This is a genomic window from Enterobacter sp. RHBSTW-00318 (assembly GCF_014101375.1).
Taxonomy (GTDB): Bacteria; Pseudomonadota; Gammaproteobacteria; order Enterobacterales; family Enterobacteriaceae; genus Enterobacter; species Enterobacter ludwigii.
Window position 1 is genome coordinate 4984984 of record NZ_JABXQH010000001.1, and the last position, 57671, is coordinate 5042654.

At 55.7% G+C, this 57671-nt stretch carries 56 protein-coding genes (1 of these 56 running past the window's edge); 41 read left to right on the forward strand and 15 right to left on the reverse strand.

Annotated features, from left to right (window positions below; all coding sequences use genetic code 11):
• Positions 1 to 178 precede the first annotated feature (178 nt).
• From flhD to cheW, 6 genes are all read left to right on the forward strand, one after another.
• Positions 179 to 529, forward strand: coding sequence for a flagellar transcriptional regulator FlhD (flhD, locus tag HV157_RS24590; RefSeq protein WP_020883374.1), 351 nt, complete (start codon positions 179 to 181; stop codon positions 527 to 529).
• 2 nt (positions 530 to 531) lie between these two features.
• The gene (gene flhC, locus HV157_RS24595; protein ID WP_014170677.1) at positions 532 to 1110 is read left to right on the forward strand and encodes a flagellar transcriptional regulator FlhC; all 579 of its coding nucleotides are present in this window, start codon (positions 532 to 534) and stop codon (positions 1108 to 1110) included.
• Between the two features lie 123 nt (positions 1111 to 1233).
• The gene (motA, locus tag HV157_RS24600) at positions 1234 to 2121 is read left to right on the forward strand and encodes a flagellar motor stator protein MotA (RefSeq protein ID WP_008500417.1); all 888 of its coding nucleotides are present in this window, start codon (positions 1234 to 1236) and stop codon (positions 2119 to 2121) included.
• Complete coding sequence (motB, locus tag HV157_RS24605; RefSeq protein WP_014170676.1) at positions 2118 to 3047, forward strand: flagellar motor protein MotB; 930 nt, start codon at positions 2118 to 2120, stop codon at positions 3045 to 3047. The genes motA and motB overlap by 4 nt, the downstream gene beginning before the upstream one ends.
• Before the next feature lie 4 nt (positions 3048 to 3051).
• Positions 3052 to 5085 (forward strand): chemotaxis protein CheA, encoded by a 2034-nt coding sequence (gene cheA / locus HV157_RS24610; protein ID WP_014170675.1) that lies wholly within the window; start codon positions 3052 to 3054, stop codon positions 5083 to 5085.
• A gap of 19 nt (positions 5086 to 5104) precedes the next feature.
• Positions 5105 to 5608, forward strand: a complete 504-nt coding sequence (cheW, locus tag HV157_RS24615; protein ID WP_020883376.1) for a chemotaxis protein CheW — start codon at positions 5105 to 5107, stop codon at positions 5606 to 5608.
• A gap of 189 nt (positions 5609 to 5797) precedes the next feature.
• Here the strand turns inward: cheW and HV157_RS24620 are convergent, their stop codons facing one another.
• A complete protein-coding gene (locus HV157_RS24620) occupies positions 5798 to 7057 on the reverse strand; it encodes a dicarboxylate/amino acid:cation symporter (protein ID WP_025203835.1) in 1260 nt (419 codons plus the stop codon).
• A gap of 430 nt (positions 7058 to 7487) precedes the next feature.
• Here HV157_RS24620 and HV157_RS24625 point away from each other — a divergent pair, with 430 nt between their 5' ends.
• From HV157_RS24625 to HV157_RS24705, 17 genes are all read left to right on the forward strand, one after another.
• Entirely contained in the window at positions 7488 to 8060 is a 573-nt protein-coding gene (locus HV157_RS24625; protein WP_020883378.1) for a spore coat protein U domain-containing protein, read from the forward strand.
• Between the two features lie 12 nt (positions 8061 to 8072).
• Entirely contained in the window at positions 8073 to 8621 is a 549-nt protein-coding gene (locus HV157_RS24630) for a spore coat U domain-containing protein (RefSeq protein WP_020883379.1), read from the forward strand.
• 16 nt (positions 8622 to 8637) lie between these two features.
• Positions 8638 to 9399, forward strand: coding sequence for a molecular chaperone (locus HV157_RS24635; RefSeq protein ID WP_182269090.1), 762 nt, complete (start codon positions 8638 to 8640; stop codon positions 9397 to 9399).
• A complete protein-coding gene (locus HV157_RS24640; protein ID WP_182269091.1) occupies positions 9375 to 11759 on the forward strand; it encodes a fimbria/pilus outer membrane usher protein in 2385 nt (794 codons plus the stop codon). The genes HV157_RS24635 and HV157_RS24640 overlap by 25 nt, the downstream gene beginning before the upstream one ends.
• Complete coding sequence (locus HV157_RS24645; RefSeq protein WP_182269092.1) at positions 11756 to 12718, forward strand: spore coat U domain-containing protein; 963 nt, start codon at positions 11756 to 11758, stop codon at positions 12716 to 12718. Before HV157_RS24640 ends, HV157_RS24645 begins: the two co-directional genes overlap by 4 nt.
• A gap of 84 nt (positions 12719 to 12802) precedes the next feature.
• Positions 12803 to 14467, forward strand: coding sequence for a methyl-accepting chemotaxis protein II (tar, locus tag HV157_RS24650; protein ID WP_020883382.1), 1665 nt, complete (start codon positions 12803 to 12805; stop codon positions 14465 to 14467).
• Positions 14468 to 14511: 44 nt separating this feature from the next.
• Positions 14512 to 16113 (forward strand): methyl-accepting chemotaxis protein IV, encoded by a 1602-nt coding sequence (tap, locus tag HV157_RS24655; protein ID WP_032680769.1) that lies wholly within the window; start codon positions 14512 to 14514, stop codon positions 16111 to 16113.
• Positions 16114 to 16132: 19 nt separating this feature from the next.
• Complete coding sequence (gene cheR, locus HV157_RS24660) at positions 16133 to 16999, forward strand: protein-glutamate O-methyltransferase CheR (protein ID WP_014170664.1); 867 nt, start codon at positions 16133 to 16135, stop codon at positions 16997 to 16999.
• The gene (locus tag HV157_RS24665) at positions 16996 to 18045 is read left to right on the forward strand and encodes a chemotaxis response regulator protein-glutamate methylesterase (protein ID WP_014170663.1); all 1050 of its coding nucleotides are present in this window, start codon (positions 16996 to 16998) and stop codon (positions 18043 to 18045) included. Before cheR ends, HV157_RS24665 begins: the two co-directional genes overlap by 4 nt.
• A 17-nt stretch (positions 18046 to 18062) precedes the next feature.
• Positions 18063 to 18452 (forward strand): chemotaxis response regulator CheY, encoded by a 390-nt coding sequence (gene cheY / locus HV157_RS24670; RefSeq protein ID WP_000763862.1) that lies wholly within the window; start codon positions 18063 to 18065, stop codon positions 18450 to 18452.
• 13 nt (positions 18453 to 18465) lie between these two features.
• Positions 18466 to 19110, forward strand: a complete 645-nt coding sequence (gene cheZ, locus HV157_RS24675; RefSeq protein WP_013096065.1) for a protein phosphatase CheZ — start codon at positions 18466 to 18468, stop codon at positions 19108 to 19110.
• 41 nt (positions 19111 to 19151) lie between these two features.
• Positions 19152 to 19331, forward strand: coding sequence for a hypothetical protein (locus HV157_RS24680; RefSeq protein ID WP_104440074.1), 180 nt, complete (start codon positions 19152 to 19154; stop codon positions 19329 to 19331).
• Positions 19332 to 19385: 54 nt separating this feature from the next.
• A complete protein-coding gene (flhB, locus tag HV157_RS24685) occupies positions 19386 to 20534 on the forward strand; it encodes a flagellar biosynthesis protein FlhB (RefSeq protein WP_014170659.1) in 1149 nt (382 codons plus the stop codon).
• Positions 20527 to 22605 carry a flagellar biosynthesis protein FlhA gene (gene flhA / locus HV157_RS24690; RefSeq protein WP_014170658.1) on the forward strand — a complete coding sequence of 693 codons (2079 nt, stop codon included), beginning with the start codon at positions 20527 to 20529 and terminating at the stop codon, positions 22603 to 22605. The genes flhB and flhA overlap by 8 nt, the downstream gene beginning before the upstream one ends.
• Positions 22602 to 22997 (forward strand): flagellar protein FlhE, encoded by a 396-nt coding sequence (locus tag HV157_RS24695; RefSeq protein WP_123266835.1) that lies wholly within the window; start codon positions 22602 to 22604, stop codon positions 22995 to 22997. Before flhA ends, HV157_RS24695 begins: the two co-directional genes overlap by 4 nt.
• A 264-nt stretch (positions 22998 to 23261) precedes the next feature.
• Positions 23262 to 24845, forward strand: a complete 1584-nt coding sequence (locus HV157_RS24700) for an MFS transporter (RefSeq protein ID WP_025203842.1) — start codon at positions 23262 to 23264, stop codon at positions 24843 to 24845.
• A gap of 4 nt (positions 24846 to 24849) precedes the next feature.
• On the forward strand, positions 24850 to 25989 hold the full coding sequence (locus HV157_RS24705; RefSeq protein WP_121339425.1) for a glycoside hydrolase family 88 protein: 1140 nt from the start codon (positions 24850 to 24852) through the stop codon (positions 25987 to 25989).
• 34 nt (positions 25990 to 26023) lie between these two features.
• Here the strand turns inward: HV157_RS24705 and argS are convergent, their stop codons facing one another.
• Positions 26024 to 27757 carry an arginine--tRNA ligase gene (gene argS / locus HV157_RS24710; protein WP_182269093.1) on the reverse strand — a complete coding sequence of 578 codons (1734 nt, stop codon included), beginning with the start codon at positions 27755 to 27757 and terminating at the stop codon, positions 26024 to 26026.
• A 239-nt stretch (positions 27758 to 27996) separates the two neighbouring features.
• On the opposite strand from argS, the gene HV157_RS24715 reads away from it, so the two are divergent.
• On the forward strand, positions 27997 to 28557 hold the full coding sequence (locus tag HV157_RS24715) for a VOC family protein (RefSeq protein ID WP_150344116.1): 561 nt from the start codon (positions 27997 to 27999) through the stop codon (positions 28555 to 28557).
• Positions 28558 to 28633: 76 nt separating this feature from the next.
• Positions 28634 to 29377: a copper homeostasis protein CutC gene (gene cutC / locus HV157_RS24720; protein WP_068794744.1), complete on the forward strand. Its 744-nt coding sequence runs from the start codon at positions 28634 to 28636 to the stop codon at positions 29375 to 29377.
• A gap of 183 nt (positions 29378 to 29560) precedes the next feature.
• On the opposite strand, the gene cmoB is transcribed toward cutC, so the two are convergent.
• From cmoB to HV157_RS24745, 5 genes are read right to left on the reverse strand one after another with little or no spacing between them, the layout of a single operon-like run.
• The gene (cmoB, locus tag HV157_RS24725; RefSeq protein ID WP_182378586.1) at positions 29561 to 30532 is read right to left on the reverse strand and encodes a tRNA 5-methoxyuridine(34)/uridine 5-oxyacetic acid(34) synthase CmoB; all 972 of its coding nucleotides are present in this window, start codon (positions 30530 to 30532) and stop codon (positions 29561 to 29563) included.
• Positions 30529 to 31272, reverse strand: coding sequence for a carboxy-S-adenosyl-L-methionine synthase CmoA (gene cmoA / locus HV157_RS24730; RefSeq protein WP_014170649.1), 744 nt, complete (start codon positions 31270 to 31272; stop codon positions 30529 to 30531). Before cmoA ends, cmoB begins: the two co-directional genes overlap by 4 nt.
• A 40-nt stretch (positions 31273 to 31312) precedes the next feature.
• Complete coding sequence (locus HV157_RS24735) at positions 31313 to 31708, reverse strand: MAPEG family protein (RefSeq protein ID WP_020883391.1); 396 nt, start codon at positions 31706 to 31708, stop codon at positions 31313 to 31315.
• A 51-nt stretch (positions 31709 to 31759) separates the two neighbouring features.
• Positions 31760 to 32578, reverse strand: a complete 819-nt coding sequence (locus HV157_RS24740) for a DUF72 domain-containing protein (protein WP_014170647.1) — start codon at positions 32576 to 32578, stop codon at positions 31760 to 31762.
• Complete coding sequence (locus HV157_RS24745) at positions 32575 to 33141, reverse strand: hydrolase (RefSeq protein ID WP_032678431.1); 567 nt, start codon at positions 33139 to 33141, stop codon at positions 32575 to 32577. The genes HV157_RS24740 and HV157_RS24745 overlap by 4 nt, the downstream gene beginning before the upstream one ends.
• Positions 33142 to 33405: 264 nt before the next feature.
• Between HV157_RS24745 and aspS the strand changes: the two genes are divergently transcribed.
• The 6 genes from aspS (at position 33406) to ruvB (ending at position 38673) form a co-directional block, all read left to right on the forward strand.
• Positions 33406 to 35193 (forward strand): aspartate--tRNA ligase, encoded by a 1788-nt coding sequence (gene aspS, locus HV157_RS24750; protein WP_032678430.1) that lies wholly within the window; start codon positions 33406 to 33408, stop codon positions 35191 to 35193.
• Between the two features lies 1 nt (position 35194).
• On the forward strand, positions 35195 to 35638 hold the full coding sequence (gene nudB / locus HV157_RS24755) for a dihydroneopterin triphosphate diphosphatase (protein WP_014170644.1): 444 nt from the start codon (positions 35195 to 35197) through the stop codon (positions 35636 to 35638).
• Between the two features lie 27 nt (positions 35639 to 35665).
• Positions 35666 to 36406, forward strand: coding sequence for a YebC/PmpR family DNA-binding transcriptional regulator (locus HV157_RS24760; RefSeq protein WP_014170643.1), 741 nt, complete (start codon positions 35666 to 35668; stop codon positions 36404 to 36406).
• Between the two features lie 34 nt (positions 36407 to 36440).
• The gene (gene ruvC, locus HV157_RS24765) at positions 36441 to 36962 is read left to right on the forward strand and encodes a crossover junction endodeoxyribonuclease RuvC (RefSeq protein WP_025203848.1); all 522 of its coding nucleotides are present in this window, start codon (positions 36441 to 36443) and stop codon (positions 36960 to 36962) included.
• 80 nt (positions 36963 to 37042) lie between these two features.
• On the forward strand, positions 37043 to 37654 hold the full coding sequence (ruvA, locus tag HV157_RS24770; RefSeq protein ID WP_182269094.1) for a Holliday junction branch migration protein RuvA: 612 nt from the start codon (positions 37043 to 37045) through the stop codon (positions 37652 to 37654).
• An 8-nt stretch (positions 37655 to 37662) separates the two neighbouring features.
• The gene (gene ruvB / locus HV157_RS24775; protein WP_014170640.1) at positions 37663 to 38673 is read left to right on the forward strand and encodes a Holliday junction branch migration DNA helicase RuvB; all 1011 of its coding nucleotides are present in this window, start codon (positions 37663 to 37665) and stop codon (positions 38671 to 38673) included.
• Between the two features lie 39 nt (positions 38674 to 38712).
• Here ruvB and znuB read toward each other — a convergent pair whose 3' ends face one another.
• The gene (znuB, locus tag HV157_RS24780; protein WP_182269095.1) at positions 38713 to 39498 is read right to left on the reverse strand and encodes a zinc ABC transporter permease subunit ZnuB; all 786 of its coding nucleotides are present in this window, start codon (positions 39496 to 39498) and stop codon (positions 38713 to 38715) included.
• On the reverse strand, positions 39495 to 40250 hold the full coding sequence (gene znuC, locus HV157_RS24785; RefSeq protein WP_014170638.1) for a zinc ABC transporter ATP-binding protein ZnuC: 756 nt from the start codon (positions 40248 to 40250) through the stop codon (positions 39495 to 39497). Before znuC ends, znuB begins: the two co-directional genes overlap by 4 nt.
• A 77-nt stretch (positions 40251 to 40327) precedes the next feature.
• Between znuC and znuA the strand changes: the two genes are divergently transcribed.
• From znuA to lpxM, 3 genes are all read left to right on the forward strand, one after another.
• Entirely contained in the window at positions 40328 to 41272 is a 945-nt protein-coding gene (gene znuA, locus HV157_RS24790) for a zinc ABC transporter substrate-binding protein ZnuA (RefSeq protein ID WP_025203849.1), read from the forward strand.
• Positions 41273 to 41287: 15 nt separating this feature from the next.
• On the forward strand, positions 41288 to 42607 hold the full coding sequence (gene mepM, locus HV157_RS24795) for a murein DD-endopeptidase MepM (protein ID WP_014170636.1): 1320 nt from the start codon (positions 41288 to 41290) through the stop codon (positions 42605 to 42607).
• Positions 42608 to 42726: 119 nt separating this feature from the next.
• On the forward strand, positions 42727 to 43698 hold the full coding sequence (gene lpxM / locus HV157_RS24800; RefSeq protein WP_032678429.1) for a lauroyl-Kdo(2)-lipid IV(A) myristoyltransferase: 972 nt from the start codon (positions 42727 to 42729) through the stop codon (positions 43696 to 43698).
• A gap of 55 nt (positions 43699 to 43753) precedes the next feature.
• Here lpxM and pyk read toward each other — a convergent pair whose 3' ends face one another.
• Both pyk and HV157_RS24810 read right to left on the reverse strand, forming a co-directional pair.
• Complete coding sequence (gene pyk / locus HV157_RS24805) at positions 43754 to 45196, reverse strand: pyruvate kinase (protein WP_020883399.1); 1443 nt, start codon at positions 45194 to 45196, stop codon at positions 43754 to 43756.
• A 124-nt stretch (positions 45197 to 45320) separates the two neighbouring features.
• A complete protein-coding gene (locus HV157_RS24810) occupies positions 45321 to 46190 on the reverse strand; it encodes a MurR/RpiR family transcriptional regulator (protein ID WP_025203851.1) in 870 nt (289 codons plus the stop codon).
• Positions 46191 to 46547: 357 nt separating this feature from the next.
• Between HV157_RS24810 and zwf the strand changes: the two genes are divergently transcribed.
• From zwf to kdgA, 3 genes are all read left to right on the forward strand, one after another.
• A complete protein-coding gene (gene zwf, locus HV157_RS24815; protein WP_059306263.1) occupies positions 46548 to 48023 on the forward strand; it encodes a glucose-6-phosphate dehydrogenase in 1476 nt (491 codons plus the stop codon).
• A gap of 234 nt (positions 48024 to 48257) precedes the next feature.
• Positions 48258 to 50069, forward strand: coding sequence for a phosphogluconate dehydratase (gene edd / locus HV157_RS24820; protein WP_182269096.1), 1812 nt, complete (start codon positions 48258 to 48260; stop codon positions 50067 to 50069).
• Positions 50070 to 50108: 39 nt separating this feature from the next.
• The gene (gene kdgA / locus HV157_RS24825) at positions 50109 to 50750 is read left to right on the forward strand and encodes a bifunctional 4-hydroxy-2-oxoglutarate aldolase/2-dehydro-3-deoxy-phosphogluconate aldolase (protein ID WP_032680776.1); all 642 of its coding nucleotides are present in this window, start codon (positions 50109 to 50111) and stop codon (positions 50748 to 50750) included.
• Between the two features lie 40 nt (positions 50751 to 50790).
• Here the strand turns inward: kdgA and purT are convergent, their stop codons facing one another.
• Positions 50791 to 51969, reverse strand: coding sequence for a formate-dependent phosphoribosylglycinamide formyltransferase (purT, locus tag HV157_RS24830; protein ID WP_182269097.1), 1179 nt, complete (start codon positions 51967 to 51969; stop codon positions 50791 to 50793).
• Between the two features lie 170 nt (positions 51970 to 52139).
• Between purT and HV157_RS24835 the strand changes: the two genes are divergently transcribed.
• Both HV157_RS24835 and ptrB read left to right on the forward strand, forming a co-directional pair.
• A complete protein-coding gene (locus tag HV157_RS24835) occupies positions 52140 to 52790 on the forward strand; it encodes a tellurite resistance TerB family protein (protein ID WP_014170628.1) in 651 nt (216 codons plus the stop codon).
• A gap of 85 nt (positions 52791 to 52875) precedes the next feature.
• Entirely contained in the window at positions 52876 to 54936 is a 2061-nt protein-coding gene (gene ptrB, locus HV157_RS24840; protein ID WP_108648151.1) for an oligopeptidase B, read from the forward strand.
• Here the strand turns inward: ptrB and exoX are convergent.
• The 3 genes from exoX to HV157_RS24855 all read right to left on the reverse strand — a co-directional run bounded on the left by exoX (position 54933) and on the right by HV157_RS24855 (position 56610).
• Entirely contained in the window at positions 54933 to 55595 is a 663-nt protein-coding gene (gene exoX, locus HV157_RS24845; protein WP_014170626.1) for an exodeoxyribonuclease X, read from the reverse strand. The genes ptrB and exoX overlap by 4 nt on opposite strands.
• A gap of 24 nt (positions 55596 to 55619) precedes the next feature.
• Complete coding sequence (locus HV157_RS24850) at positions 55620 to 56270, reverse strand: carbon-nitrogen hydrolase family protein (RefSeq protein ID WP_073396013.1); 651 nt, start codon at positions 56268 to 56270, stop codon at positions 55620 to 55622.
• A gap of 109 nt (positions 56271 to 56379) precedes the next feature.
• Positions 56380 to 56610 (reverse strand): DNA polymerase III subunit theta, encoded by a 231-nt coding sequence (locus HV157_RS24855; protein ID WP_013096102.1) that lies wholly within the window; start codon positions 56608 to 56610, stop codon positions 56380 to 56382.
• A gap of 137 nt (positions 56611 to 56747) precedes the next feature.
• On the opposite strand from HV157_RS24855, the gene yobA reads away from it, so the two are divergent.
• Together yobA and copD are read left to right on the forward strand one after the other, a co-directional pair.
• On the forward strand, positions 56748 to 57119 hold the full coding sequence (yobA, locus tag HV157_RS24860; RefSeq protein ID WP_153852777.1) for a CopC domain-containing protein YobA: 372 nt from the start codon (positions 56748 to 56750) through the stop codon (positions 57117 to 57119).
• A gap of 1 nt (position 57120) precedes the next feature.
• Positions 57121 to 57671: the 5' portion of a copper homeostasis membrane protein CopD gene (gene copD, locus HV157_RS24865; RefSeq protein WP_121339449.1), read on the forward strand. Its footprint extends 319 nt past the window's final position; 551 of the gene's 870 nt are visible here — the first part of the coding sequence; its start codon is at positions 57121 to 57123; the stop codon falls past the right edge of the window.

Consider the following 57671-nt stretch of genomic DNA (forward strand, 5'->3'; position numbering starts at 1 on the left):
TGATAAAACGTGTAAGAGACGTAACCGCGTTTCAGCTGTTGCGCGTTTCAATGAATACAAACCTAAATTCGACTATGCATTTAGCCTTTTCTTTTTTATACCGGGTGATTTCCCGGCGACATCACGGGGTGCGGTCTTTCCGCATAAAAATAATAGTTGGTTATTCGGGATGGGAACAATGCATACATCCGAGTTGCTAAAACATATCTATGACATCAATTTGTCGTATTTACTGCTCGCGCAGCGTTTGATTAGTCAGGACAAGGCGTCCGCGATGTTTCGTCTGGGTATTAATGAAGAAATGGCAACCATGCTGGGTGGGTTAACCCTTCCTCAAATGGTTAAACTGGCGGAAACAAACCAACTGGTTTGCCAGTTCCGTTTTGACAATCCTCAGACTATCACGCGTCTGACGCAGGATTCCCGTGTTGACGATCTTCAACAGATCCATACCGGTATTCTTCTTTCCACTCGCTTGCTTACCGAAATCAGCCAGCCTGATGACGCAGCCCGTAAGAAAAGGGCCTAGCAATGAGCGAGAAAAGCATTGTTCAGGAAGCGCGTGACATACAGTTAGCAATGGAGCTGATTACGCTCGGTGCTCGTTTACAAATGCTGGAAAGCGAGACTCAGCTGAGTCGTGGTCGCCTCATCAAATTGTATAAAGAGTTACGTGGTAGTCCCCCGCCGAAAGGAATGCTGCCGTTTTCAACGGACTGGTTTATGACCTGGGAACAGAACATTCATGCCTCCATGTTCTGTAATGCCTGGCAGTACCTTCTCAAAACCGGTTTGTGTAGCGGCGTTGATGCCGTGATCAAAGCGTATAAACTTTACCTTGAACAATGCCCGCAGCAGGACGAGGGTCCTTTGCTGGCGCTCACCCGCGCATGGACGCTGGTGCGTTTTGTTGAAAGCGGAATGCTTGAGCTGTCGCGCTGTAACTGCTGCGATGGCAATTTTATTACCCATGCGCATCAGCCTGCAGGCAGCTTCGCCTGTAGTTTATGCCAGCCTCCATCCCGAGCAGTAAAAAGACGTAAACTTTCCCGGGAAGCTGCCGATATTATTCCACAACTGCTGGATGAACAGATCGAACAAGCTGTTTAACCCGAACGTGTGGGCAAGATTCCAGCAGCGGTAAGCAATTACCGCTGCTTTTTTTTACCCCGCAAACGGTAAACGCTGCGAGCTGAACATCCTTGCCATAGTCACTAGCGGAAGGATGATGTCGTGCTTATCTTATTAGGTTACCTGGTAGTTCTCGGTACAGTTTTCGGCGGTTACATGATGACCGGCGGGCACCTTGGAGCACTCTATCAACCGGCTGAACTTATTATCATCGGCGGCGCAGGGGTAGGGGCTTTTATCGTTGGTAATAACGGTAAATCGATCAAGGGCACGCTAAAAGCTATTCCACTGCTGTTCCGTCGCTCTAAATACACCAAAAGCATGTATATGGATCTGCTTGCGCTGCTCTATCGTCTGATGGCGAAGTCGCGTCAGCAGGGTATGTTCTCGCTTGAGCGGGATATTGAAAACCCGAAAGAGAGCGAAATTTTTGCCAGCTACCCGCGCATTCTCGCTGACGCAATGATGTTGGATTTCATCGTCGATTACCTGCGACTGATCATCAGCGGCAACATGAACACCTTCGAAATCGAAGCGCTGATGGACGAAGAGATTGAAACGCATGAAAGCGAATCCGAAGTGCCGGCAAACAGCCTGGCGCTGGTGGGCGATTCCCTCCCTGCGTTCGGTATCGTCGCGGCGGTGATGGGCGTGGTACACGCGCTGGCCTCGGCGGATCGTCCTGCGGCAGAGCTGGGCGCGCTGATTGCGCATGCGATGGTGGGCACCTTCCTCGGTATTTTGCTGGCGTATGGTTTTATCTCTCCGCTGGCCAGCGTTCTGCGTCAGAAGAGCGCGGAAACGACCAAAATGATGCAGTGCGTGAAGATCACGCTGCTCTCTAACCTCAACGGTTATGCGCCACCTATCGCAGTTGAATTCGGCCGTAAAACGCTTTATTCCAGCGAGCGCCCGTCGTTTATCGAGCTTGAAGAACACGTGCGCGCGGTGAAAAACCCAAACCAACAGACGACAACTGAGGACGCATGAAAAATCAGTCCCATCCGATCGTCATCGTAAAAAAACGCAAGCACAAGGGGCATGGGCACGGCGCGCATGGCTCCTGGAAAATCGCGTACGCCGATTTTATGACCGCAATGATGGCATTCTTTCTGGTGATGTGGCTCATCTCCATCTCCAGCCCGAAAGAGTTGATCCAGATTGCCGAGTATTTCCGAACGCCGCTGGCGACCGCCGTGACCGGTGGGCAGCGAATCTCTAACAGCGACAGCCCGATCCCTGGCGGCGGCGATGATTACACCCAGCAGAAGGGTGAGGTGAAGAAAGAGCCGAACATCGACGAGCTGAAAAAACGCATGGAGCAAGCACGCCTGAAGAAACTGCGCGGCGATCTCGATCAGCTGATTGAGGCGGATCCTAAACTGCGTGCCCTGCGACCACACCTGAAGATCGATCTGGTGCAGGAAGGTTTACGTATACAGATTATTGATAGCCAGAATCGCCCGATGTTCAAAACGGGCAGCGCGGAAGTTGAGCCATACATGCGCGACATTTTGCGCGGCATTGCGCCAGTGCTGAACGGTATTCCTAACCGTATCAGCCTGTCTGGACACACGGATGACTTCCCGTACGCCACGGGTGAGAAGGGATACAGCAACTGGGAGCTTTCTGCCGATCGTGCCAACGCCTCGCGTCGCGAGCTGGTGGCAGGTGGGCTTGATGATGGCAAGGTACTGCGCGTGGTCGGCATGGCATCAACCATGCGTGTCACTGACCGCGGGCCGGATGACGCCATCAACCGTCGTATCAGTCTTTTAGTGCTGAACCAGCAGGCGGAGCAGGCCATCCTGCACGAAAACGCCGAAAGTCAGAATGAGTCACTGGACGATTTAAAACAGCCTGGGGCCGTTCCTTCGGCTGCCGTTCCAACATCGCCACCAGCCAATCCGAGGTGATAGCGTGAGCATGGATATTAGCGATTTTTACCAGACATTCTTTGATGAAGCCGACGAATTGTTGGCCGATATGGAGCAACACTTGCTGGATTTGGTGCCTGAAGCACCGGACTCCGAGCAGCTCAATGCCATCTTCCGTGCGGCGCACTCGATTAAAGGCGGAGCCGGAACGTTTGGATTTACCATCCTGCAGGAAACGACCCATTTAATGGAAAACCTGCTGGATGAAGCACGACGCGGTGAGATGCAGCTCAATACCGACATTATCAACCTGTTTTTGGAAACCAAAGATATTATGCAGGAACAGCTCGACGCCTATAAAAGCTCGGCAGAGCCTGATGCCGCCAGCTTTGAATACATCTGCAATGCGCTGCGCCAGCTCGCGCTGGAAGCCAAAGGTGACGCAGCCGCAGCCGTTGTTCCGGCAGCTAAACTGAGCGTTGTCGATGCCGTTACCGCACAAGAGGCGGCCCCGGCCGCCGCTGCGAGTAAAGTGCGCGTGGTGCTGTCTCGCCTCAAAGAGAACGAAGTTGACCTTCTTGAAGAAGAACTGAGTAACCTGGCGAAATTAAGCAACGTGGTGAAAGGCAAAGACAGCCTGAGTGCGACGCTGGAAGAGGGGATCAGCCAGGACGATATCGTGGCGGTCCTGTGCTTTGTTATCGAAGCCGACCAGATCGCGTTTGAAACCGAAACGGCGGCGGTTGACGTGCCAGCGGCAGTGGAAGAGGTGGCGGTTGTTCCTCAGGCGGCCGCACCTGCCGTTGCGCCTGCGGCGCCGGTATTGAAAGCGGTGCCAAAAGATGCTGCCGCGCCAGGCCGTGGTGACAAACCGGCCGCGCGTTCCAGTGAATCCACCAGCATCCGTGTCGCCGTCGAGAAAGTTGACCAGCTGATTAACCTGGTGGGTGAACTGGTGATTACCCAGTCGATGCTGGCACAGCGGTCTAACGAACTGGACCCGGTGACCCACGGCGATCTGATCACCAGCATGGGGCAGTTGCAACGTAATGCCCGCGACCTGCAGGAATCGGTGATGTCCATTCGTATGATGCCGATGGAATATGTCTTCAGCCGCTTCCCGCGTCTGGTGCGTGACCTGGCCAGTAAACTGAATAAACAGATTGAACTGACGCTGATGGGCAGCTCCACCGAGCTGGATAAAAGCCTGATCGAACGCATTATCGACCCGTTAACGCACCTGGTGCGTAACAGCCTCGACCACGGTATCGAACTGCCGGAAAACCGCATTGCCGCCGGAAAATCCCCGGTCGGGAATCTGATCCTCTCCGCCGAACACCAGGGCGGGAACATCTGCATCGAAGTGACCGATGACGGTGCGGGCCTGAACCGAGAGCGCATTCTGGCGAAAGCCATTTCGCAGGGAATGGCGGTCAACGAAAACATGACTGACGAAGAAGTGGGCATGCTGATCTTCGCGCCAGGCTTCTCGACCGCAGAGCAGGTGACGGACGTTTCCGGCCGCGGCGTGGGAATGGACGTGGTGAAGCGTAACATTCAGGAGATGGGCGGCCACGTTGAGATCAAGTCTAAGCAAGGTTCCGGCACCACCATTCGTATCCTGCTGCCGCTGACGCTGGCAATCCTCGACGGCATGTCGGTGAAAGTGGCGGACGAAGTCTTTATTCTGCCGCTGAACGCAGTGATGGAATCGCTGCAGCCGCGTGAAGAAGATCTGCATCCGCTGGCGGGTGGCGAGCGCGTTCTTGAAGTGCGCGGTGAGTACCTGCCGCTGGTCGAATTGTGGAAAGTGTTCGAAGTGGATGGCGCGAAAACCGAGGCCACGCAGGGGATCGTGGTGATCCTGCAAAGTGCGGGTCGCCGCTACGCGCTGCTGGTTGATCAGCTGATTGGCCAGCACCAGGTGGTCGTGAAGAACCTCGAAAGCAACTACCGCAAAGTGCCAGGTATTTCTGCCGCCACTATTCTGGGTGACGGTAGCGTGGCGCTGATCGTTGATGTGTCGGCGCTTCAGGGATTAAATCGTGAACAACGTGTGGCGTACACAGCCGCCTGATTAAGTAGAAGGTAATAACATGACCGGTATGAGTAATGTAACGAAACTGGCGGGCGAGCCATCAGGGCAGGAATTCCTGGTATTCACTTTAGGCGATGAGGAGTACGGCATCGATATCCTGAAAGTGCAGGAAATTCGTGGTTACGACCAGGTTACCCGCATCGCGAACACGCCTGCCTTTATTAAAGGTGTCACCAACCTGCGCGGTGTGATTGTGCCTATCGTTGACCTGCGCGTGAAGTTCAGCCAGGGCGACGTGGACTATAACGAAAACACCGTGGTGATTGTCCTGAATCTGGGGCAGCGCGTGGTTGGGATCGTGGTGGATGGCGTATCTGATGTGCTGTCCCTGACGTCCGATCAAATCCGTCCGGCGCCGGAGTTTGCGGTCACGCTGTCTACCGAGTATCTGACGGGGCTGGGAGCACTGGGTGAACGTATGCTGATTCTGGTGAATATTGAGAAGCTGCTGAACAGTGATGAGATGGCGCTGCTGGATATCGCGACGAATCACGTGGCGTAATGTTTCTCTAAACGGTTCTGTGAGGCTTTCGTGGAACCGTTTCGTTCAGTCGGGCATTTCGGTTATCTGATTCGCCCGCTGCGGTGAACGTATTAAGGGGGCTATTGCAGCCCCCTTATCTTATTCACTTCCTGCAGACGTAGTATTTTCTGCTGGTCTTAAGATGAACGAAACCATTCCGCCAACCCGTTACGCTTCCTGCTCTACCAGCTCAGTCTCCGCTTCACGGGCCCCTTCATTTTGCGACAGCATCGCAGTCGCAATACCGTTACCCAGCACGTTAATCGCTGAACGTCCCATATCCAGGAAATGATCGATCCCCATCAGCAGCAAAATACCCGCTACCGGAATATTGAAACTCGGGATGGTTGCCGCCAGGACCACCAGCGACGAACGAGGCACCCCCGCAATCCCTTTTGAAGCCAGCATCAGCGTCAGCATCAGCACGGTCACTTCGGTGAAGCTCAGGTGAATATTGTACGCCTGGGCGATAAACATCGAGGCGAAAGAGCAATACACCATAGAGCCCACCAGGTTAAAGGAGTAACCGATCGGCAGAACGAAGGAGGCGATATTGCGCGAGCAACCAAAACGCTCAAGCTGTTCCAGCGTTTTTGGATACGCCGCTTCTGAACTGCTGGTGGTAAACGCCACCAGCACCGGGTCCTTCAGCATGCTGACCAGGCGGAACACCTCTTTCTTCAGCACCATATAACCGACGGCCAGCAGCACCATGCAGGTGAGAAGGATTGCCACGTAGTAGCCGCCAATAAAGGAGGCGTAGTTCAGCAGAATGCCCAGACCCTGAGTGGCAATCACAGATGAGATGGCGGCGAAAATGGCCAGCGGGGCGACGTACATCACGTAACCCGTCACCTTCAGCATGATATGGGAGACCACATCCAGCGCGGCCACCAGCGGGGCATTGAATTTTTGCCCCAGCGACGCGCCGGCGATGCCGAAGAACATAGAGAAGACCACAATCTGCAGGATTTCATTGTTCGCCATCGCACCGGCGATACTGGTCGGAATGGTATGGGACAAGAACGCTTTCAGCGTCATCCCCCCCACCGCAAGGCCGGTGTCTACCGCCTCTTTCGGGATAGCCAGGTTCAGGCCGCTGCCCGGGCGCTCCAGCGTGACGATAAACAGTCCCACCAGAATGGAAAGCACGGATGAGCTAATAAACCACACCATCGCTTTGCCGCCCACGCGACCAATGGTGGAGGTTTCACCCAGTTTCATAATGCCCACGGTCAGCGTGCTGAAGACCAGTGGCGCAATAACCATTTTAATCAGACGCAGGAAAATATCGGTCAGCAGCGTGATGTTATCCGACCATGCTTTGATGGCATCCGCAGAGGCATACTCATGAATCGCCGCCCCTGAAAGAATACCCGCCAGCATGAATATCACGATGAAGAGTGTGAGTTTGTTTGCACTTGCCACGAAAAAAGACCCTCTATGCGCTTTGGTTGCCGTCTGCGCCGATGCATATAGATTTTTTATTACGACGCAGGAAATTATTCGGCACATAAATTGAAGTAAAGCGGAGGGAGATACAACTAGTTTTTAATTTTTATTAATTTTGTTGTTAACGCCTCGACGATATATTGTGATGCAGATCACATTTCGATGGATATATCCTCTGCATATACGAGAAATAAGGCATTCACAAAGTATTAACATCCTGTTTTATAAATAAATATTCAGTCAATAAGCCATTAGTCTTGCCCTCCACGGCGCGGGTGGTCGAAGCGGTATCCATAAACTAAATTCTCAATAACCCCCGGAAGAGGAACGTTAAGTGGGGCTAACATCTTGAACAGCAAAAATAAAATGTGGCAAGCGAACGGAAATGTCTTCTGGAGGGTGGTAAATGAAAAGAAAACTCCTTTTGATCTGTGCAGGCACGTTGCTGACGGCGACAACAGCCCAACAGGCGCTGGCGGTGACCAGCAGCGGTACTATTGGCGCGACGTTAACCCTGACGAACGGTTGTCTGATAAACGGCTCGCCCACGCAAAATGGCATTAACTTCGGGACCCTGGATTTCGGCACCCATCCCGCAACGTTTTCCACCCTGACGACGCAGTTGACCGGTGCCAGCGGCGGTAACACGTTCACCATTCAATGTACGACCGCCAGCTATACGGTGGCGATCACCGGGAATACCAACTCCACCGCGCCGGGTACCGTTGTGGGGACGCCAGGCACGCCTGCGCGCTATCTGGTCAACACCACCAATGCTGCACAGGGTGTGGCTTACAGCCTGTATAGCGACAGCGGATTTAACAACGTCGTTGCCAACAACGCGGCACTGCCAATAGCGTCAACCGCCGGGGGCATCGACAGTTACACACTTTACGGGCGCATTACCGGGGGCGGTAACAGCGTTACGGTCGTTCCGGGTACCTACACCGACACGATTAACGTCAGCGTCACCTACTAGTTTCACGCAGCCATGAAGGCATCCATTTTGCGTCTGCGCAACAGCGCGGAGGGGATCGTGCACCCTTTGTACGCGCTGATCGTCTGCCTGATGCTGGTGCCTGCGGCGGGTGCTGTGACGTCACAGTCATTTAAGGTCAGCGCGACCATTGTGCCCGGGTGCGCGATATCCACGGGCAGCGGAGGAGTTTTCGGTACGCTCGATTTCGGTACCCACAACGGGGTGGAGAGTGCCCCGGTGAGCACCAGTTTTGTGCCTAACGGGGCCTTGTCCATCGCCTGCACGCCCGGTGTGGCGCTGAGTATGAGCATTAATGGCGGACAGAATTACTCCTCCGTTCGGCGTATGAAGCGCTCAGGGGGAACGGAAGTGGTGGGATATCGCCTTTACAGCAGCAGTTCGCTGGCGGCGAACAGCGAAATTGGCGTCAATCAGGCAATACCGGTGACCTATACCAACAGTAATAACATTGCGCTGCCGCTTTTTGGCGTGGCGCTGCTGACCGGGTTTAGCCCGGCAGGAACGTATTCTGATCAGCTCACCGTGACCTTGTCATGGTGATAAAGGGAGACAGTCGATGAAGCCATTTTTCAGACACCTTTGTCTGGTGAGTTTGTTGGGGGGAATGGCTGCGGCGACAGGCCAGGCGCAGGCGGCGGCAACCATTCTGTTGTGGCCCATCGATCCGTGGCTGTCAGCGGATGCCAAAGCCACTGAATTATGGATCCAGAATCAGGGGAACAGCGCAACGACAATGCAGGTCCGCATTGTGCGCTGGAAGCAGGAGGGCGGTTATGAACGCTACTCCGCACAGCAGGACGTGGTGGCCAGCCCGCCCATCGTCACCATTGGCAAAGGCAGTAAGCAGCTTATTCGTCTGATTAAGCAGGGTACGGTGCCGCTCGGCGTCGAACAGGCCTACCGCATTATTGTGGATGAAATCCCCCAGCCAGATGCCAAAGCCGAGCCGGCCATTGGCCTGAAATTGCAAATGCGCTACTCCATTCCTTTGTTTGTTTATGGACAGGGGATCCCGACCCTCAAAGAGGGGGCGCATCATGCGCTGGTGGAGACCAAAAATCTGAGCTGGCGGGTGACGCAGGAGAAGGGACATCCTGCCCTGGAGGTCCGTAATCAGGGGGATGTGCACGTCAAACTCAGCCAGGTGGCGCTGGAGCAGGGCGGGCAGAAGCGGACGGTTGCAGACGGATTACTCGGGTATGTTCTTGTGGGCAGCACCCGCACCTGGTCAATCCCGGCCGGAATAGGCCAGCCAGACCGGCTGAGCGCGCAGATCAATGCCAGGGATACGCAATGGCAGTCGACGCCCGTCAACTGAAACCGGCGATGATGATCCTGCTCTGCGTCAGTACCAGCACCTGGGCTGAGCCCGGCGATGACAGTTTACCGCCGCCGCCGCAGGCTCAGGCGTTGAACGGCGAAGCGGTCTTTCAGCTCTCGATTGTGTTGAATCACTACGACACCGGTATGGTGGTGCCCGTGACGCAGCGCGAGGGGGCATTCTTTATTTCCAGCGCCGACCTGCTGCGGGCAGGGCTTCCGCCGGAGCATGTGCCTGCCGGAGACGTGAACCTTTCTACCCTGCCGCAGGTGCGCGTTGAGTACGACAGCGCCGCGCAGCGTCTGCTGCTGGGCGTTCCGGCCGACTGGGTCGCCTCACGCGTGACCCCTTTCAGCGGACAAATGTCACAAAGCAAACCGCACTTCGGGCGGGGAGCACTGCTTAATTACGATCTCTACACCAACCATACGGAACATGTCGGCGGACAGGCCTCGCTCTGGCATGAATTCCGCTACTTCAATGAGAACGGCTCCTTTTCTTCAACCGGCTATGCCCGGGAAAATTTCACCGGAAACGACGGTCAGCAGGAAGGGTATGTGCGCTATGACACGACGCTTCTGATGACGAACGAGGACGAGGCAACGACCTGGACCGTCGGGGATGTGATCAGCGATGCCCTGAGCTGGAGCACCAGCGTGCGCATGGGCGGGATCAGCTACGGGCGGGATTTCTCCCTGCGTCCTGATCTCGTGACCTGGCCACTGCCAGAGTTCTCGGGCGAAGCGGCGGTTCCCACCTCGGTGGATCTCTTTATCAATGGCTATCGTTCCGGCTCGACCCAGCTTCAGCCGGGACCGTTCACCCTGACCAATCTGCCCTATATCAACGGAGCAGGGGACGCGGTACTGGTCACCACCGATGCGCTGGGGCGCCAGGTGAGTACCACGCTGCCGTTTTACGTCACCAGCGAATTGCTGAAACAAGGCCTGAGCGACGGGGCGGTGACGCTCGGCAGCCTGCGGCGTAATTACGGCATCAAGAATTTTGACTACGGCCCGGCGGCGGGTAGTGGGTCGTATCGCTATGGCGTTACGGACTGGCTGACGCTGGAGGGCCATGCCGAAGGGGCAGAAACGCTGGCCCTGGGTGGGATGGGGACGGTGGTTAAATTGGGTCGGTTTGGCGTCGTGAATACCGCGTACTCTCAAAGCCGCATGCGCGGAGATAATGGCGGGCAAATCAACTGGGGCTATCAGTACAGTACCAGTGAATTTAGTGTAGCGACACAGCATACGCGGCGCGATCGCGACTTTGGCAACCTCGCCCTCTACGACCAACCGACGGTCTATGACGAAAATGACCGGCCCATCGCCAGTTTTAGTCGCAACACCGACCAGTACTCTCTCACCTTTAACCTGGGCGAATATGGCAGTCTCGGTGCTGCCTGGATCGGCGTGGAGAGCTTTGACAACCAAAAAACCGAACTGCTGAATCTCTCCTGGAGCCGCAATTTGTGGGGGGCGAGCAGTATTTATCTGGCTGCAAGCCGCGATCAGCAGCGGGGAGACTGGACGGTGGCCATGTCGCTTCAGGTGCCGCTGGGAGAGCGTGACAGTGCCGCCGTAACCTATGAAAACACGCCAGATGCCGGCAGCACGCAGCGTATCAACTACAACCACTCCATGCCTTCCGACGGTGGCTTTAGCTGGAACATGGCATGGGCCAACCAGTCGAAAGCCAATGATTATCAACAGGGAACGCTGGGCTGGCGCAATAACAACATCGAACTTCAGGGCGGTGGTTATGGCGAAAGGGGCATGATGACCTGGTGGGGAGAGGCGATGGGCGCGGTTGTGCTGATGGACGGCGAGCTGTTTGCGGCAAATAAAATCAACGATGCGTTTGTGGTGATCAGCACCGACGGTCACTCGGACGTTCCCGTCAGCTATGAGAACCAGCCGGTCGGCAAAACGAACAATAACGGCTACCTGCTGGTCAGCGGGGTATCGGCTTATTACCCGGCCAGTTATCGCATTGATACCCTGAATCTGCCCGCGGATACCCGGCTGAAAGAGACAGAGCGGCGGATCGCTATTCGCCGCCACAGCGGTTATCTGGTCGATTTCCCGATGGAGCAGGAGCGGGTGGCAAGCGTCATTCTGCATGACAAGCAGGGGCAGGCTATCCCGGTAGGCAGCCAGGTTCGACGCGCCTCGCGCAACAATGCGGTGGTGGGGTATGACGGCATCGCCTGGCTGGAAAATCTCAACGATGTGAATCCGCTTGAGGTGATTACGCCAGACGGAAAACACTGCTCGGCCACGCTGACCGTGGGGGCCAATCCGGAACATAAACTGCAGACATACGGACCGCTGATTTGCCGGGAGGAACGGTGAAGCGCTTACTGCTGTTGATGCTGCTGCTGTTTTCCGGCGGCGGCTGGGCGGCGTGTACCGTCAGTACGGTAAATGCGTCATTTGGTAGCGTCACCTCGTTCGCGCTCAGCGGAACCGGGGAGGTCGAAACCACCGGCAGGCTGATCGTGGCATGCGACGCTGTGCTCAATCTTCTGACCAACGACTCGGTGACGCTGAACTACACCGCCGCGTCGGTTTCAGGCAACAGCCGTGCCACCATGAAACGCACCGACAATGCGGCCATCACGGATGTGATCCCCACCCGGTTGTGCGGGTTAACGGGGTGTTCGGGCAACAGCGAAGTGCAAATCAGCAAAGCTTATACCTGGAGCGGCAACACCCTGCTGGGATTACTGGGGTCAAAACAGTACAGCATTCCGCTTTATTTCCGCACCGTTGCCGGACAAAACGTCACGGCCGGGCCCTATCAGGTGCTGCTCACCTTCAGCATCAACTACAGCGTCTGTTCCGTGGGCGTGCTGGGCCTTTGCACCCTTCCCCAGACAGGCACGGCGACCACCAGTATTCTTCTCAACATGACCGTCACCAACGACTGCAGCGCCATGACCACGCCGGACGTCAACTTCAACAGTGCGCCGCTGGTGCAAAGTTTCCCCACCGTCTCGCAGGCGATTGCCGTCACCTGTACCAAAGGAAGCACTTACACTATCGGAATTAATAATGGCGCCAACGCGCTGAATAATGTTCGCCGCATGGTGAGCGGCAGTAACTACATGAGTTACGACATTTATAAAGAAGCCACGACCAACCGCTGGGGTGGCAGCGGTACCGAGCGCTGGACCAGCGCAACCTCCTCGCAGGTCAGTACCGACGGTTTATTGCGAACCTACAACTACACTGCCAAAGTCCTTACCAGCCAGTCTACGCCGCCTGCCGGCACCTATACCGATACGCTGATCGTTGACGTTGCGTTTTAACCCCGCGCTTTTCCCTTTCTCAAATGTAAAGTTCCTGTAGTCAGTGCCGATAACACCGTTAATAAATCTATGAGAAGGTGTTGTATGTTGAACCGTATCCGCGTTGTCACAATGCTTATGATGGTGCTGGTCATTTTCGCACTTCTTCAGCTTACCTCCGGCGGGCTTTTTTTCTCGTCACTTAAACAAAACCAGGACAGTTTCGCCGCCTCGAACGATCTCCGCGTACAGCAGAGTGAACTGACGTCGACGTGGGATCTGATGCTGCAAACGCGTATCAACCTGAGCCGCTCTTCCGCCCGCATGATGATGGATCCAAATAATCAGCAGAGCAGTGCGAAAACGGAACTGCTGAAAAATGCGCGGGCGACCCTTGCTGACGCCGCGAAACACTACGACGCCTTTAAGAAAATCACGCCACAGCCTGCCATGGCGCAGGTGAGCCAGAATATCGATGAAAAGTACAACGCCTACTATGCCGGTCTGACGGAGCTTATTCAGTTCCTGGAAAGCGGCAACATGGACGCGTATTTCGCGCAACCTACCCAGGGGATGCAAAACGCCCTTGGTGCGGCACTCGGGGAATACGCCAAAGCCAGTGGCGACCTGTATCACTCGGCCTTTACGCAAAGCCAGAATGATTACCGCTTTGCCAAATGGCAGATGGCCGTCATGGCGCTGGCGCTGGTCATCGTGCTGGTGGGCGTGTGGTACGGCATTCGCCACATCCTGCTTAATCCTCTCGGTCGCGTCATTGCCCACATTCGCGAGATTGCCGGTGGTGACCTGACCAAAACGCTGACCGTCTCCGGGCGCAATGAAATTACCGAGCTGGCAAACAGCGTTGATCATATGCAGCGCTCGCTAATTGAGACCGTCGCCAACGTGCGTAACGGATCGGAAGCCATTTATACCGGTACCAGCGAAATTGCGATGGGCAACAACGATCTGTCGTCGCGCACCGAACAGCAGGCGTCGGCGCTCGAAGAGACCGCCGCCAGCATGGAGCAGCTTACCGCGACCGTGAAGCAGAACGCGGACAACGCCCGTCAGGCCTCACAGCTGGCGGAAAGCGCGTCCGAAACGGCGCAGCGAGGCGGTCGCGTGGTGGACGGCGTGGTGAAAACCATGCACGAAATCGCCGACAGTTCGAAGAAAATCGCCGACATCATTAGCGTTATCGACGGCATCGCTTTCCAGACCAATATCCTCGCCCTCAACGCTGCCGTTGAAGCCGCACGTGCGGGCGAGCAGGGTCGCGGGTTTGCCGTGGTGGCCGGGGAAGTGCGCAACCTTGCCAGCCGCAGTGCCAACGCGGCGAAAGAGATCAAGGCCCTGATTGAAGACTCCGTTTCCCGCGTCGATACCGGCTCCGTGCTGGTAGAAAGCGCAGGGGAAACCATGAATGACATCGTGAATGCCGTTACCCGCGTAACGGACATCATGGGTGAAATCGCCTCTGCGTCTGATGAGCAGAGTCGTGGTATCGACCAGGTCGCTCTGGCGGTATCGGAAATGGATCGCGTGACACAACAAAACGCCGCGCTGGTGCAGGAGTCCGCTGCGGCGGCCGCTGCGCTGGAAGACCAGGCAAGCCGTCTGAAGATGGCCGTCTCGGCGTTTCGTCTCGCTTCACTCGCTGGAAACACGGTCACCCCGCAAGCAACGTATCTCGCGCCTGCCGCAGCAGCGGCAGCGACCCGTAAACCTGCAGCGACGACCGGACATGAAAACTGGGAAACATTTTGACTGACATTTAAACCGCGGCTGCTTGCCGCATGATGGGAGCGTGGATGTTAAATCGTATTCGTATCTCGACCACACTGTTTTTGATTCTGATCCTTTGCGGTGTGTTGCAGGTTGGCAGTAACGGGTTGTCTTTTTGGGCGTTTCGCGATGGCTATCAGAATTTGCAGGAAGTTGAGGCGAGTAACCAGCAGCGCGCCGCCGTGGCACAGACGCGCGCCGTACTGTTGCAGGCAAGCACGGCGCTGAACAAAGCGGGAACCTTAACCGCCCTGAGTTATCCGCCGGATGACATCAAGGCGTTAATGGTGACCGCGCGCGACAGCCTGAAGCTGGCTGACGCGCAGTTTAACGCCTTCGCGGCACAGGACGCCGGCAGCGCGGAAGTGAAAGCGCTGAAAGTCGCGATGAAGAAGCGTTTTGATCAGTGGCACAGCGACCTGGATCACCAGGCGACCTGGCTTGAGAACAACCAGCTCTCGGACTTTATGACCGCGCCGGTCCAGGCGTCCCAGGCGGCGTTTGATGCGAGCTTTAATGCCTGGCAGCAGAACATTAACCAGTTTGTCCAACGCGCCGGGAATGACAGCCGTAAAAACTACCATATGTCAGGCGTGATTTTTGCCGTGGTGGTGATTCTGGCGGTGCTGCTGACCGGCGGTGCCCTGTACTGGTCGCGCAGAATGATTGTGCAACCGCTGGCGATCGTCAGCAGCCACTTCGACAGTATTGCGAAGGGTAACCTGGCGCGTCCGGTGGCGGTGTACGGCAAGAACGAAATTTCGGCGATTTTTGCCAGCCTGAAGGCGATGCAGGGCGCCCTGCGGGAAACGGTCTCCGATGTGCGACAGGGCAGTTATGCCATGCACACCGGGATCTCGGAGATTGCGGCAGGCAATAACGATCTCTCGTCGCGCACCGAGCAGCAGGCAGCTTCGCTGGCGCAAACGGCTGCCAGCATGGAGCAGCTCACCGCGACGGTAAGCCAGAACGCGGATAACGCGCGTCAGGCGTCTGACCTGTCCAGACAGGCGGCGATGACGGCGAAGAAAGGGGGCGATCAGGCCTCTCACGTGGCCAGTACCATGCAGGATATTGCCGCCAGTTCACAGAAAATTGGCGACATCATCAGCGTGATTGACGGTATTGCGTTCCAGACCAACATTCTGGCGCTGAACGCGGCCGTTGAAGCGGCACGAGCCGGTGAGCAGGGGCGTGGTTTTGCGGTTGTTGCCGGTGAAGTCCGTAATCTGGCGAGCCGCAGCGCCAACGCCGCGAAAGAAATTAAAGGACTGATTGAAGAGTCCGTTTCGCGCGTCCAGCAAGGCTCTGCCCTGGTGGACACGGCGGCGAAAACCATGCACGAAATCGTCACCTCCGTTACGCGGGTTAACGACATCATGGGCGAGATTGCTTCTGCGTCCGATGAACAGCGTCGCGGAATTGAGCAGGTGGCTCAGGCGGTAAGCCAGATGGATCAGGTCACGCAACAAAACGCCTCGTTAGTGGAGGAAGCGGCAGCGGCAACCGATCAGCTGGCCAGCCAGGCGGATCATCTGACCGGGCTGGTCGCGGTATTTAATGTGAAAGAGCACGTTGAAGCAGTAACAGAAGTCGGGCGGTCGCAGGCCGTGCCAGTTGTATCCTGAATGTAATTAAGAAGGCGCTATGACATCACCAATGCCCCCAGGGCAAACGTCATTACTGTTGCAGATGACACAGCGCCTCGCGCTGTCCGACGCGCATTTTCGTCGGATATGTCAGTTAATCTACCAGCGTGCGGGGATTGTGCTTGCCGATCATAAGCGAGACATGGTCTACAACCGTCTGGTGCGGCGCTTGCGTACGCTGGGGCTGGACGATTTTGGTCGCTATCTGAGCATGCTCGAAGCGAACCAGAACAGCGCAGAGTGGCAGGCTTTTATTAACTCGTTAACCACCAACCTGACCGCATTTTTCCGTGAAGCTCACCACTTCCCGGTCCTGGCGGAGCACGCGCGTCGCCGCAGCGGGGAGTATCGCGTCTGGAGTGCGGCCGCCTCAACCGGGGAAGAGCCGTACTCGCTGGCGATCACCCTTGCCGACACGCTGGGCATGGCGCCTGGACGCTGGAAAGTCTACGCCAGTGATATTGATACCGAAGTGCTGGAGAAGGCACGCAACGGCGTGTATCGCCAGGATGAACTGAAAACGCTGTCACCTCAGCAGTTGCAGCGTTACTTCATGCGCGGAACCGGCCCGCATGAAGGCCTGGTGCGCGTGCGCCAGGAGCTGGCGAACTGTGTCGAATTCGCGCCCGTTAACCTGCTGGATAAGCAGTACAACGTGCCGGGGCCATTCGACGCTATTTTTTGCCGTAACGTCATGATCTATTTTGATAAAACGACGCAACAGGACATTCTGCGTCGGTTTGTTCCGTTGCTCAAGCCTGACGGTTTACTGTTTGCCGGGCACTCGGAAAACTTCAGCAACCTCGTGCGTGAGTTTAGCCTGCGTGGGCAAACGGTATATGCGCTGAGTAAGGAAAAAGCATGAGTAAAATCAGGGTGTTGTCTGTCGACGATTCTGCGCTGATGCGCCAGATCATGACTGAAATTATCAATAGCCACAGCGACATGGAGATGGTGGCGACAGCGCCTGATCCGCTGGTAGCGCGGGATTTAATTAAAAAATATAACCCCGACGTGTTAACGCTGGATGTCGAAATGCCGCGCATGGATGGCATTGATTTCCTGGAAAAATTGATGCGCCTGCGGCCCATGCCGGTGGTGATGGTCTCATCCCTGACCGGAAAAGGATCTGAAATTACCCTGCGTGCGCTGGAGTTAGGGGCGGTGGATTTTGTCACCAAACCTCAGCTTGGCATTCGTGAAGGGATGCTGGCGTACAGCGAAATGATCGCCGAGAAGATCCGCACCGCGTCACGTGCGAAGCTTGCCGCGCACAAACCGATGGATGCACCGGTAACGCTGAAGGCCGGTCCTTTACTCAGTTCGGAAAAACTGCTGGTGATTGGGGCGTCAACCGGGGGAACAGAGGCAATTCGTCATGTACTCCAGCCATTGCCGCTTTCAAGTCCGGGTATTCTGATCACGCAGCATATGCCGCCAGGCTTTACCCGCTCGTTCGCCGAGCGTCTGAACAAGCTGTGTCAGATCAGCGTGAAAGAGGCGGAAGACGGTGAGCGCGTACTCCCCGGCCATGCGTATATCGCACCGGGTGACAAGCATATGGAGCTGGCGCGCAGTGGCGCTAACTATCAAATCAAAATTCATGACGGGCCGCCGGTAAACCGGCACCGTCCGTCGGTGGATGTGCTGTTTCATTCGGTGGCGAAACATGCGGGGCGCAACGCCGTTGGGGTGATCCTGACGGGGATGGGTAACGACGGTGCCGCCGGAATGCTTGCAATGCACCAGGCTGGCGCCTGGACGATTGCGCAGAATGAAGCAAGTTGTGTGGTGTTCGGCATGCCGCGCGAGGCCATCAATATGGGTGGCGTGAGCGAAGTGGTCGATCTTAGCCAGGTAAGCCAGCAGATGCTGGCGAAAATCAGTGCCGGACAGGCAATACGTATTTGACTCAGGAGTATTATTTTATGGCGGATAAAGAGCTTAAGTTTTTGGTTGTGGATGACTTTTCCACCATGCGTCGTATCGTACGCAACCTGCTGAAAGAGCTGGGCTTCAACAACGTTGAAGAAGCAGAAGACGGCGTTGATGCGCTGAACAAACTTCAGGCTGGCGGGTTTGGTTTTGTTATCTCCGACTGGAACATGCCAAACATGGACGGTCTGGAACTGCTGAAAACCATCCGTGCGGACGCGGGAATGGCGTCATTGCCGGTTCTGATGGTGACCGCAGAAGCGAAAAAAGAGAACATTATTGCCGCAGCACAGGCGGGCGCTAGTGGCTATGTTGTGAAGCCGTTCACTGCGGCCACCCTGGAAGAGAAGCTCGGTAAGATCTTCGAGAAACTCGGCATGTGAGGTGTTGGTTATGATGATGCAACCTGCTATGAAACCCGTTGAAGAACACTCGCCCAGCGATATCATTGCCCGCATCGGCAGCCTGACACGCATGCTGCGTGACAGCCTGCGTGAACTGGGGCTGGACCAGGCAATTGCCGAAGCGGCGGAAGCCATTCCGGATGCCCGCGATCGTCTGGACTACGTTGTGCAGATGACCGCTCAGGCGGCTGAACGTGCGCTGAACAGCGTTGAAGCGTCACAACCGCATCAGGATGCGATGGAGAAAGGCGCGAAAGCGCTGACCAAACGCTGGGATGAGTGGTTTGAGAATCCAATCGAGCTGGCGGATGCCCGCGAGCTGGTCACGGATACCCGTCAGTTCCTGGGCGATGTGCCGGGCCACACCAGCTTTACCAACGCGCAGCTGCTGGACATCATGATGGCGCAGGATTTCCAGGACCTCACGGGCCAGGTTATCAAGCGCATGATGGATGTGATTCAGGAAATTGAACGTCAGCTGCTGATGGTGCTGCTGGAGAACATTCCGGAACCGGCCGCTCGTCCAAAACGCGAGAACGAAAGCCTGCTCAACGGTCCACAGCTCGACGCCACCAAAGCGGGCGTTGTGGCAAGCCAGGATCAGGTAGACGACCTGCTGGACAGCCTTGGTTTCTGATTGAGGTGATGACCCTCAGGTTGCACGCGCAACCTGAGGGTATGCCGCTTAATTTTGAGTGCATAACGCTGGGGTGGCTGGCTCTTGCTCCCGCACTGCTTGCTGACAGTGTTGCCAAACGCTATCTCAAATTTTTTTTGCCGTTTTTTACTCATCACCCGATTGCTCCGACGCTGAACTGGCTAAAAGAACCCGGTTATTGGGTTTTTTCAACCCATTGATGAAAGGTCAGGCTGGCATGATACCCGTGACTAAATGGGCTGCGAGCAGGCACTGTGGCAGAAGAGAACGACGACAAAACGGAAGCCCCCACACCCCACCGACTAGAAAAAGCGCGTGAGGAAGGGCAGGTCCCCCGATCCCGAGAACTGACATCCCTGCTGATCCTCATCGTAGGCGTGTGCATTATCTGGTGGGGTGGGGAGGCGCTCGCCCGCAAACTGGCGGGAATGCTCTCGGCTGGCCTACGTTTTGACCACAGTATGGTCAACGACCCTAACCTGATCCTCAGCCAGATAATCCTGCTCGTTAAAGATGCCATGCTTGCGCTGTTGCCCCTGATTACCGGCGTCGTGCTGGTGGCGCTGGTCTCGCCCGTGATGCTGGGCGGTCTGGTGTTTAGCGGGAAATCGCTGCAACCCAAGTTTTCGAAACTGAACCCGCTGCCGGGGATTGCGAAAATGTTCTCGGCGCAAACCGGTGCGGAGTTGCTTAAAGCGATTCTGAAATCGGTCCTGATGGGCAGTACCGGCGGTTTTTTTCTGTGGCACCACTGGCCGGAAATGATGCGCCTTATCAGCGAATCGCCGTTAACCGCGATGAGCAATGCGCTGAACCTGGCCGGGCTCTGTGCCCTGCTGGTGGTGCTCAGCATTATTCCCATGGTGGGTTTTGACGTTATCTTCCAGCTTTACAGCCACTTCAAGAAACTGCGCATGTCTCGTCAGGATATTCGGGATGAATATAAGCAGATGGAAGGTGACCCGCACGTGAAAGGGCGTATCCGCCAGATGCAGCGTGCTGCCGCCCGTCGGCGGATGATGGAAGATGTGCCAAAAGCCGACGTCATTGTGACTAACCCGACACACTATTCCGTTGCGCTGCAGTACGACGAAAACAAAATGAGCGCGCCGAAAGTGGTGGCGAAAGGGGCGGGGCTCATCGCTCTGCGTATTCGTGAAATTGGTACCGAAAACCGGGTGCCCATACTCGAAGCGCCTCCGCTGGCGCGAGCGCTGTATCGCCATGCGGAAATTGGACAACAGATCCCAGGACAACTCTACGCCGCGGTGGCGGAAGTGCTGGCCTGGGTATGGCAGTTGAAACGCTGGCGTCTGGCTGGCGGTCAACGGCCTGTGAAACCTGAGAACCTTCCGGTGCCTGACGCGCTGGATTTTATGAACGAGAAGGACACTGATGGCTAATCTGGTGGCAATGTTGCGCCTGCCCGGCAACCTGAAATCGACGCAATGGCAGATCCTTGCCGGACCGATTCTCATCCTGCTAATTCTGTCGATGATGGTTTTGCCGCTTCCGGCGTTCATCCTCGACCTGCTTTTCACATTCAACATTGCGTTGTCCATTATGGTTTTGCTGGTGGCGATGTTCACCCAGCGCACCCTTGAGTTCGCCGCATTCCCGACCATTCTGCTGTTTACCACCTTGTTAAGGCTGGCGCTGAACGTGGCGTCAACCCGTATCATTCTGATGGAAGGCCACACCGGTGCTGCCGCGGCGGGTAAAGTGGTTGAGGCATTCGGCCACTTCCTGGTCGGCGGTAACTTTGCCATCGGTATCGTGGTGTTCGTCATTCTCGTCATCATTAACTTTATGGTTATCACCAAAGGTGCCGGACGTATCGCGGAAGTGGGCGCGCGTTTTGTGCTTGACGGGATGCCGGGCAAGCAGATGGCCATCGACGCGGATCTGAACGCCGGGCTTATTGCCGAAGATGAAGCCAAAAAGCGCCGCTCGGAAGTGACGCAGGAAGCTGACTTCTATGGCTCAATGGACGGTGCGAGTAAGTTTGTTCGCGGTGATGCCATTGCGGGCATCCTGATCATGGTGATTAACGTGGTCGGCGGCCTGCTGGTGGGCGTGCTGCAGCACGGCATGGACATGGGCCACGCGGCGGAAAGCTATACGCTGCTGACCATTGGTGACGGTCTGGTGGCTCAGATCCCGGCGCTGGTCATCTCAACGGCGGCGGGGGTTATCGTGACCCGCGTCAGTACCGATCAGGATGTTGGCGAGCAGATGGTCGGGCAGCTCTTCAGCAACCCGCGCGTGATGCTGCTGGCCGCCGCGGTACTGGGCCTGCTCGGTCTGGTGCCGGGAATGCCAAACCTGGTGTTCCTGCTGTTCACTGCGGCATTGCTGGGTCTTGCCTGGTGGATGCGTGGCCGTGAGATGACCCCGGCAGCGGAACCTGCTCCGGTAAAAATGCCGGAGAACACGCAGGCCGTGGAAGCGACCTGGAACGACGTTCAACTGGAAGACTCGCTGGGAATGGAAGTAGGGTATCGCCTCATCCCGATGGTCGATTTCCAGCAGGATGGCGAACTGCTGGGCCGAATCCGCAGCATCCGTAAAAAATTCGCCCAGGACATGGGCTTCCTGCCGCCGGTGGTTCACATCCGCGACAATATGGATCTGCCGCCTGCGCGCTATCGTATTCTGATGAAAGGCGTAGAGATTGGCAGCGGTGATGCTTATCCTGGCCGCTGGCTGGCCATTAACCCGGGCACCGCGGCGGGTACGCTGCCAGGCGAGCAAACCATCGACCCGGCCTTTGGCCTGGCTGCCATCTGGATTGAAAGCGCGCTGAAAGAGCAGGCGCAAATTCAGGGCTACACCGTGGTGGAGGCGAGTACCGTGGTGGCGACTCACCTGAACCATCTGATTGGACAATTCTCGGCCGAGTTGTTTGGTCGTCAGGAAGCCCAGCAACTGCTCGATCGCGTCACGCAGGAGATGCCGAAGCTGACGGAAGATCTCGTGCCAGGCGTCGTGACGCTGACCACGCTGCACAAGGTGCTGCAAAATCTGCTCGAGGAAAAAGTGCCGATCCGCGATATGCGTACCATTCTGGAAACCCTCGCCGAGCATGCACCGTTGCAAAGCGATCCGCACGAACTGACGGCGGTGGTGCGCGTGGCACTGGGACGGGCGATCACGCAGCAGTGGTTCCCGGGCACCGGGGAAGTGCAGGTTATTGGCCTCGATACGCCACTTGAACGTCTGCTGCTGCAGGCTCTGCAGGGCGGTGGAGGGCTGGAACCTGGCCTGGCCGACCGTCTGCTGGAGCAAACACAAGAGGCGCTGGCGCGTCAGGAGATGCTGGGTGCGCCACCGGTTCTGCTGGTGAACCATGCGCTGCGTCCGCTGCTGTCGCGCTTCCTGCGCCGTAGCCTGAACCAGCTGGTCGTGCTGTCGAATATGGAGTTGTCGGATAACCGTCATATCCGTATGACGGCGACGATCGGAGGAAAATAATGCGTAAGTGGTTATGGATTTTACTTTTTCCGCTGGTGGCCCAGGCCGCCGGGGAAGGGACCTGGCAGGCCAGCAGCATTGGCGTGACCCTCAGCAACCGCGGTGTCGCCATGTCTTCGCGACCGCTATCACCGACTGAGCCGGTGTCCGGTCTGATGACCCTGGTGGTCTGGAACTACACGCTTATTGGCCCAACGCCTGCCGGGCTTCGGGTACGGCTGTGCTCCCAGACACGCTGTACGGAAATTGACGGAGAGAATGGCACCACTCAGGCCTTCAACGGCGTGCCTGCTGTCGAACCTTTGCGCTTTATCTGGGAAGTGCCGGGCGGCGGACGCCTGATCCCTGCGCTGAAAGTTCAGCGTAATTCCGTCATCGTCAACTACCGCTAATACCCCGCTTACTACGACAGCCATCAGCCATTTCTGATGGCTGGCTCGCAAAAAATGACCTCCTCTTTTGATGTAAAAGAAACGCTGTTTTATAAATCAGTGACACGCGTAACGACACTCTTTGCATTTTTGCCAGCCGCTTGCCGGTGATGGCAAAAACAGAAAGGTATCACCAGGTCGATACTCTTACTGTAGCCGTGTAATAACTCCCGGATCAGATTTTGCTTACAGGGAGTCTCCCAAAACTGAGTAGGGTTGACGGCAATGAAAACACGAAAAATTGGACTCGCAAATTATCTTGCTTACGGGTCAGGCGATTTCCTCGGGGCGGGAACCACCGCCCTGACGGCGGCCTGGCTTTTGTATTTTTATACAACGTTCTGTGGACTCTCCCCGATTGAAGCAACCTTCATCTTTGCCGCCGCAAGGGTACTGGATGCCGTCGTCAGCCCTTTGATGGGCTTTTTGACCGATAACTTTGGCACGACCTGGCTCGGCAAGCGCTTCGGTCGGCGTAAGTTCTTTATTCTGCTGGGGATCCCGTGCGTGTTCAGCTACTCCCTGATGTGGGTGGGGGAGATGAGTTTCTGGTATTACCTGCTGACCTATCTGGTGTTCGATATCGTCTACACCATGATTCTGGTGCCGTACGAAACGCTGGTGCCGGAAATGACCGATGACTTTAAACAGAAAACCCGCTTCTCAGGTGCCCGTATCTCGATGGCGCAAATGTCTGCCATCCTGGCCTCATTCCTGCCGGGGATCCTGCTCACGCATTTCGGCAAAGACAACGCGGTCTCCTTTTTCTATGCAAGCCTGGTCTTCTCCGTGCTGTGCGCGCTGATGCTGATGCTCGTCTGGTTCTTCACCTGGGAGCGACCGCGGGAAGAGTGGAGCGAAGCCGCCCTGCGTGCCGAAGAAGAGAAGAAGAAACTGTCGCTCGGGCAGAGCCTCAACCGCCTGTTTGTGGAGTTGAGCTCAACGCTGCGCGTGAGAATTTTTCGTCAGCATCTGGGGATGTACCTTGGCGGGTATATCGCTCAGGACGTCTTTAATGCCGTGTTTACCTACTACGTGGTTTTCGTGCTGATGCAGGAAGCATCCATGGCCTCCAGCCTGCTCGGCACGATGGCCATCTTCCAGTTTATTGCGGTTATCGCCATGATCCCGCTGTGCATTCGCTTCGGACCCGCGCCGTCCTATCGGATGGTCGTGGTGCTGTTTGGCCTGGCATCGCTTTCCTACGCCGTACTGTATTACGCGGGCCTGAGTGATATCTACTCTCTGTTATTGCTGGTCTCTGCAGTTGCCGGTCTGGGACGCGGTGGGATCAACTATGTGCCGTGGAATACCTACACCTACATTGCTGATGTCGATGAAGTGATCACCGGCCAGCGCCGCGAAGGGATTTTCGCCGGCATCATGACGCTGACGCGCAAAGCTTCGCAGGCGGGGGCGGTAATGCTGGTGGGCATTGTGATGCAGATGTCCGGCTTTGTAAGCGGACAAAAGACCCAGCCCGCGGAAGTGAGCCACACCATTCTGCTGATCCTGAGCGTGGGAACGCTTCTGGTTCTGTTCTGCGGCTTCCTGGTCTCGCTGCGTTTCAAACTCAATTTGCACACCCACACCACGCTGCGTGAAGAGACCGCCAAAATGCGCGCATCTGGCCGCGCCATTCCTGAGAGTGCGACACCGGAAGCCCGCGCCACCGTGGAGATGCTGGCCGGTATGCCTTATGCGTCGCTGTGGGGCAATAACAACATCGGTTATCTGAATCGTAATAAGCCTGCGGCACCTTCGCTGAAGGGGCGCGCGGTACTGAATTCGACATACAACAGAGGTTAAGATAATGAAAGTTTGGCCGGTCAAACACAGTCCACTCCTGCGTCAGCCTGCGCATTTCATCGCCCGGGACGAGCTGAAATCGCTGATTGAAAAGGTGACGCATAACCTCGTTAATATCCACGACACAACAGGTGAGTTTTTACTGCGCCTGGACGACGGGAGGGTCATTGACACCAAAGGATGGGCAGGCTGGGAGTGGACCCACGGCGTGGGGTTATACGGTATCTGGCAGTATTACTGCCAGACGGGCGACGAAGCGATGCGTGACATCATTGACCGCTGGTTTGCCGATCGTTTCAGGGAAGGGGCGACCACCAAAAACGTGAATACCATGTCACCGTTCCTGACGCTGGCATATCGTTACGAAGAGACCAGAAACCCGGCCTGGCTGCCGTGGCTGGAAAGCTGGGCGGAGTGGGCCATGAATGAGATGCCGCGCACCGACCATGGCGGCATGCAGCACATCACCCTGGCGGAAGAGAATTCTCAGCAGATGTGGGATGACACGCTGATGATGACGGTTCTGCCGCTGGCGAAAATCGGCAAGCTCCTTAATAAACCGGAGTACGTTGAAGAGGCGGTGTATCAGTTTCTGCTGCATGTGCAAAACCTGATGGATCGTGAAACCGGCCTGTGGTTCCACGGCTGGAATTACGAAGGCCACCATAACTTTGCGAAGGCACGCTGGGCACGAGGCAACAGCTGGCTGACCATCGTGATCCCGGATTTCCTTGAACTGGTGGATTTGCCTGAACATAACGCCGTTCGTCGCTACCTTGTGCAGGTGCTGAACGCGCAGATTGCGGCCCTCGCCAAATGTCAGGACGATAGCGGCCTGTGGCATACGCTGCTCGACGATCCGCACGCCTACCTTGAGGCGTCAGCCACGGCAGGCTTTGCCTACGGTATTCTGAAAGCGGTGCGTAAACGCTATGTCAGCGCGGAATATGCTATGGTGGCGGAGAAAGCAATTCGCGGCATTGTGGAAAATATCTCGCCGGAAGGGGAGTTACTGCAGACGTCGTTCGGTACGGGGATGGGCAGCGATCTGGCGTTCTATCGCCAGATCCCACTCACGTCGATGCCCTATGGACAGGCCATGGCAATCCTGTGTTTAACGGAATACCTGCGCAAATATTTTTGAACATAACAAACCCGGCGATGGCCGGGTTTGTTTATTACATGCGCTCTACGGTTTCGATACCCAGGGTATCCAGACCCAGCTTCAGGGTCTTCGCCGTCAGCTGAGCCAGCTTCAGGCGGCTGTTGCTGACCGCTTCGCTTTTCGCAGACAGGATAGGGCAGTGTTCGTAGAAACCGGAGAACAGACCCGCCAGATCGTACAGGTAAGAGCACATCACGTGCGGGGTACCGTCACGTGCGACAACGGCCAGCGTCTCTTCAAACTGCAGCAGACGTGCCGCCAGCTGGGCTTCGCGATCTTCGGAAATGATCACCTCAGCATTGGCCAGCGCGCTTTCATCGATACTGGCTTTACGGAACACGGAGAGCACGCGGGTGTAGGCGTACTGCATATACGGCGCAGTATTACCTTCAAAGGCCAGCATGTTATCCCAGTCGAAGATATAGTCGGTGGTACGGTTCTTGGAGAGATCCGCGTACTTCACTGCACCGATTCCCACGGCGTTGGCGAGTTTTTCCAGCTCATCGGCAGGCATATCCGGATTCTTCTCGGCCACCAGACGGCGGGCGCGTTCCAGCGCTTCGTCCAGCAGGTCGGACAGCTTCACGGTACCGCCCGCACGGGTTTTGAACGGCTTACCGTCTTTACCCAGCATCATGCCGAACATATGGTGTTCAAGCGGCACGGAATCCGGCACGTAGCCTGCTTTGCGCACGATAGTCCACGCCTGCATCAGGTGCTGGTGCTGACGGGAGTCGATGTAGTACAGCACGCGGTCCGCATGCAGCGTTTCGTAACGGTATTTCGCACAGGCGATATCGGTGGTGGTGTAGAGATAGCCGCCATCCTTTTTCTGAATGATCACGCCCATCGGTTCGCCTTCCTTGTTTTTATACTCATCAAGGAACACGACCGTCGCGCCTTCGCTCTCAACCGCCAGGTTTTTGGCTTTCAGGTCGGCCACAATGCCAGGCAGCATCGGGTTATAGAGGCTTTCACCCATCACATCGTCACGGGTCAGGGTAACGTTCAGACGGTTATAGGTGAGCTGGTTCTGGGACATGGTGATGTCAACCAGTTTGCGCCACATCTCGAGGAAGTACGGGTCGCCGCCCTGCAGTTTTACCACGTAACTGCGCGCGCGCTCGGCAAAAGCGTCGTCTTCGTCGTAGTGTTTTTTTGCTTCGCGGTAGAACCCTTCCAGGTCTGCCAGGGCCATCTCACCCGCGTTTTCCTGCTGCTGTTTTTCCAGGTAAGCAATCAGCATCCCGAACTGGGTACCCCAGTCGCCCACGTGGTTCGCGCGGATCACTTTGTGACCGAGGAATTCCAGGGTACGCACGGCCGCGTCACCGATAATGGTGGAACGCAGGTGCCCGACGTGCATCTCTTTCGCCACGTTTGGCGCTGAGTAGTCAATCACCACGGTCTGCGCTTCTGGCTGGGAGACACCCAGACGGTCAGATTTCAGCGCCGCGTCAACGTGGCGTGCCAGGAAAGCAGGCTCAAGGAAGATGTTGATAAATCCAGGGCCGGCGATTTCAGTTTTGCTGGCAATACCGGTGAGATCCAGATGAGTCAGCACCTGCTCAGCGAGTTGTCGCGGCGGCATACCCAGTTTTTTAGCCACTGCCATCACGCCATTAGCCTGATAGTCGCCAAACTGTACTTTTGCTGACTGACGAACCTGCGGTTCGCAATCCGCAGGCGCACCTGCGGCAATCAGTGCCTGACTGACTTTTTCGGAGAGAAGAGCCTGAATATTCACCTGGATACCTTACATTTTTGATGCGGGCAAATAACCGCCCGCGCCAGTTAAAGAATTTAGGGCGGGAGTATACTGCAAATGCCTTCTGGCGTCAGCATTGCGGGGGCCGAAGATTGCGCAGAATCCAGGCTAAGAAAGCATGCATAAACATGCAGTCGTAAAAACCGCTATTCAGAGGTTGGTCGAAAGAGGGCAACAGAGTAAATTAGCGGCTTTGCGACACGATAAGAGACTGACGTATGGCGAACTGGCACTCCATTGACGAACTGCATGATATTTCCGCAGATTTACCGCGCTTCACCCAGGCGTTCACAGAACTTGCCACCCGCCTTGGTCTGGATATTGCGCCGCTTGAGGCCGATCACATCTCCTTGCGCTGCCATCAGAACGCAACCGCCGAGCGCTGGCGTCGCGGGTTTGAACAGTGTGGCGAGTTACTCTCAGAGAACATCATCAACGGTCGCCCCATCTGCCTGTTCAAACTGCAAGAACCGGTTTGCGTGGCTCACTGGCGGTTCAGTGTGGTCGAATTGCCCTGGCCGGGCGAGAAACGCTACCCGCATGAAGGCTGGGAGCATATCGAAATTGTCCTGCCGGGTGAGCCCGAAACGCTGAATGCTCGTGCACTGGCGCTGCTGTCTGACGAGGGTCTGAGCAAGCCTGGCATTTTTGTGAAAACAAGTTCCCCGAAAGGCGAAGGTGAGCGTCTGCCTAATCCTACTCTGGCCGTCACTGACGGACAGGTTACCGTGAAGTTCCATCCCTGGACGATTGAACAGATTGTTGCCAGCGAAGCATAAGATGTGACCGTACGCTGAGACCGGGCGTAGCCTGCGTGTCATGATGGTGCGTTAAGTGGATATTAAGGAGGATGTAATGGCGCTGCTGGAGATTTGTTGTTACAGCGTGGAGTGTGCCGTCACCGCACAACAGCACGGGGCTGACCGCATTGAACTGTGTGCCGCACCCAAAGAGGGTGGGTTAACGCCTTCATACGGGATGCTGAAGTCTGCCCGTCAGGCTGTCACCCTTCCGGTACACCCGATTATTCGTCCTCGCGGCGGCGATTTCTGTTACACGCCGGGCGAGTTCAGTGCCATGCTTGAAGATATCACTCTCGTTCGCGATCTGGGATTCCCCGGCCTGGTTATTGGGTTGCTTGATGAAGACGGCAATGTCGATCTGCCGCGCATGCGTCAGGTCATGAACGCGGCAAAAGGGATGGCGGTCACTTTTCATCGCGCGTTTGATATGTGTAAAGATCCCCTGCAATCCTTTGATATTCTTGCTGAACTTGGCGTGGCGCGGGTCCTGACATCGGGTCAGCAGTCCTCTGCTGAAAAAGGACTGCAATTAATTACGGAACTAAAAGCACATTCCGGTGTTCCAATAATAATGGCGGGTGCGGGAGTACGTGCCAGCAATATGGAACTGTTTTTAAACGCCGGGGTAGAGGAGCTTCACAGCTCTGCAGGCAAATGGATGCCATCGCCCATGCGTTATCGCAACACAGGGTTGTCAATGTCGACGGATGCTGAAGCGGATGAGTATTCACGCTACGGTGTAGAAGGAGAGTCGGTTGCGGTAATGAAATCGATGATTGAACGTCATCACGTGTAGCAACGTACCGATTTTTACCGCGCATCATGTCGCCCAATATGATGCTTGCTTGTACCAGGCCCCTGCAATTTCAACAGGGGCCTTTTTTTATGCCCCTCACCCTAACCCTCTCCCCAAAGAGGAGAGGGACAGTACGGTGCGGTCTTTTCTCCCTCGCCCCTTTGGGAAGAGGACCGGGGGAATCTACGGTTTCGTCGCGATCAACACCGCGCGCATTGGCGCAGGATACCCTTCGACAGTCTTGCTGTGGTCTGCCGGGTCGAGGAATTCCGCCAGCGATTCGGTGATCATCCAGTCGGTGCGACGCTGTTCTTCAGTTGACGTTACGCAGACATCGGCAATACGGACATCCACAAAACCGCACTTCTCCAGCCAGTTTTTCAGCGCCGGCGCGGAAGGGATAAAGTAAACGTTCCGCATCTGCGCATAGCGATCGCCCGGCACCAGAACGGTATTTTCATCACCCTCTACCACCAGCGTTTCCAGCACCAGCTCGCCGCCGCTGACCAGCTGATCTTTCAGCTGCCACAGATGTTCGAGTGGGGAGCGGCGGTGGTACAGGACCCCCATCGAAAACACGGTGTCAAACGCCTTCAGGGCAGGGAGCTGCTCAATACCCAACGGCAGCAGGTGCGCGCGCTGGTCGTTACCCAGCAATTTACGCACCGCTTCAAACTGGCACAGGAACAGCTGCATAGGGTCAATCCCCACCGCCAGATGTGCCCCTGCGCCAATCATGCGCCACATGTGGTACCCGCTGCCGCAGCCAACATCCAGAATGGTTCGCCCGGTCAGGTCGGAAAGGTGAGGCAGCACGCGATCCCATTTCCAGTCAGAACGCCATTCAGTATTAATGTTAACGCCGTAGAGTGAGAACGGACCTTTGCGCCACGGCATCAGGTTACGCATCAGCGTTTCAATGCGGTTTATCTGCCCGGGCGGAAGCGGCGTTTCGCTTTGCGCGGTAACGCTGTGGAGCAGATCCAGACGGTGTGGGGTCAGTTCCGGCAGAAACTCCACCGCGTTGGACCACTGCTTTAACAGACCATGCTGCTGATCCCGCTGCCAGGCAGCAATTTGTGCCGGCAGCGTCTCCAGCCAGTGGGAGAGGTGGTTTTTGGCAATCAGCTGATAGAAATTACTGGACTCGATCATGCGATGTCCCCACCTTTCAGCGCCACCAGCGAGCCGAAGTTGAAGCACTGGAACCACAGTTCGCTGTGCTCGAAGCCTGCCTGACGCAGGCGTGCTTTATGGGTTTCGACGGAGTCCGTCAGCATCACGTTTTCGAGCATGCTACGTTTCTGGCTAATTTCCAGTTCGCTATAGCCGTTGGCCCGTTTGAAGTCGTGGTGCATATTGAACAGCAGCTCACCCACTTCGGCATCTTCAAAGCTGAATTTCTCGGACAGCACCAGCGCGCCACCGGGCTTCAGGCCTTTATAGATTTTGTCCAGCAACAGCTGACGGTCTTCAGGCACCAGGAACTGCAGAGTAAAATTCAGAACCACCAGCGACGCGTTATGGATGTCGATATCACGGATATCACCTTCCACAACCTCGACTGGCGTCGGGGCTTTATACGCGTCGATGTGGCGACGGCAGCGTTCCACCATGGCCGGGGAGTTATCGACGGCAATGATTTTGCAGCCTTCATGGTGAACGTTACGACGAACAGACAGCGTTGCCGCGCCGAGCGAGCAGCCCAGATCATACACCTGCGTGCCGGGTTGAACGAAACGCTCAGCCAGCATGCCGATCATAGAGATGATATTGGAATAACCGGGAACAGAGCGCTGGATCATATCCGGGAAGACTTCGGCTACCCGTTCATCGAAGGTCCAGTCGCCCAGGCTGGCGATAGGCGCGGAAAAAAGCGTGTCGCGATCTGACATAACGTAAAAATCCGGGAAAAATAAAGTGGCGTATTGTGCGCTAATGGAAGGAGAAAACCAACTCCCACGGCATATACCAAAGGTTAGCCAGCACCATCAGCAAAAGCGAACACCAGGTCGCGCTCATGCCGGAACGGCGCCAGCGGAATAAGCGATGGTGAAAGCCGTAATAATGCATTAACCGGCCGGCAATCAGAAGCAGGCCGCAGACGTGCACCATCCAGGTTTCCGCGCCGTTCATTTCCATAAACAGCAGCAAAATTAACGCAACGGGGATGTACTCAACCGCGTTACCGTGAATGCGGATAGCGCTCTGTAACTCCGAAAAACCGCCGTCACCGTAAGAAACACGGTACTGCATTCGCAGGCGCACAACATCAAATGAAAACTTAATCAGCAGTAATGCACCTAACACCGCATACAGCGCGCTGACCATACTAACTCCCTGTTTTTGGCAGATGGCACCTTCCTATGATAGGGGCTGATATCAGAAAAGAGAAGATTGTTGTGGGATAGAAGGGGCGCTGCCAACGGACGGAACCGCAGCCTGCAAGGCCTGCCAGAGAACATCGACCAGTTCGGGGGCGTGAGCGATATCCGGCGTATGGAGAAAGAGATACGGCGTGGTGGTTTGCTCCCATTTCGCTAATTTTTGCAGCCAGACGGCGAACATCTCCTGGTTTTGCTGCATGTTATCGCTGCCGATAAACCTGACCATCGGGTTTTGCGCGGTGACCACGGCGTGAACAGGCACTCTGGGCTTTTTACGCTGGGCATCAATGATGGCCTCGTTATGCGGGATGGCGCTGTGCACGGGACGGCTGTCGAGAATCACCCGGTTCACCCCGCGCGCATGTAAGCCACGGTTAAGGGCCGTTTCAGCCTCTCCCTTGGCAAAAAACGCCGCATGTCTCACCTCAACGCCATAGGTAAAGTCCTTGGGTAAGGTATCAAGAAACTGCCATAGCGCAGGCAGGTCGCGTGGGCTAAAGGTGGCCGGAAGCTGCAACCAGTACTGACCGATGCGGTTCGCCAGCGGCGACATCCGGTCAAAGAACTCGTCGGTCAAATCACCACAGTTTCGCAGCGCAGCGGTGTGGGAGATCGTCGCCGGAAACTTGAAGCAGAAGCGGAAATCATCGGTCGTCTGGTCGCGCCAGCGCTCAACAATCTCTGCTCTGGGCAACGCGTATAGGGTGGTATTGCCCTCGACACAGTTGAAATGACGGGCATATTCTTCAAGGCTGGTAATACCCAGGCGCACCCATTTCGGGTGCGACCACTGGGGCAGGCCAAGGTAGATCATAGGGCGCTTATAATGTCGTCCGTGCTACGCACGCGGCCAATGCGCGGGAAGATGTGGGTCATACTGCCCTGGTGCTGCTCCGCAGACGCTGCGCTGCATGCATCTTCAGCAATCACCAGGTTAAAGCCCAGCTCCCAGGCGTTACGGGCGGTGGATTCTACGCCAATGTTGGTGGAGATCCCACAGAGAATCAGGGTGTCGATACCGCGCCGACGCAGCTGCAGCTCAAGATCGGTGCCGTAGAATGCGCCCCACTGGCGTTTGGTCACTTCGATATCGCTGTCCCGTTTGCCGAGCGAAACTGGATAGGTCCACCAGTTTTCAGGTAGTGAATGTGCAGCAACCTGAGCATCGACAGGCTGTTTTAAGGCCTCAGCGAAATCCGCTGACCAGCCAACGCGCACCATGATCACAGGGGCACCGCTGGCACGGCATTTTTCTGCCAGACGCGCGGCGCGGCTGACAACATCTTCGGCGCTGTGCGGGCCTCCGGCAAACGGCAGGATCCCTTCCTGTAAATCAATCACCACAAGCGCGGTTTTGCGGGCATTAAGTGTTAACATGGTAACTCCAGTGAAATGAGTCGCTTCCGCTACACCTTACGACGTAATGACCTGTTATCGGTCGGATAATTTTGTTAATTTTTGTGAGAATACGCAATAAGCGCGCAGCAAACGACCGTCTGGCCGTGGTTCGCTCTTATCGTCTGGCGGAATTTCCAGTATAATAGCCGCCTTTTTTCATCCAGTTGTGACATACAGAAAGCTGCGACATAGTAGCCTGCATTCCAGGCGACATTTAGCCTGCGGCTAATTAAGGGATATCTCATGCGTACAGAATATTGCGGGCAGCTGCGTCAGTCCCACGTTGGACAGCAGGTAACCCTGTGTGGTTGGGTCAATCGTCGTCGTGATCTTGGGAGCCTTATCTTCATCGATATGCGCGACCGCGAAGGTATCGTTCAGGTGTTCTTCGACCCAGATCGCGCAGATGCGTTGAAGCTGGCTTCTGAGCTGCGTAATGAGTTCTGCATTCAGGTCACCGGCACCGTACGTGCGCGTGACGAGAAAAACGTTAACGCAGACATGGCGACCGGCGCAATTGAAGTGCTGGCGTCGGATCTGGTTATCATCAACCGTGCTGAAGCGCTGCCGCTGGACTCCAACCACGTCAACACTGAAGAAGCGCGTCTGAAATACCGCTATCTGGACCTGCGTCGTCCGGAAATGGCTCAGCGCCTGAAAACCCGTGCGAAAATCACCAGCCTGGTGCGTCGCTTTATGGATGACCACGGTTTCCTCGACATCGAAACCCCGATGCTGACCAAAGCCACACCGGAAGGCGCGCGCGACTACCTGGTTCCATCCCGTGTACACAAAGGCAAATTCTACGCGCTGCCACAGTCTCCTCAGCTGTTTAAACAGCTGCTGATGATGTCCGGCTTCGATCGCTACTATCAGATTGTAAAATGCTTCCGCGACGAAGACCTGCGTGCTGATCGTCAGCCAGAATTTACCCAGATCGATGTGGAAACCTCCTTCATGACGGCCGAGCAGGTGCGTGAAGTGATGGAAGCCCTGGTGCGCAGTCTGTGGAATGACGTGAAAGGCGTGGAACTGGGTGATTTCCCCATCATGACCTTCGCTGAAGCTGAACGTCGCTACGGTTCTGACAAACCAGACCTGCGTAACCCGATGGAGCTGGTGGACGTTGCAGACCTGGTGAAATCCGTTGAGTTCGCGGTATTTGCCGGCCCGGCTAACGATCCAAAAGGTCGCGTGGCTGCCCTGCGTGTACCGGGCGGTGCGGCGCTGAGCCGTAAGCAGATTGACGATTACGGCAACTTCATCAAGATCTACGGCGCGAAAGGTCTGGCCTATATTAAAGTGACCGAACGTGCGAAAGGTCTGGAAGGCATTACCAGCCCGGTGGCGAAATTCCTGAACGCGGAAATCGTGGAAGCGATCCTCGAGCGCACCGGCGCACAGGATGGCGACATGATCTTCTTTGGCGCAGACAACAAGAAAATCGTTGCTGACGCAATGGGCGCGCTGCGCCTGAAGCTGGGTAAAGACCTGAGCCTGACGGACGAGAGCAAATGGGCTCCGCTGTGGGTAATCGACTTCCCAATGTTCGAAGACGACGGTGAAGGCGGCCTGACCGCAATGCACCACCCGTTCACCTCGCCAAAAGACATGACGGCGGCAGAGCTTAAAGCGGCACCGGAAGATGCGGTAGCAAACGCGTATGACATGGTTATCAACGGCTACGAAGTGGGTGGCGGTTCCGTGCGTATTCACAGCGGCGAAATGCAGCAAACCGTGTTTGGTATTCTGGGAATCAACGAGCACGAACAGCGCGAGAAATTCGGCTTCCTGTTGGACGCCCTGAAATACGGTACGCCGCCACACGCGGGTCTGGCATTCGGTCTTGACCGTTTGACCATGCTGCTGACCGGCACCGACAACATTCGTGATGTTATCGCCTTCCCGAAAACCACGGCTGCGGCCTGTCTGATGACGGAAGCCCCAAGCTTTGCCAACCCGGCCGCGCTGGCTGAGCTGGGCATTCAGGTGCTTCCGAAAGCTTCAAAAGAGATTTCGGAGAACGAATAATATGCAGTATAAGCGTCCCGTTTCGGTTCTGGTTGTCATTTATGCAGAAGATACGAAACGGGTGCTGATGTTGCAGCGGCGCGATGACCCTGATTTCTGGCAGTCGGTTACCGGCAGCCTGGAAGAGGGGGAGACCGCGTCGCAGGCCGCCGCGCGCGAAGTAAAGGAAGAGGTCACCATTGACGTTGCTTGCGAGCAACTGACCCTGAAGGACTGTCAGCGCACGGTGGAGTTTGAAATTTTTAGCCATTTACGTCATCGCTATGCGCCGGGTATTGAGCGCAATACGGAATCGTGGTTCTGTCTCGCGCTCCCCCATGAACGGGAGATCGTGTTTACCGAACACCTGACCTACCGCTGGGTGGATGCGGCGGATGCCGCTGCACTGACCAAATCGTGGAGCAACCGGCAGGCGATTGAAGAATTTGTAATTAACGTAGCCTGAAAAGGCGCGCTCTTTGAGGAAATTTTTATGGCAGGTCATAGTAAGTGGGCCAACACCAAACACCGCAAAGCGGCACAGGATGCCAAGCGCGGTAAGATCTTCACCAAAATTATTCGTGAGCTGGTTACAGCAGCACGTCTGGGCGGCGGCGATGCGGCGTCTAACCCGCGTCTGCGCGCGGCAGTGGATAAAGCCCTGTCCAACAACATGACGCGTGACACCCTGAACCGTGCTATCGCACGTGGCGTAGGCGGTGATGAAGACGCGAACATGGAAACCATCATTTATGAAGGTTACGGTCCTGGCGGTACGGCGGTGATGGTTGAATGTCTGTCCGACAACCGTAACCGTACCGTAGCGGAAGTGCGTCATGCCTTCAGCAAATGCGGTGGTAACCTGGGCACTGACGGCTCCGTGGCCTATCTGTTCAGCAAAAAAGGCGTCATCTCCTTCGAGAAAGGCGACGAAGACGTAATCATGGAAGCGGCGCTGGAAGCCGGTGCAGAAGACGTTGTGACCTATGATGATGGCGCAATCGACGTCTACACCGCGTGGGAAGAGATGGGCGCGGTACGTGACGCGCTGGAAGCGGCGGGTCTGAAAGCAGACAACGCTGAAGTTTCCATGATCCCGTCAACCAAAGCGGACATGGATGCGGAAACGGCACCTAAACTGCTGCGTCTGATCGACATGCTCGAAGACTGCGACGACGTGCAGGAAGTGTATCATAACGGTGAAATCTCTGATGAGGTTGCAGCGACTCTCTGATGAGAGCGTATAAACCGTTTACGGGAGACGCGTGATGTCGATTATCCTCGGGATTGACCCCGGCTCGCGCGTCACCGGTTATGGCGTCATCCGGCAGGTAGGGCGCCAGTTAACCTACCTTGGCAGCGGCTGTATTCGGACCAAAGTGGACGATCTGCCGTCGCGCCTGAAGCTAATCTATGCTGGCGTGTCGGAGATCATCACCCAGTTTCAGCCCGACTTTTTTGCCATCGAGCAGGTCTTTATGGCGAAAAACGCCGATTCAGCGTTAAAACTGGGTCAGGCACGGGGCGTCGCCATTGTTGCGGCGGTGAATCAGGATCTTCCGGTGTTCGAATACGCAGCAAGACAGGTCAAACAGACCGTCGTGGGGATTGGTAGCGCGGAGAAAAGTCAGGTGCAGCATATGGTGCGCACGCTCCTGAAGCTTCCCGCGAACCCGCAGGCAGACGCCGCCGATGCGCTGGCGATAGCCATTACCCACTGTCATATAAGCCAGAACGCGGTTCAGATGAGCGAATCGCGGCTTAATCTGGCGCGAGGCAGGTTACGATAATGACAAATCAGGCTGGATGTTTATCCAGCCTTTTTTTATTATGTCGGCAGTTAATTTCTTCCAGAACGCAGGAGCGTCATGTGATAGGCAGACTCAGAGGCATCATCATTGAAAAACAACCCCCGTTAGTGCTGCTGGAAGTCGGTGGCGTGGGCTATGAAGTCCATATGCCGATGACCTGCTTCTATGAGTTGCCGGACGCGGGCAAAGAGGCGATTGTCTTTACCCAGTTTGTGGTGCGTGAAGATGCCCAGTTGCTGTATGGCTTCAACAACAAACAGGAACGGATGCTGTTTCGCGAGCTGATCAAAACCAACGGCGTCGGGCCGAAGCTGGCGCTGGCTATTTTGTCCGGCATGTCCGCTCCGCAGTTCGTCAATGCCGTTGAGCGCGAAGATCCTGCTGCGCTGATTAAACTCCCGGGTATCGGCAAGAAAACCGCGGAGCGTCTGATTGTCGAGATGAAAGACCGCTTTAAAGGTCTGCATGGCGATCTGTTTACGCCAGCCGCTGATCTGATGCTTACCTCGCCGGGCGCGCAAGCCTCTGACGATGCTGAACAGGAAGCGGTTGCTGCGCTGGTGGCGCTGGGATATAAACCTCAGGAGGCCAGCCGGATGGTGAGCAAAATTGCCAAACCGGATGCCAGCAGTGAAACCCTGATTCGTGAAGCGCTACGCGCGGCATTGTGAGGTAAAGGATGATTGAAGCAGATCGCCTGGTATCGGCAGGCACCCTTCAGGCAGAAGACGTGGTGGATCGCGCCATCCGCCCGAAACTGCTTGATGAGTATATTGGCCAGCCGCAGGTTCGTTCTCAGATGGAGATCTTCATCCAGGCGGCAAAACTGCGCGGCGATGCACTCGATCACCTGCTGATTTTTGGCCCCCCCGGTCTGGGGAAAACCACGCTGGCGAACATTGTCGCCAATGAAATGGGCGTTAACCTGCGCACAACCTCTGGCCCGGTGCTGGAAAAAGCGGGCGATCTGGCGGCAATGTTGACCAACCTTGAGCCGCATGACGTGCTGTTTATCGATGAGATCCACCGTCTGTCGCCGGTCGTGGAAGAGGTGCTCTATCCGGCAATGGAAGATTACCAGCTGGACATCATGATCGGTGAAGGTCCGGCAGCACGTTCCATCAAAATCGATCTGCCTCCGTTTACCCTGATTGGCGCGACGACGCGTGCCGGGTCATTGACCTCTCCGCTTCGCGATCGTTTTGGTATCGTTCAGCGTCTGGAGTTCTATCAGGTTGCGGATCTTCAGCATATCGTTGGCCGCAGTGCCCGCTATATGGGGCTGGAGATGAGCGAGGAAGGGGCGTTTGAGGTAGCGAAGCGCTCCCGGGGGACGCCGCGTATTGCGAACCGCCTGTTGCGTCGCGTACGTGACTTTTCCGAAGTAAAGCACGATGGCACGATCTCGGCTGAGATTGCAGCGCAGGCGCTGGATATGCTGAATGTGGATGCCGAAGGCTTTGACTACATGGACCGTAAGCTGTTGCTGGCGGTACTGGATAAGTTCTTTGGCGGTCCGGTCGGACTGGATAACCTGGCGGCAGCGATTGGTGAAGAGCGCGAGACAATTGAAGATGTGCTTGAGCCGTATCTGATCCAGCAGGGTTTCTTGCAACGTACCCCGCGCGGTCGTATGGCAACGGTGCGGGCGTGGAACCATTTTGGTATTACCCCGCCAGCGATGCCGTAGCAGAGGTCCCCTCTCCCGGGTGGGAGAGGGGAGAGGCGATCAGCTTGCAGGCTTCTTCATCATACTGAAGATAAACAGCAGCGCCGCACACAGCACCACAGACGGGCCGGCAGGGGTATCGTAGAACGCCGAGAAGGTTAACCCTCCCGTTACCGCAATCATCCCGATGATAACCGCGACACCGGCCATTTGCTCCGGCGTACGGGCAAAACGACGCGCAGTGGCCGCGGGGATAATCAGCAGGGAAGTGATGATCAGCGCGCCGACGAATTTCATCGCCACACCAATCGTTAACGCCGTCACCAGCATCAGCAACAGCTTCACGCGCTGCAGCTTCACGCCGTCGACAAACGCCAGATCCGGGCTGACGGTCATCGCCAGCAAATTACGCCACTGCCAGAGCAGAATACCCAGCACGACCACCACACCAGCGGCGATGGAGAACAGATCTTCAGGCGTCACGGCCAGCAGGTCACCGAACAGGTAGGCCATCAGATCAACACGAATGTTCGACATCAGGCTCACGACCACCAGACCCAGCGACAGGGCGCTGTGGGCCATAATACCAAGCAGCGTATCGATGGCGAGGTGAGGGCGCTTTTCCAGCCATACCAGCCCTGCGGCCAGCAGCAGCGTGACCACAATCACCGCGTAGAAGGGATTCACGTCCAGTAACAGGCCAAAGGCAACGCCCAGCAGAGACGCGTGTGCCAGCGTATCGCCAAAATAGGACATTCTGCGCCACACCACAAACGAGCCCAGCGGGCCCGCGGCGCAGGCAAGCATAATCCCGGCCAGCCAGCCGGGCAGTAACAGTTCAATCATGAGTGTCCATTTCCCCGGCGCAGGACAATTCGTCCCTGTAAATCATGGCGGTGATTGTGATGATGGCGATAAATTCCCAGCTGCTCAGCGCCGCGAGGGCCGAACATGGAGATGAATTCAGGGTGCATTGACACCACTTCCGGCGTGCCGGAACAGCAGATGTGATGGTTAAGGCACAGCACTTCGTCGGTCTTGGCCATCACCAGATGGAGATCGTGGGAAACCATCAGCACCGCACAGTTGAGTTCGCGACGTAGCTGGTCGATTAAATCGTAAAGTGCGACCTGACCATTGACGTCCACACCCTGCGTCGGCTCATCCAGCACCAGAAGCTGTGGGCTGCTCAACAGGGCGCGGGCAAGCAATACGCGCTGGGTTTCACCGCCGGACAGTTTCTGCAGCGGGGCATCAATCAGATGGCCTGCCTGCACGCGTTTCAACGCCGGAAGAATATCGGCTTTATGTGTCCCGGGGCGCAGACGCAGGAAGCGGCTAACCGTCAGCGGTAGTGTGGCGTCGAGGTGGAGTTTTTGCGGCACATAGCCGATGCGTAATTTTTCCTCACGGCGGATAACCCCTTCGTCAGGTGTTACCAGACCCAGCACCACACGCACCAGGGTGGATTTCCCTGCGCCATTGGGGCCGAGCAGCGTCAGAATTTTGCCGGGTTTCAGATCCAGCGACACGTCAGAGAGGACGCGGCGTTGGCCAAATGAGACCGAAATATTGTCGAGAGAAACCAAAGTCGTCATGTCAATTTAAGCTTGCAGAAGTCAACGAATGTTATAATATCACATCTCACGCATTCATTACGATGATTAGTCGCATTATGTTACATAAAAATACGCTTCTTTTCGCAGCATTATCCGCTGCCCTTTGGGGTTCAACAGCACAAGATGTTAACGCTGCTGTTGTCGCTTCGCTTAAACCGCTCGGTTTCATTGCTTCCGCGATTGCAGATGGGGTCACTGACACCCAGGTTCTGCTCCCTGATGGGGCTTCCGAGCATGATTATTCCCTGCGTCCATCTGATGTAAAACGCTTACAAAACGCGGACTTAGTTGTCTGGATTGGCCCAGAGATGGAAGCGTTTATGCAGAAGTCGGCAAAACAGGTGCCGGGCGAAAAACAGGTCGCCATTGCCGAACTCCCGGGCGTGAAACCGTTGCTCATGAAAGGGGCTGACGACGACGGTGATGAACATGATGCCGGACACGCCGACGGCGAAAAAGGTGATGGGGATCACCATCACGGCGAGTACAACATGCACCTTTGGCTATCCCCAGAGATAGCGCGGCTTTCGGCGGTTGCAATCCATGACAAATTAGTGGAACTTATGCCGCAAAGTCGAGCCAAACTAGACGCCAACCTGAAGGATTTTGAGGCACAATTAGCCGCAACTGATAAGCAGGTGGGTAATGAGCTCGCACCGTTGAAAGGAAAAGGGTATTTCGTTTTTCATGACGCCTATGGCTATTACGAGAAACACTACGGCCTGACCCCGCTGGGGCACTTTACCGTCAACCCTGAAATTCAACCTGGTGCGCAGCGTTTACATGAAATCAGAACACAGTTGGTTGAGCAGAAAGCGACATGCGTTTTTGCTGAGCCACAGTTCAGGCCAGCGGTCGTAGAAGCCGTGGCCAGGGGAACATCCGTGCGCATGGGAACCCTTGACCCGCTAGGAACGAATATCCAGTTGAGCAAAGCGAGCTATTCGCAGTTTCTCAGCCAACTGGCGAACCAGTATGCGAGCTGCCTGAAAGGAGATTAACGAGGAAGTGAATACGTGCAACAGATAGCCCGCTCTGTCGCCCTGGCATTTAACAATCTGCCTCGACCCCATCGCGTTATGCTGGGGTCTCTTACAGTTCTCACGTTAGCGGTCGCCGTCTGGCGGCCCTATGTTTACCATCCGAGTTCTGCCCCAATCATCAAAACCATCGAGCTTGAGAAGAGCGAGATCCGCTCTCTCCTCCCTGAGGCCAGTGAACCTATCGACCAGGCGGCTCAGGAAGATGAAGCCATCCCGCAGGATGAGCTGGACGATAAAACCGAGAATGAAGCGGGGATCCACGAATATGTCGTTTCGACGGGTGATACGTTAAGCAGCGTTCTGAACCAGTACGGTATCGACATGGGAAACATCAGCCAGCTGGCGGCGGCTGATAAAGATCTTCGTAATCTGAAAATTGGTCAACAGCTCTCCTGGACGTTAACCGCTGATGGCGATCTGCAACGCCTGACCTGGGAAATGTCCCGTCGCGAAACCCGCACCTACGATCGCACTGCAAACGGTTTCAAGATGACCAGTGAAATGCAGAAAGGCGACTGGGTGAACAGCGTGATGAAAGGGACCGTAGGCGCAAGCTTTGTCTCCAGCGCGCGCGATGCGGGGCTGACCAGCGCCGAGATCAGCTCGGTAATCAAAGCTATGCAGTGGCAAATGGACTTCCGCAAACTGAAGAAAGGCGATGAATTCTCCGTTCTCATGTCCCGTGAAATGCTTGACGGCAAGCGTGAGCAGAGCCAACTGGTGGGCGTGCGTTTGCGCTCTGATGGCAAAGATTACTACGCCATTCGTGCCGAAGACGGTAAGTTCTACGACCGCAGCGGTACCGGGCTTGCGAAGGGTTTCCTGCGCTTCCCGACGGCTAAACAATTCCGTGTCTCATCCAACTTTAACCCGCGCCGTCTGAACCCGGTCACCGGGCGTGTTGCGCCGCACCGTGGCGTTGACTTTGCCATGCCGCAGGGGACACCTGTGCTGGCTGTGGGTGATGGCGAAGTGGTGATTGCAAAACGCAGCGGTGCAGCCGGGTATTATGTCGCGGTGCGTCATGGTCGTACCTACACCACCCGCTATATGCACCTGCGTAAGCTGCTGGTTAAGCCGGGCCAGAAAGTGAAACGTGGCGACCGTATCGCGCTTTCCGGGAATACCGGGCGCTCTACCGGGCCGCATTTGCACTATGAGGTGTGGATTAACCAACAGGCAGTGAACCCGCTTACGGCGAAACTGCCGCGTACCGAAGGCCTGACAGGTAAAGATCGTTCCGATTACCTGGCGCAGGTGAAAGAGGTGATTCCGCAGCTGCGCTTTGATTAAGCCCTCTGTTTTGTGAAAAAGCCGGCCTCAATATGTGCCGGCTTTTTGTTTTGTACGCGAGCGGCTGCCTCGCTACACTATCTGAATGAAATTTTGCGTCACCAGACCCTGGAACCAGCATGGAAACCCAAAAAAACAATATTGAGTACATTCCTGAGTTTGAAAAATCTTTTCGCCACCCGCGCAACTGGAGTGCCTGGCTTGGCGTTTACGCATTTGCGGGGATTGCGATGTTACCTGCCTCGGTTCGCGATCCGGTACTGGGAAAAATAGGCCGCCTGGCGGGTCGGTTTGGTAAAAGTGCCCGTCGCCGTGCGCAGATTAACCTCCTGTACTGTTTCCCGGAGAAGAGTGACGCTGAGCGTGAAGCGCTGATTGACGACATGTACACGACCGCGCCGCAGGCCATGGCGATGATGGCCGAACTGGCGCTCAAAGGGCCGGAGAAAGTTCAGACGCGAGTTGACTGGAAAGGGCTGGAAATCATCGAAGAGATGCGCCGCAACAACGAGAAGGTGATCTTCCTCGTTCCTCACGGCTGGGGCGTGGATATTCCTGCGATGCTGATGGCGTCACAGGGGCAGAAAATGGCGGCAATGTTCCATAACCAGGGCAATAAGATCTTTGATTACGTCTGGAACACCGTGCGGCGCCGTTTTGGTGGCCGTCTGCATGCGCGTAATGATGGCATTAAACCGTTTATACAGTCCGTGCGTCAGGGCTACTGGGGTTACTATCTGCCGGATCAGGACCACGGCCCCGAGCACAGTGAGTTTGTGGATTTCTTCGCGACGTATAAAGCCACGTTGCCGGCGATTGGCCGCCTGATGAAAGTCTGCCGTGCGCGCGTCATTCCGCTGTTTCCGGTATACGACGGGAAAACCCATCGCCTGAGCATTGAAGTGCGTCCACCGATGGATGATTTACTGACGGCGGACGATCACACCATTGCGCGTCGAATGAACGAAGAGGTCGAGATTCTGGTGGGACCGCATGCTGAGCAATACACGTGGATACTGAAGTTGCTCAAAACGCGTAAGCCCGGTGAAACAGAGCCGTACAAACGCAAAGAGCTTTTCCCGAAGAAATAAGCAGAAATAAAAAAAGCCCGCTCCGAAAAGAGCGGGCTTTTTAACAGGGGCGTGCTTACTCGACGGTCAATACGCGAGTGGTATTGGTCGAGCCGATGGTGCTCATCACGTCACCCTGAGTCACAATCACGATATCACCGGAGACCAGATAGCCTTTGTCGCGCAGCAGGTTCACGGCGTCGTGGGCAGCCGCGACACCGTCGTTGGTGCTGTCGAAGTGAACCGGCGTGACACCGCGATACAGCGCCGTCAGGTTCAGCGTACGCTCGTGACGGGACATGGCGAAGATGGGCAGACCGGAGCTGATACGGGAGGTCATCAGCGCGGTACGGCCAGATTCGGTCATGGTGATAATCGCCGTTACGCCTTTCAGGTGGTTAGCGGCGTACATGGCAGACATCGCAATCGCTTCTTCTACGTTGTCGAACTGCACGTCCAGACGGTGTTTAGAGACATTGATGCTTGGGATCTTTTCAGCACCCAGGCAAACGCGTGCCATCGCGGCTACGGTTTCAGCAGGGTACTGGCCGGCTGCGGTTTCTGCAGAAAGCATTACGGCATCGGTACCGTCCAGCACGGCGTTAGCCACGTCCATCACCTCTGCACGGGTCGGCATTGGGTTGGTGATCATGGATTCCATCATCTGGGTTGCGGTGATCACGGCGCGGTTAAGCTGACGTGCACGGCGGATCAGGGCTTTCTGGATCCCCACCAGCTCAGGGTCGCCAATTTCCACGCCCAGATCGCCACGAGCAACCATCACCACGTCAGACGCCAGAATCACGTCATCCATCGCGTCCTGATCGCAAACGGCTTCCGCACGTTCCACTTTAGCAACGATTTTGGCATCACAGCCCGCATCACGTGCCAGACGGCGCGCGTAGTTCAGGTCTTCGCCACAGCGCGGGAAGGAGACGGCCAGGTAGTCAACGCCAATCAGCGCAGCGGTCACGATATCCGCTTTGTCTTTATCGGTCAGCGCTTCGGCTGAGAGGCCACCGCCGAGTTTGTTAATGCCTTTGTTGTTTGAGAGCGGGCCCCCGACGGTGACTTCGGTGAATACCTTCATCCCCTGAACTTCCAGCACTTTCAGCTGAACGCGACCGTCGTCGAGCAGCAGGATATCGCCAGGCACAACATCAGCCGGCAGACCTTTATAGTCGATCCCAACTTTTTCTTTATCGCCTTCGCCTTTACCCAGGTTGGCATCAAGCAGGAATTTGTCGCCGATATTGAGGAAGACTTTACCTTCTTTGAAGGTTGAAACACGAATTTTTGGACCCTGCAGGTCCCCGAGGATAGCAACATGACGGCCAAGTTTGGCCGCAATTTCACGCACTTTGTCGGCACGTAATTTATGGTCTTCTGGCGTACCGTGAGAGAAGTTCATACGCACCACGTTGGCACCCGCGGCGATAATTTTCTCGAGATTGTTATCGCGGTCAGTGGCCGGGCCTAAGGTGGTTACGATCTTGGTTCTGCGAAGCCTTCTGGACATGTAATACTCCGTTGACTGAAACAACTTTGGTGTTGCGTGAACATTAAATCGGCCTTCATCTGCTGCAAGGCAACAGAGAGAGGACCGAATGCCGTAAATCGTTACATCGTAGTTATTAAACTATTTAGGGAACATCGCTTTTCATAAGCAATTCTTTATCAAAACGCGATTCCTTAAGCGCTTCCTTGACACGCTTCAAGTTATCTCTGAATTTTGCGCCACGACGCAGGGTGAAACCGGTTGCCAGCACGTCAATCACTGTGAGTTGCGCCAGACGGGAGACCATCGGCATATACATGTCGGTGTCTTCCGGGACGTCAAGGGTGATGGCGAGCGTTGCTTCTCTTGCCAGCGGCGTGCCCGCCGTCGTGAGGGCAATAACCATGGCATCGTTTTCACGCGCCAGTTGCGCCAGCTCCACCTGGCTTTTGGTGCGCCCGGTGTGCGAAATGAGTACCACGACATCATCTTCACTGCAATTCATACAGCTCATGCGTTGCAGGACAATGTCATCGGAATAAATGACCGGGACGTTAAAGCGGAAGAACTTATTCATGGCGTCATGCGCCACGGCCGCCGACGAGCCGAGGCCAAAGAACGCAATGCGCTTGGCCTGGGTCAGTAAATCCACCGCGCGGTTCACGGAATTCATATCCAGGGACTGGCGAACGTGGTCCAGCGTCGCCATGGCCGACTCAAATATTTTCGCCGTATAGGCATCAACACTGTCGTCTTCATCCACATTGCGATTAACATAAGGCGTGCCGTTTGCCAGACTTTGTGCAAGATGCAGTTTAAAATCAGGAAAGCCGCGCGTTTCAAGGCTACGGCAGAAGCGGTTAACCGTCGGTTCGCTGACGCCTGCCTCCTGCGCCAGAGCGGCGATGCTTGAATGAATCGCCTGAGCAGGAGCGGCAAGAATGACTTCGGCCACTTTTCGCTCGGATTTGCTAAGGTGTTCCAGTTGGAACTGGATTTTTTCCAGCATGTTCATTGTTAACAGGGCGCTCATGGGTGGAAACGATTTCATTAATTCATGAAATCATGATTCGATTTAGCCGATATTACCCCTGTGGCTTCCATAAAGGGTAACAGTCGACAAGATAATGTTGTTGTTTTTTTTCATTACTTGATCGGTGTCGGGTTTTGTTATGACCCTGTAGTTCAAAGAATCAACGCTTTTTGCGTGATTCCGCCACCACACGCGTCTGACGGCGAAAAAATCGCGGTATCGCACGCGAGGTTAAGCGCTAATGGTTTCGGGAATGACGTAAAAGCAGTACAGTGCAACGTAATAAAATTACAACGATACCTGGCAGAAGTACCAGGTGATCCAACTGAGGAGAATGACATGGCGGTAACGCAAACAGCCCAGGCATGTGACCTGGTCATTTTCGGCGCGAAAGGCGATCTTGCACGCCGGAAATTGCTGCCTTCCCTGTATCAACTGGAGAAAGCGGGCCAAATTCATCCGGATACGCGTATCCTGGGCGTTGGGCGCGCCGACTGGGACAAGGAAGCTTATATCAAGGTCGTACGCGAGGCGCTCGAAACTTTCATGAAGGAAAAGATTGATGAAAGTTTGTGGGATACCCTGAGCGGACGTCTTGATTTCTGTAACCTGGACGTGAACGACGTCAGCGCGTTTAACCGTTTAGGCGCGATGCTGGATCAGAAAAACCGTGTCACCATTAACTACTTCGCCATGCCGCCAAGCACTTTCGGTGCAATCTGCAAAGGCCTGGGCGAAGCGAAGCTGAACGCTAAACCGGCACGCGTGGTGATGGAGAAACCGCTGGGGACCTCTCTTTCAACCTCACGTGAAATTAACGACCAGGTCGGCGAGTACTTCGAAGAGTGCCAGGTCTACCGTATCGACCACTATCTTGGTAAAGAGACAGTACTGAACCTGCTGGCGCTGCGTTTTGCCAACTCCCTGTTTGTGAATAACTGGGACAACCGTACCATCGACCATGTGGAAATCACCGTGGCCGAAGAGGTAGGTATCGAAGGCCGCTGGGGTTACTTTGACCAGGCCGGTCAGATGCGCGACATGATCCAGAACCACCTGCTGCAAATCCTTTGCATGATTGCCATGTCTCCTCCGTCTGACCTGACGGCGGACAGCATCCGTGATGCTAAAGTGAAAGTGCTGAAGTCACTGCGTCGCATCGATCGCTCAAACGTGCGTGAGAAAACGGTACGCGGCCAGTACACCGCAGGGTTTGCTCAGGGTAAAAAAGTGCCGGGCTACCTGGAAGAAGAGGGCGCCAACAAGGCGAGCAATACCGAGACGTTTGTGGCGATTCGCGTGGATATCGATGACTGGCGCTGGGCGGGCGTTCCGTTCTACCTGCGTACCGGTAAACGTCTGCCGACCAAATGCTCTGAAGTGGTCGTTTACTTCAAAAACCCTGAACTCAACCTGTTCAAAGAGTCCTGGCAGGAGCTGCCGCAGAACAAACTGACCATTCGTCTGCAGCCAGACGAAGGGGTGGACATCCAGATCCTGAACAAAGTGCCGGGCCTGGATCACAAACATAACCTGCAGACCACCAAGCTGGACCTGAGCTACTCCGAAACATTCAATCAGACGCACCTTGCCGATGCTTACGAGCGTCTGCTGCTGGAAACCATGCGCGGTATCCAGGCGCTGTTCGTGCGTCGCGATGAAGTGGAAGAGGCGTGGAAATGGGTCGACTCCATCACCGAAGCCTGGGCTGCGGATCAGGATGCGCCAAAACCGTATCAGGCGGGCACCTGGGGGCCTGTCGCGTCCGTCGCGATGATCACCCGTGATGGCCGCTCCTGGAATGAGTTTGAGTAAAATAATCAGCTGCCTCTTAGGTGTTATTTTACCGGTAACATGATCTAACACAGCTCGTGGCACAATTTATAAACTTTTAAGCTCCGCGTGGATTCACCCGCGGAGCTTTTTTTATTACACTGCCGGAAGTGATTTTGCCCCTGAGCTCCGGACAGCAAGCGTTTCAGCGTTGTTAATAATCGCCAGCGACTTTGTAAACTCCCGAGCCCGGACAGATAAATTAGAGGAGCTTTTATGAATCCGACATTGTTACGCGTAACACAACGCATTATTGAGCGCTCGAAAGAGACCCGTTCTGCCTACCTCGCCCGGATTGAACAGGCCAAAAGTAATACCGTTCATCGCTCACAACTCGCCTGCGGTAACCTGGCGCACGGTTTCGCCGCCTGCCAGCCCGACGATAAAGCCTCGCTGAAAAGCATGCTGCGTAACAATATCGCCATCATTACCTCCTACAACGACATGCTTTCTGCGCATCAGCCGTACGAAGTGTATCCGGAGATCATCCGTAAAGCGCTGCACAGCGTCAATGCGGTAGGCCAGGTCGCGGGCGGCGTGCCGGCCATGTGCGACGGCGTGACGCAGGGTCAGGATGGGATGGAGCTCTCGCTGCTGAGCCGCGAAGTGATTGCGATGTCGGCCGCAGTGGGCCTGTCTCACAATATGTTTGATGGCGCGCTGTACCTCGGCGTGTGCGATAAAATCGTCCCGGGGCTGGCCATGGCAGCGCTGTCGTTTGGTCATCTGCCTGCGATCTTCGTGCCGTCAGGTCCGATGGCAAGCGGCCTGCCAAATAAAGAAAAAGTGCGTATCCGTCAGCTGTATGCGGAAGGTAAAGCAGATCGTCAGGCACTGCTGGAAGCGGAAGCCGCTTCCTACCATGCGCCGGGCACCTGTACCTTCTACGGTACGGCCAATACCAACCAGATGGTGGTGGAATTTATGGGGATGCAGCTTCCTGGGTCCTCTTTCATTCAGCCGGATGCGCCACTGCGTAAGGCCCTGACTGAAGCAGCTGCCCGCCAGGTAACGCGTCTGACCGGTAACGGCAACGCGTGGATGCCGCTGGGTAAAATGGTCGACGAGAAAGTGATCGTCAACGGTATCGTTGCGCTGCTGGCAACCGGCGGTTCAACCAACCACACCATGCATCTGGTGGCGATGGCACGCGCGGCGGGCATCCTGATTAACTGGGATGATTTCTCTGATATCTCGTCTGTGGTGCCACTGATGGCGCGCCTGTACCCGAATGGCCCGGCTGACATCAACCACTTCCAGGCTGCCGGTGGCGTGCCGGTGCTGATGCGCGAGCTGCTGAAAGGCGGTCTGCTGCATGAAGATGTGAACACCGTGGCGGGCTTTGGTCTGCAGCGTTATACCCATGAGCCGTGGCTCAATAATGGTGAGCTTGACTGGCGTGAAGGCGCCACCGCCTCGCTTGACGCACAGGTTATTGCCACCCTTGAACAACCGTTCTCTCGTCACGGCGGCACCAAAGTGCTCAGCGGTAACCTGGGGCGTGCGGTGATGAAAACCTCCGCCGTACCGGAAGAGAACCAGATTATCGAAGCGCCGGCCGTGGTGTTTGAAAGCCAGCATGACGTTTTGCCTGCGTTTGATGCCGGTCTGCTCGACAAAGATTGCGTCGTTGTGGTGCGCCATCAGGGGCCAAAAGCGAACGGGATGCCAGAATTACATAAACTTATGCCGCCACTTGGTGTATTATTGGACCGCCGTTTCAAAATTGCGTTAGTGACCGATGGACGCCTCTCTGGCGCATCAGGTAAAGTGCCTTCTGCCATCCACGTGACCCCGGAAGCTTACGACGGCGGTTTGCTGGCGAAAGTTCGTGATGGAGACATGATCCGCGTCAACGGTCAGACAGGTGAGTTAACCCTGCTGGTGGATGACGCTGAACTGGCGGCACGTAAGCCACATATTCCTGACCTGAGCGCATCGCGCGTGGGAACCGGACGCGAAATGTTTGGCGCGCTGCGTGAGAAACTCTCCGGTGCGGAGCAGGGCGCAACCTGTATTACGTTTTAAGACGACTTGATTTTATCGATCTGGCGAGAGAAAACTCTGATGAAAAACTGGAAAACAAGTGCAGAAGCAATCCTGACCACTGGCCCTGTCGTGCCGGTAATTGTGGTGAATAAGCTGGAACATGCTGTCCCGATGGCGAAAGCCCTGGTTGCGGGTGGTGTCCGTGTTCTGGAAGTGACCCTGCGTACCGCCTGCGCGATGGACGCTATTCGCGCTATCGCCAAAGAAGTGCCGGACGCGATCATCGGTGCGGGTACCGTACTGAACGCACAGCAGCTGGCTGACGTGACCGAAGCGGGCGCGCAGTTTGCTATCAGCCCTGGCCTGACCGAGCCGCTGCTGAAAGCTGCAACCGAAGGAACGATCCCTCTGATCCCGGGTATCAGCACCGTATCTGAACTGATGATGGGTATGGATTACGGCCTGAAAGAGTTCAAATTCTTCCCGGCTGAAGCTAATGGCGGCACCAAAGCGCTGCAGGCTATTGCGGGTCCATTCTCTCAGGTTCGCTTCTGCCCGACGGGCGGTATCTCTCCGGCAAACTACCGTGACTACCTGGCGCTGAAAAGTGTCCTGTGCATCGGCGGTTCATGGCTGGTTCCTGCGGATGCGCTGGAAGCAGGCGACTGGGAACGCATCACTAAACTGGCTCGCGAAGCGGTTGAAGGCGCGAAGCAGTAAGCGAAGACAGTATGAAAAACGGGCCTACTGGCCCGTTTTTTTATCCTGCAACCTTCACGTTCGTGGCGGCTGTTTTGGCTCTTGCCACAGCCTCATCCACGTTTTCACCGGTCGCTAGCGCCACGCCAAGGCGGCGCGTGCCGTCAATCTCCGGTTTCCCGAACAGACGAACCTGCAAGCCTGAACCCATAGCCCCTTCGACGTTATCAAAGGTGACGTTCTGGCTGGTTAATTGCGGCAGGATCACCGCCGAAGCCGCCGGGCCGTACTGACGAATGCCGCCAACGGGCAGGCCGAGGAAGGCGCGCACATGCAGGGCGAATTCAGAAAGGTCCTGCGAAATCAGCGTGACCATCCCGGTATCGTGCGGGCGAGGGGAGACTTCACTGAAAATTACCTCATCGCCGCAGACAAACAGCTCCACGCCAAACAATCCGTAACCGCCCAGCGCCAGAACCACTTTACGGGCAATTTCCTGCGCACGTGCCAGCGCCAGATCGCTCATCTGCTGCGGCTGCCAGGACTCACGATAGTCGCCATCTTCCTGACGGTGGCCAATCGGATCGCAGAAATGGACGCCATCAACGGCGCTGACCGTCAGCAGCGTGATTTCGAAATCAAACTTTACGACACCTTCGATAATCACGCGACCGGCACCGGCACGTCCTCCCTGCTGGGCATACTCCCACGCCTTATCCAGAGTGCTGCTGTCGCGGATAAAGCTCTGTCCTTTACCGGAGGAACTCATGACGGGCTTAATGATGCACGGGTAGCCAATTTCGTCGACAGCCTGCAGGAAAGCGGCTTTATCGCCGGCAAAACGGTAGCCTGAGGTAGGTAAGGCCAGCTCTTCAGCTGCCAGACGACGAATGCCTTCGCGGTTCATGGTCAGTTTGGCCGCTTTTGCGCAGGGCACCACGTGCTGGCCTTCCTGCTCAAGGGCGATCAGCGTATCGGTGGCAATGGCTTCAATTTCGGGTACCACGAAATCCGGTTTCTCCTGCGTAATCAGCGTACGCAGGGCATCGCCATCCAGCATATTGATCACATAAGAACGGTGGGCGACATGCATGGCAGGTGCGTCAGCGTAACGATCCACTGCAATGACTTCCACGCCCAAACGCTGGCACTCAATGGCGACCTCTTTACCCAGTTCGCCCGATCCTAACAGCATCACACGCGTCGCCGCAGGTCGCAGCGCGGTTCCTAAACGAGTCATAACAATCCCCCTGAAAAAGTTGCGCGCATTATAAACGTAAACGTTTGCGTCTGTCTTGTTCAGGGCCCGAGAGCGGTCAAGAAATTTGCGCTTCTTTAGCCGTGGCAGACATTTCCTGACGCCTGCTCGCTTACGCTGGGAGACATATTCACCGTTAAGTGAGGGAAACCATGTCAGGCTGGCTAAATCAATTGCAATCCATGTTGGGACAGAAAACGTCGTCATCCGGCGAGCAGGGGCTGAGCAAACTCCTGGTACCGGGGGCGCTTGGCGGGCTGGCTGGACTGCTGGTTGCCAATAAATCCTCGCGTAAGTTACTGGCAAAGTATGGTACCGGCGCGCTACTGGCGGGCGGCGGCGCTATTGCGGGTACCGTACTGTGGAACAAATACAAGGACAGAGTGCGGACCGCGCACAGCGACGAACCCCACTTTGGTGAGCAGACCTCGCCGCTGGATCTGCGTACCGAACGGCTCATCCTGGCGCTGGTGTTCGCGGCGAAAAGCGACGGGCACATTGATGACCAGGAACGATCGGCGATTGAGCAGCAACTGCGCGAAGCCGGTGTCGAAGAAAAGGGCAGAGCGCTGGTGGCGCAGGCCATCGAACAGCCACTCGAACCGCAGCGTCTGGCGCAAAGCGTGAAAAATGAGGAAGAGGCGCTTGAGCTCTATTTTCTGAGCTGTGCCGCCATCGATATCGATCACTTTATGGAGCGCAGCTATCTCAATGCGCTGGGTGATGCCCTGAAGATCCCACAAGATGTCCGGGACGGGATCGAGAAGGATATTCAGGAGCAAAAACGGGCGTTACAGGGCTAACTGCCGCCGTCGCAGCCATGTTTCGCTTGCATCATGCGTGGGTTTTGCCAACCTTATAGGGTGTAAAACTCAAAAGAATGATGACATGCCACCGAAAGCCCGACGTACTCCGTATGCGATCACCACGCATGGCGATACGCGTATAGATAACTATTACTGGCTGCGGGACGACTCCCGTTCCCGGCCAGAAGTGCTCGACTACCTGCACGAGGAAAACGACTATGGCCGCAAGGTCATGTCCAGCCAGCAGGCGTTGCAGGACCAGCTGTTAAATGAAATGGTGCAGCGTATCCCCCAGCGCGATATTTCCGCGCCATGGACCAAAAATGGCTATCGATATCGCCATATCTACGAACCTGGTAACGAGTATCCCATCTACCAGCGACAGTCGGTGTTATGCGCCGAATGGGATGAGTGGGACATCCTGCTGGATGCCAACCAGCGCGCCGCCCACAGCGAGTTTTATACCCTCGGCGGCATGTCCATCTCCCCCGATAACACCATTATGGCGCTGGCGGAGGATTACCTCTCCCGTCGTCAGTACGGTTTGCGTTTTCGCAACCTGGAAACCGGTAACTGGTATCCGGAAATGCTGGATAACGTTTCGCCGGACTTTGTCTGGGCGAATGATTCCGAAACGGTCTACTACGTCAAAAAGCATGCCTCCACGTTGTTGCCTTACCAGGTGTGGCGCCACACCGTTGGGACGGATTCTGCTGACGACGAACTGGTTTACGAAGAGAAAGACGAAACGTTTTATGTCAGCCTGCACAAAACCTCGTCTCGCCACTATGTGATTATCTTCCTGGCCAGCGCCACAACCTCTGAAGTTCTGCTTCTGGACGCCGAGCTACCTGATGCGCAGCCGCTGTGCTTCCTGCCGCGACGTAAAGATCATGAATACAGCCTCGATCACTTCCAGCACAGCTTTTACCTGCGCTCTAATCGGGAGGGTAAAAACTTTGGCCTCTACAAAACCAAAGTACGCGATGAACGTAAGTGGGAAGTGTTAATCCCCGCCCGGGAGCAGGTAATGCTCGAAGGGTTTACGCTGTTCACCGACTGGCTGGTGGTTGAGGAGCGCCAGCGGGGGCTGACCAGCCTGCGGCAAATTAACCGCAAAACGCGGGAAGTGATCGGGATTGCGTTTGACGACCCGGCCTATGTTACGTGGATAGGGTTTAATCCTGAGCCGGAATCGTCGCGTCTGCGCTACGGCTACTCGTCTATGACCACGCCCGATACGCTCTTTGAGCTGGATATGGACACCGGGCAACGTCAGGTGCTTAAACAGTCCGAAGTGAAAGGGTTTGATTCCGACAACTACCGAAGCGAGCACCTGTGGGTTACCGCCCGCGATGGCGTCGAGGTGCCGGTCTCGCTTGTTTATCATCGGGCGTATTTCCAGAAAGGTAAGAATCCGATTCTGGTTTACGGCTACGGCTCCTACGGCTCAAGCATGGACGCTGATTTCAGCAGCAGCCGGTTAAGTCTGCTGGATCGCGGTTTTGTGTTCGCCATTGCGCATGTTCGCGGCGGCGGGGAGTTGGGTCAGCACTGGTATGAAGACGGGAAATTCCTGAAAAAGAAAAATACCTTCAATGATTATCTCGACGTCTGCGATGCGTTGATTGAGCAGGGCTATGGCGATCCTGGGCTTTGCTTTGGTATGGGCGGCAGCGCGGGAGGATTATTGATGGGGGCCGTCATCAATCAGCGTCCCGAACGCTTTAAAGGGATTATTGCGCAGGTGCCGTTTGTCGATGTGGTAACGACCATGCTGGATGAATCCATCCCGCTGACGACTGGAGAGTTTGAAGAGTGGGGCAACCCGCAGGATGAGATCTACTATCGCTACATGAAAGAGTACAGCCCGTACGACAATGTGGAAGCGAAAGCGTATCCGCACATGCTGGTAACCACCGGATTGCACGATTCACAGGTGCAATACTGGGAGCCTGCAAAATGGGTGGCGAAACTGCGGGAACTGAAAACCGACGACAACCTGCTGCTGCTGTGCACGGATATGGACTCCGGTCACGGCGGGAAATCGGGACGATTTAAATCTTACGAAGGCGTGGCTCTGGAGTATGCGTTTTTGATTGGCCTGGCACAGGAGACGCTGCCAGGCCGTGCGGAGCGTTAAGCTTCGCCAAGATAGTGCTTAAGCGTTAAACGCAGTTCCGGGCTCATCTTATCGAGGTTGTTATAGAGCCAGCGCAGATAGCCCGGATCTTTATCCGCAATATCGGAAACCGCCCGACCGCGGTATTTGCCAAAGGTGAAGGTAGTCAGCAACGCCGGACGCCCGGTAATGGTCGCCATATCATCAGGGGTCCAGCCGGAGTTATTCATAATATCAATGAGTAACGCGGCGGTGATGTAGCAGTCATACAGGGCGCGGTGATGGTGCAGACCCTCCGGCGTTCTGACGCTCAGCTTACGGGATTTGTACAACGCCATATTGCTGTACTTAATCCCGGGCCAGAGACGACGCGCCAGTTTCATCGTGCAAATCCATTCTCCGGGCATGTCGGGGAGCACCCGGCGGTCAAAACTGGCGTTGTGCGCGACGTACCACGGGCTACCGTAATAGTGGGGTATCACCTCTTCTATCCACGGTTTGTCCGCCACCATCGATTCTGTAATGCGATGAATAGCCATAGCCTGCGGGCTGATCGGGCGGTCGGGACGTACCAGATGGCTCATTGGGTTGACTATTTTTCCATCAATCACGTCGACAGAAGCCACTTCCACTATTCCGCCCTGAAGATCGCAGGTTTCGGTATCGATGACGCGCAGCATTGAACTCTCCTGAGCCTAAAACGCCTAGCCTAAAGGAATGATATCGCCTTGCCAACCCTGTCTGCCAAGAGATCCGGTCAATAGCAGTTCACCTTTGTCCGCGCGGACGATCAGCTGACCTTTTTCATCCCATAACGCGCTGCCGCCGCGCGCGTTCGCCATTAACACCGCAATGGCATATTTGTGTGCGAATCGCTGCAGGGTACTGATGGACTGCCGCCAGCGGCTATCTCCCACTGACTGGCAGCTGGTAAACAGCGTCGCCTGCGGGTCGAGATTTGGCGAATCAGCATGTGCATCGATGATCGTCAGCTGTTTATCACCCGGGATCAGGCTTGCACCGCGACCCTGAGGGTAGCGCAGGATGTTATGGCGAGAAGGGGTAAACAGGGCAAGGCCTTTCTGACGATGGCCATTCACGTCGAGCGGAAGCCCGGCAATAATAGTAATCCGGTATAATTTCGCGGCGTTTAGCAACGGGGCCAGCTGTTTATCATCGGGAGGGGCGGGGAGCGTCGTTGTCCCTGGGCCAGTTAATGAGAGCTCCGGGAATACCAGCAAATCGCACTGCTGTCGTGCCGCTTCGGCAATGAAACGGAGATGGTGCGCGACATGTTCATCTACACTGTGGTGCAGCCCGGCATACTGGGCCGCAGCAATATTCCATTGTGACATCGTGACTTCCTTTACACAGAGCCGCAGTGATTTAAGAATACACCTAATTTAATCAGGGTTTTCTTATCCTGCCATATTCCGCGTAAGGAAGTGTAACGACTCGTTAAGCTTATTTAACTTTAGGTTCGTATGGTAAACGAGAGAGGTTAACTGAGGCGAGACGATGCGCAATTAAGCGTTCGCGAAACCAGTCGCGCAGATGAGCAGGTTGCTCACGTTCAACCACTTCAGCCACGATGGGCATGTTGTAACGCTCTTTAAATGCGACGCCAGCGGCAGCGAGATCGACATTCACTTTATCCATCTCGTCCTGAGGAAGGGCGGCCAGATTGATCTTCATTACCTTCTCCTTTTTAGACGGCGGCAACGTTACCGCGATTGCTCGACGATGACAAGCAGAGGTGGGATGATCCTCGACTCGCTTATTATACAGAGTTATTCTTTGCCATACAGGCATAACAAAAAGGAATGATTGCGATGGGTTTATCCTCTTCCCGCGCGGCAGGCGCACTGGTCTTTTTGGCCTCTTGCGTGATGTCACCCTCCGTGCTGGCGCACGCTCACCTTAAACAACAGACTCCGGCAGCAGATAGCCTCGTGACGGCACCGCGCACGCTGACGCTGACGTTTTCAGAAGGTATTGAGCCCGGTTTTAGCGGTGTGGTGGTGACGGATGCACAAAAGCAGACCATCAGCACCGGTGCCGTTAAACGCGACGAGAAAGACAAGACGCAGCTGAATGTGCCGCTGGATCGCGAGTTGACGCCCGGAACCTACCAGGTTGACTGGCATGTGGTGTCGGTAGACGGCCACAAGACAAAAGGCAGTTATCACTTTAGCGTGAAATAGCATGCTGGCGATGTGCTACGTAGGGCTGCGCTTTCTCCATTTCGGCGCGTTAATGCTTATTTTTGGCAATGCGCTGTATAGCGTCTGGTTTGCTCCTTCCTCTCTGCAACGGCTCATGTCCCGGCGTTTTCAGTCGCAGCAGAGAATGGCGGCGTTAATCAGCCTGGTGACAGCGCTCCTGATGTTTACGCTTCAGGGCGGGTTAATGGGGAATGGCTGGGGCGATGTCGTCAACCCCGACATCTGGCGTAGCGTGCTGGGCACGCAGTTTGGAAGCGTCTGGCTGTGGCAAATTATTCTCGCGGCCCTTACTGCCGGTACAGCATGGCTGGCTCCGCATAAAGGCTCACGGCTGTTACTGCTCGCCATGGGACAGTTCGTCCTGCTGGCGGGAGTAGGGCATGCGACAATGAACGAAGGCGCGGTGGGCGCATTACAGCGCCTTAATCACGCTCTTCATGTGTTATGTGCTGCAACCTGGCTTGGCGGATTACTGCCGCTGCTGTTTTGCATGCGTCTGGCGAAAGGGCAGTGGCAGCCTGCCGCAATCTA

What these genes read in the sequence shown, in the direction of transcription:
- flhD (WP_020883374.1), top strand. Translation starts at nt 179, where the DNA reads ATGCATACATCCGAGTTGCTAAAACATATCTATGACATCAATTTGTCG.
- flhC (WP_014170677.1), top strand. Translation starts at nt 532, where the DNA reads ATGAGCGAGAAAAGCATTGTTCAGGAAGCGCGTGACATACAGTTAGCA.
- motB (WP_014170676.1), top strand. Translation starts at nt 2,118, where the DNA reads ATGAAAAATCAGTCCCATCCGATCGTCATCGTAAAAAAACGCAAGCAC.
- cheW (WP_020883376.1), top strand. Translation starts at nt 5,105, where the DNA reads ATGACCGGTATGAGTAATGTAACGAAACTGGCGGGCGAGCCATCAGGG.
- HV157_RS24625 (WP_020883378.1), top strand. Translation starts at nt 7,488, where the DNA reads ATGAAAAGAAAACTCCTTTTGATCTGTGCAGGCACGTTGCTGACGGCG.
- HV157_RS24630 (WP_020883379.1), top strand. Translation starts at nt 8,073, where the DNA reads ATGAAGGCATCCATTTTGCGTCTGCGCAACAGCGCGGAGGGGATCGTG.
- HV157_RS24635 (WP_182269090.1), top strand. Translation starts at nt 8,638, where the DNA reads ATGAAGCCATTTTTCAGACACCTTTGTCTGGTGAGTTTGTTGGGGGGA.
- HV157_RS24640 (WP_182269091.1), top strand. Translation starts at nt 9,375, where the DNA reads ATGGCAGTCGACGCCCGTCAACTGAAACCGGCGATGATGATCCTGCTC.
- tar (WP_020883382.1), top strand. Translation starts at nt 12,803, where the DNA reads ATGTTGAACCGTATCCGCGTTGTCACAATGCTTATGATGGTGCTGGTC.
- tap (WP_032680769.1), top strand. Translation starts at nt 14,512, where the DNA reads ATGTTAAATCGTATTCGTATCTCGACCACACTGTTTTTGATTCTGATC.
- cheR (WP_014170664.1), top strand. Translation starts at nt 16,133, where the DNA reads ATGACATCACCAATGCCCCCAGGGCAAACGTCATTACTGTTGCAGATG.
- HV157_RS24665 (WP_014170663.1), top strand. Translation starts at nt 16,996, where the DNA reads ATGAGTAAAATCAGGGTGTTGTCTGTCGACGATTCTGCGCTGATGCGC.
- cheY (WP_000763862.1), top strand. Translation starts at nt 18,063, where the DNA reads ATGGCGGATAAAGAGCTTAAGTTTTTGGTTGTGGATGACTTTTCCACC.
- cheZ (WP_013096065.1), top strand. Translation starts at nt 18,466, where the DNA reads ATGATGCAACCTGCTATGAAACCCGTTGAAGAACACTCGCCCAGCGAT.
- HV157_RS24680 (WP_104440074.1), top strand. Translation starts at nt 19,152, where the DNA reads ATGCCGCTTAATTTTGAGTGCATAACGCTGGGGTGGCTGGCTCTTGCT.
- flhA (WP_014170658.1), top strand. Translation starts at nt 20,527, where the DNA reads ATGGCTAATCTGGTGGCAATGTTGCGCCTGCCCGGCAACCTGAAATCG.
- HV157_RS24700 (WP_025203842.1), top strand. Translation starts at nt 23,262, where the DNA reads ATGAAAACACGAAAAATTGGACTCGCAAATTATCTTGCTTACGGGTCA.
- HV157_RS24705 (WP_121339425.1), top strand. Translation starts at nt 24,850, where the DNA reads ATGAAAGTTTGGCCGGTCAAACACAGTCCACTCCTGCGTCAGCCTGCG.
- HV157_RS24715 (WP_150344116.1), top strand. Translation starts at nt 27,997, where the DNA reads ATGGCGAACTGGCACTCCATTGACGAACTGCATGATATTTCCGCAGAT.
- cutC (WP_068794744.1), top strand. Translation starts at nt 28,634, where the DNA reads ATGGCGCTGCTGGAGATTTGTTGTTACAGCGTGGAGTGTGCCGTCACC.
- cmoB (WP_182378586.1), bottom strand. Translation starts at nt 30,532, where the DNA reads ATGATCGAGTCCAGTAATTTCTATCAGCTGATTGCCAAAAACCACCTC.
- cmoA (WP_014170649.1), bottom strand. Translation starts at nt 31,272, where the DNA reads ATGTCAGATCGCGACACGCTTTTTTCCGCGCCTATCGCCAGCCTGGGC.
- HV157_RS24735 (WP_020883391.1), bottom strand. Translation starts at nt 31,708, where the DNA reads ATGGTCAGCGCGCTGTATGCGGTGTTAGGTGCATTACTGCTGATTAAG.
- HV157_RS24740 (WP_014170647.1), bottom strand. Translation starts at nt 32,578, where the DNA reads ATGATCTACCTTGGCCTGCCCCAGTGGTCGCACCCGAAATGGGTGCGC.
- HV157_RS24745 (WP_032678431.1), bottom strand. Translation starts at nt 33,141, where the DNA reads ATGTTAACACTTAATGCCCGCAAAACCGCGCTTGTGGTGATTGATTTA.
- aspS (WP_032678430.1), top strand. Translation starts at nt 33,406, where the DNA reads ATGCGTACAGAATATTGCGGGCAGCTGCGTCAGTCCCACGTTGGACAG.
- nudB (WP_014170644.1), top strand. Translation starts at nt 35,195, where the DNA reads ATGCAGTATAAGCGTCCCGTTTCGGTTCTGGTTGTCATTTATGCAGAA.
- HV157_RS24760 (WP_014170643.1), top strand. Translation starts at nt 35,666, where the DNA reads ATGGCAGGTCATAGTAAGTGGGCCAACACCAAACACCGCAAAGCGGCA.
- ruvC (WP_025203848.1), top strand. Translation starts at nt 36,441, where the DNA reads ATGTCGATTATCCTCGGGATTGACCCCGGCTCGCGCGTCACCGGTTAT.
- ruvB (WP_014170640.1), top strand. Translation starts at nt 37,663, where the DNA reads ATGATTGAAGCAGATCGCCTGGTATCGGCAGGCACCCTTCAGGCAGAA.
- znuB (WP_182269095.1), bottom strand. Translation starts at nt 39,498, where the DNA reads ATGATTGAACTGTTACTGCCCGGCTGGCTGGCCGGGATTATGCTTGCC.
- znuC (WP_014170638.1), bottom strand. Translation starts at nt 40,250, where the DNA reads ATGACGACTTTGGTTTCTCTCGACAATATTTCGGTCTCATTTGGCCAA.
- znuA (WP_025203849.1), top strand. Translation starts at nt 40,328, where the DNA reads ATGTTACATAAAAATACGCTTCTTTTCGCAGCATTATCCGCTGCCCTT.
- lpxM (WP_032678429.1), top strand. Translation starts at nt 42,727, where the DNA reads ATGGAAACCCAAAAAAACAATATTGAGTACATTCCTGAGTTTGAAAAA.
- pyk (WP_020883399.1), bottom strand. Translation starts at nt 45,196, where the DNA reads ATGTCCAGAAGGCTTCGCAGAACCAAGATCGTAACCACCTTAGGCCCG.
- HV157_RS24810 (WP_025203851.1), bottom strand. Translation starts at nt 46,190, where the DNA reads ATGAACATGCTGGAAAAAATCCAGTTCCAACTGGAACACCTTAGCAAA.
- zwf (WP_059306263.1), top strand. Translation starts at nt 46,548, where the DNA reads ATGGCGGTAACGCAAACAGCCCAGGCATGTGACCTGGTCATTTTCGGC.
- edd (WP_182269096.1), top strand. Translation starts at nt 48,258, where the DNA reads ATGAATCCGACATTGTTACGCGTAACACAACGCATTATTGAGCGCTCG.
- kdgA (WP_032680776.1), top strand. Translation starts at nt 50,109, where the DNA reads ATGAAAAACTGGAAAACAAGTGCAGAAGCAATCCTGACCACTGGCCCT.
- purT (WP_182269097.1), bottom strand. Translation starts at nt 51,969, where the DNA reads ATGACTCGTTTAGGAACCGCGCTGCGACCTGCGGCGACGCGTGTGATG.
- HV157_RS24835 (WP_014170628.1), top strand. Translation starts at nt 52,140, where the DNA reads ATGTCAGGCTGGCTAAATCAATTGCAATCCATGTTGGGACAGAAAACG.
- ptrB (WP_108648151.1), top strand. Translation starts at nt 52,876, where the DNA reads ATGCCACCGAAAGCCCGACGTACTCCGTATGCGATCACCACGCATGGC.
- exoX (WP_014170626.1), bottom strand. Translation starts at nt 55,595, where the DNA reads ATGCTGCGCGTCATCGATACCGAAACCTGCGATCTTCAGGGCGGAATA.
- HV157_RS24850 (WP_073396013.1), bottom strand. Translation starts at nt 56,270, where the DNA reads ATGTCACAATGGAATATTGCTGCGGCCCAGTATGCCGGGCTGCACCAC.
- HV157_RS24855 (WP_013096102.1), bottom strand. Translation starts at nt 56,610, where the DNA reads ATGAAGATCAATCTGGCCGCCCTTCCTCAGGACGAGATGGATAAAGTG.
- yobA (WP_153852777.1), top strand. Translation starts at nt 56,748, where the DNA reads ATGGGTTTATCCTCTTCCCGCGCGGCAGGCGCACTGGTCTTTTTGGCC.